Annotated in this window: 51 protein-coding genes and 1 tRNA gene (1 of these 52 running past the window's edge); 34 read left to right on the forward strand and 18 right to left on the reverse strand. The window is 63.6% G+C overall.

Going from position 1 to position 57,671, the window contains the following annotated elements:
- The first annotated feature begins 13 nt into the window (after nt 1–13).
- Together IGS61_RS26220 and IGS61_RS26225 are read left to right on the forward strand one after the other, a co-directional pair.
- Nucleotides 14–89: transfer RNA gene (locus IGS61_RS26220), tRNA-Lys, on the forward strand.
- Between the two features lie 367 nt (nt 90–456).
- A complete protein-coding gene (locus IGS61_RS26225) occupies nt 457–1,509 on the forward strand; it encodes a hypothetical protein (protein WP_230542266.1) in 1,053 nt (350 codons plus the stop codon).
- Nucleotides 1,510–1,603: 94 nt separating this feature from the next.
- Here IGS61_RS26225 and IGS61_RS26230 read toward each other — a convergent pair whose 3' ends face one another.
- Together IGS61_RS26230 and IGS61_RS26235 are read right to left on the reverse strand one after the other, a co-directional pair.
- On the reverse strand, nt 1,604–3,004 hold the full coding sequence (locus tag IGS61_RS26230) for a hypothetical protein (RefSeq protein WP_230542267.1): 1,401 nt from the start codon (nt 3,002–3,004) through the stop codon (nt 1,604–1,606).
- Nucleotides 3,005–3,200: 196 nt separating this feature from the next.
- Nucleotides 3,201–4,010 carry an AraC family transcriptional regulator gene (locus tag IGS61_RS26235; RefSeq protein WP_230542268.1) on the reverse strand — a complete coding sequence of 270 codons (810 nt, stop codon included), beginning with the start codon at nt 4,008–4,010 and terminating at the stop codon, nt 3,201–3,203.
- A gap of 66 nt (nt 4,011–4,076) precedes the next feature.
- Here IGS61_RS26235 and IGS61_RS26240 point away from each other — a divergent pair, with 66 nt between their 5' ends.
- A complete protein-coding gene (locus tag IGS61_RS26240; protein ID WP_230542269.1) occupies nt 4,077–4,334 on the forward strand; it encodes a hypothetical protein in 258 nt (85 codons plus the stop codon).
- A 66-nt stretch (nt 4,335–4,400) separates the two neighbouring features.
- Entirely contained in the window at nt 4,401–5,006 is a 606-nt protein-coding gene (locus IGS61_RS26245; protein ID WP_230542270.1) for an IMPACT family protein, read from the forward strand.
- Nucleotides 5,007–5,009: 3 nt separating this feature from the next.
- On the opposite strand, the gene IGS61_RS26250 is transcribed toward IGS61_RS26245, so the two are convergent.
- Both IGS61_RS26250 and IGS61_RS26255 read right to left on the reverse strand, forming a co-directional pair.
- The gene (locus IGS61_RS26250; RefSeq protein ID WP_230542271.1) at nt 5,010–5,399 is read right to left on the reverse strand and encodes a hypothetical protein; all 390 of its coding nucleotides are present in this window, start codon (nt 5,397–5,399) and stop codon (nt 5,010–5,012) included.
- A gap of 13 nt (nt 5,400–5,412) precedes the next feature.
- A complete protein-coding gene (locus IGS61_RS26255; protein WP_230542272.1) occupies nt 5,413–5,790 on the reverse strand; it encodes a nuclear transport factor 2 family protein in 378 nt (125 codons plus the stop codon).
- 262 nt (nt 5,791–6,052) lie between these two features.
- Here IGS61_RS26255 and IGS61_RS26260 point away from each other — a divergent pair, with 262 nt between their 5' ends.
- The 6 genes from IGS61_RS26260 to IGS61_RS26285 all read left to right on the forward strand — a co-directional run bounded on the left by IGS61_RS26260 (nt 6,053) and on the right by IGS61_RS26285 (nt 13,415).
- Nucleotides 6,053–7,453 (forward strand): L-cystine transporter, encoded by a 1,401-nt coding sequence (locus IGS61_RS26260; protein WP_230542273.1) that lies wholly within the window; start codon nt 6,053–6,055, stop codon nt 7,451–7,453.
- Nucleotides 7,454–7,533: 80 nt separating this feature from the next.
- Nucleotides 7,534–8,298 (forward strand): histidine phosphatase family protein, encoded by a 765-nt coding sequence (locus IGS61_RS26265; protein WP_230542274.1) that lies wholly within the window; start codon nt 7,534–7,536, stop codon nt 8,296–8,298.
- Nucleotides 8,299–8,315: 17 nt separating this feature from the next.
- Nucleotides 8,316–9,194, forward strand: a complete 879-nt coding sequence (locus IGS61_RS26270; protein WP_230542275.1) for an NAD(P)H-hydrate dehydratase — start codon at nt 8,316–8,318, stop codon at nt 9,192–9,194.
- Between the two features lie 145 nt (nt 9,195–9,339).
- Complete coding sequence (locus IGS61_RS26275) at nt 9,340–11,859, forward strand: TonB-dependent receptor plug domain-containing protein (protein ID WP_230542276.1); 2,520 nt, start codon at nt 9,340–9,342, stop codon at nt 11,857–11,859.
- An 18-nt stretch (nt 11,860–11,877) separates the two neighbouring features.
- Nucleotides 11,878–12,801, forward strand: a complete 924-nt coding sequence (locus IGS61_RS26280; protein ID WP_230542277.1) for an SAM hydrolase/SAM-dependent halogenase family protein — start codon at nt 11,878–11,880, stop codon at nt 12,799–12,801.
- A 260-nt stretch (nt 12,802–13,061) separates the two neighbouring features.
- Nucleotides 13,062–13,415, forward strand: coding sequence for a hypothetical protein (locus IGS61_RS26285; protein ID WP_230542278.1), 354 nt, complete (start codon nt 13,062–13,064; stop codon nt 13,413–13,415).
- 128 nt (nt 13,416–13,543) lie between these two features.
- Here the strand turns inward: IGS61_RS26285 and IGS61_RS26290 are convergent, their stop codons facing one another.
- The 6 genes from IGS61_RS26290 to IGS61_RS26315 all read right to left on the reverse strand — a co-directional run bounded on the left by IGS61_RS26290 (nt 13,544) and on the right by IGS61_RS26315 (nt 24,582).
- Nucleotides 13,544–16,603, reverse strand: a complete 3,060-nt coding sequence (locus IGS61_RS26290; protein WP_230542279.1) for an efflux RND transporter permease subunit — start codon at nt 16,601–16,603, stop codon at nt 13,544–13,546.
- A 14-nt stretch (nt 16,604–16,617) separates the two neighbouring features.
- Complete coding sequence (locus IGS61_RS26295) at nt 16,618–17,796, reverse strand: efflux RND transporter periplasmic adaptor subunit (protein WP_230542280.1); 1,179 nt, start codon at nt 17,794–17,796, stop codon at nt 16,618–16,620.
- 34 nt (nt 17,797–17,830) lie between these two features.
- A complete protein-coding gene (locus IGS61_RS26300) occupies nt 17,831–19,336 on the reverse strand; it encodes an efflux transporter outer membrane subunit (RefSeq protein ID WP_230542281.1) in 1,506 nt (501 codons plus the stop codon).
- Nucleotides 19,337–19,518: 182 nt separating this feature from the next.
- A complete protein-coding gene (locus tag IGS61_RS26305; protein ID WP_230542282.1) occupies nt 19,519–22,740 on the reverse strand; it encodes an efflux RND transporter permease subunit in 3,222 nt (1,073 codons plus the stop codon).
- Between the two features lie 3 nt (nt 22,741–22,743).
- Entirely contained in the window at nt 22,744–23,916 is a 1,173-nt protein-coding gene (locus IGS61_RS26310) for an efflux RND transporter periplasmic adaptor subunit (protein WP_230542283.1), read from the reverse strand.
- A gap of 240 nt (nt 23,917–24,156) precedes the next feature.
- A complete protein-coding gene (locus tag IGS61_RS26315; RefSeq protein WP_230542284.1) occupies nt 24,157–24,582 on the reverse strand; it encodes a divergent PAP2 family protein in 426 nt (141 codons plus the stop codon).
- A gap of 248 nt (nt 24,583–24,830) precedes the next feature.
- Between IGS61_RS26315 and IGS61_RS26320 the strand changes: the two genes are divergently transcribed.
- The 11 genes from IGS61_RS26320 (at nt 24,831) to IGS61_RS26370 (ending at nt 35,424) form a co-directional block, all read left to right on the forward strand.
- On the forward strand, nt 24,831–25,913 hold the full coding sequence (locus IGS61_RS26320; protein ID WP_230542285.1) for a DUF475 domain-containing protein: 1,083 nt from the start codon (nt 24,831–24,833) through the stop codon (nt 25,911–25,913).
- A 101-nt stretch (nt 25,914–26,014) separates the two neighbouring features.
- Nucleotides 26,015–26,590 (forward strand): TerD family protein, encoded by a 576-nt coding sequence (locus IGS61_RS26325; protein WP_046682304.1) that lies wholly within the window; start codon nt 26,015–26,017, stop codon nt 26,588–26,590.
- Nucleotides 26,591–26,777: 187 nt separating this feature from the next.
- Nucleotides 26,778–27,494 carry a TIGR00266 family protein gene (locus tag IGS61_RS26330; protein ID WP_035826041.1) on the forward strand — a complete coding sequence of 239 codons (717 nt, stop codon included), beginning with the start codon at nt 26,778–26,780 and terminating at the stop codon, nt 27,492–27,494.
- Between the two features lie 96 nt (nt 27,495–27,590).
- Nucleotides 27,591–28,628: an ATP-grasp domain-containing protein gene (locus IGS61_RS26335; RefSeq protein WP_230542286.1), complete on the forward strand. Its 1,038-nt coding sequence runs from the start codon at nt 27,591–27,593 to the stop codon at nt 28,626–28,628.
- On the forward strand, nt 28,625–29,782 hold the full coding sequence (locus IGS61_RS26340; protein ID WP_230542287.1) for a phosphoribosyltransferase domain-containing protein: 1,158 nt from the start codon (nt 28,625–28,627) through the stop codon (nt 29,780–29,782). The genes IGS61_RS26335 and IGS61_RS26340 overlap by 4 nt, the downstream gene beginning before the upstream one ends.
- A complete protein-coding gene (locus IGS61_RS26345; protein ID WP_230542288.1) occupies nt 29,760–30,512 on the forward strand; it encodes an HAD family hydrolase in 753 nt (250 codons plus the stop codon). The genes IGS61_RS26340 and IGS61_RS26345 overlap by 23 nt, the downstream gene beginning before the upstream one ends.
- Complete coding sequence (locus tag IGS61_RS26350) at nt 30,509–31,615, forward strand: cysteine protease StiP family protein (RefSeq protein WP_230542289.1); 1,107 nt, start codon at nt 30,509–30,511, stop codon at nt 31,613–31,615. Before IGS61_RS26345 ends, IGS61_RS26350 begins: the two co-directional genes overlap by 4 nt.
- Nucleotides 31,608–32,594: an HpcH/HpaI aldolase/citrate lyase family protein gene (locus IGS61_RS26355; RefSeq protein WP_230542290.1), complete on the forward strand. Its 987-nt coding sequence runs from the start codon at nt 31,608–31,610 to the stop codon at nt 32,592–32,594. The genes IGS61_RS26350 and IGS61_RS26355 overlap by 8 nt, the downstream gene beginning before the upstream one ends.
- On the forward strand, nt 32,591–33,835 hold the full coding sequence (locus tag IGS61_RS26360) for a TerD family protein (RefSeq protein ID WP_230542291.1): 1,245 nt from the start codon (nt 32,591–32,593) through the stop codon (nt 33,833–33,835). The genes IGS61_RS26355 and IGS61_RS26360 overlap by 4 nt, the downstream gene beginning before the upstream one ends.
- 33 nt (nt 33,836–33,868) lie before the next feature.
- Nucleotides 33,869–34,243: a hypothetical protein gene (locus IGS61_RS26365; protein WP_046682297.1), complete on the forward strand. Its 375-nt coding sequence runs from the start codon at nt 33,869–33,871 to the stop codon at nt 34,241–34,243.
- Nucleotides 34,244–34,470: 227 nt separating this feature from the next.
- Nucleotides 34,471–35,424, forward strand: a complete 954-nt coding sequence (locus IGS61_RS26370; protein ID WP_230542292.1) for a hypothetical protein — start codon at nt 34,471–34,473, stop codon at nt 35,422–35,424.
- Nucleotides 35,425–35,463: 39 nt separating this feature from the next.
- Here the strand turns inward: IGS61_RS26370 and IGS61_RS26375 are convergent, their stop codons facing one another.
- Complete coding sequence (locus IGS61_RS26375; protein WP_230542293.1) at nt 35,464–37,887, reverse strand: hypothetical protein; 2,424 nt, start codon at nt 37,885–37,887, stop codon at nt 35,464–35,466.
- 125 nt (nt 37,888–38,012) lie between these two features.
- The gene (locus IGS61_RS26380) at nt 38,013–39,026 is read right to left on the reverse strand and encodes a serine/threonine protein kinase (protein WP_230542294.1); all 1,014 of its coding nucleotides are present in this window, start codon (nt 39,024–39,026) and stop codon (nt 38,013–38,015) included.
- Nucleotides 39,027–39,129: 103 nt separating this feature from the next.
- On the opposite strand from IGS61_RS26380, the gene IGS61_RS26385 reads away from it, so the two are divergent.
- The 6 genes from IGS61_RS26385 to IGS61_RS26410 all read left to right on the forward strand — a co-directional run bounded on the left by IGS61_RS26385 (nt 39,130) and on the right by IGS61_RS26410 (nt 45,437).
- Nucleotides 39,130–39,828, forward strand: coding sequence for a UPF0149 family protein (locus IGS61_RS26385; RefSeq protein ID WP_077401213.1), 699 nt, complete (start codon nt 39,130–39,132; stop codon nt 39,826–39,828).
- A 77-nt stretch (nt 39,829–39,905) separates the two neighbouring features.
- Nucleotides 39,906–40,826: a LysR family transcriptional regulator gene (locus IGS61_RS26390; RefSeq protein WP_230542295.1), complete on the forward strand. Its 921-nt coding sequence runs from the start codon at nt 39,906–39,908 to the stop codon at nt 40,824–40,826.
- 102 nt (nt 40,827–40,928) lie between these two features.
- Nucleotides 40,929–42,467, forward strand: coding sequence for an MFS transporter (locus IGS61_RS26395; protein ID WP_230542296.1), 1,539 nt, complete (start codon nt 40,929–40,931; stop codon nt 42,465–42,467).
- A gap of 26 nt (nt 42,468–42,493) precedes the next feature.
- The gene (locus IGS61_RS26400; RefSeq protein WP_230542297.1) at nt 42,494–43,570 is read left to right on the forward strand and encodes an HlyD family secretion protein; all 1,077 of its coding nucleotides are present in this window, start codon (nt 42,494–42,496) and stop codon (nt 43,568–43,570) included.
- On the forward strand, nt 43,567–45,006 hold the full coding sequence (locus tag IGS61_RS26405; protein ID WP_230542298.1) for an efflux transporter outer membrane subunit: 1,440 nt from the start codon (nt 43,567–43,569) through the stop codon (nt 45,004–45,006). Before IGS61_RS26400 ends, IGS61_RS26405 begins: the two co-directional genes overlap by 4 nt.
- Nucleotides 45,003–45,437, forward strand: a complete 435-nt coding sequence (locus IGS61_RS26410; protein ID WP_230542299.1) for a hypothetical protein — start codon at nt 45,003–45,005, stop codon at nt 45,435–45,437. Before IGS61_RS26405 ends, IGS61_RS26410 begins: the two co-directional genes overlap by 4 nt.
- A gap of 21 nt (nt 45,438–45,458) precedes the next feature.
- Here IGS61_RS26410 and IGS61_RS26415 read toward each other — a convergent pair whose 3' ends face one another.
- From IGS61_RS26415 to IGS61_RS26435, 5 genes are all read right to left on the reverse strand, one after another.
- On the reverse strand, nt 45,459–46,247 hold the full coding sequence (locus tag IGS61_RS26415; protein ID WP_230542300.1) for an ATP-binding cassette domain-containing protein: 789 nt from the start codon (nt 46,245–46,247) through the stop codon (nt 45,459–45,461).
- A gap of 10 nt (nt 46,248–46,257) precedes the next feature.
- Nucleotides 46,258–47,310, reverse strand: coding sequence for a FecCD family ABC transporter permease (locus tag IGS61_RS26420; protein ID WP_230542301.1), 1,053 nt, complete (start codon nt 47,308–47,310; stop codon nt 46,258–46,260).
- Nucleotides 47,307–48,233: a heme/hemin ABC transporter substrate-binding protein gene (locus tag IGS61_RS26425; protein ID WP_230542302.1), complete on the reverse strand. Its 927-nt coding sequence runs from the start codon at nt 48,231–48,233 to the stop codon at nt 47,307–47,309. The genes IGS61_RS26420 and IGS61_RS26425 overlap by 4 nt, the downstream gene beginning before the upstream one ends.
- Nucleotides 48,221–49,318: a hemin-degrading factor gene (locus IGS61_RS26430; RefSeq protein ID WP_230542319.1), complete on the reverse strand. Its 1,098-nt coding sequence runs from the start codon at nt 49,316–49,318 to the stop codon at nt 48,221–48,223. Before IGS61_RS26430 ends, IGS61_RS26425 begins: the two co-directional genes overlap by 13 nt.
- Nucleotides 49,319–49,543: 225 nt before the next feature.
- The gene (locus tag IGS61_RS26435; RefSeq protein WP_230542303.1) at nt 49,544–50,443 is read right to left on the reverse strand and encodes a DMT family transporter; all 900 of its coding nucleotides are present in this window, start codon (nt 50,441–50,443) and stop codon (nt 49,544–49,546) included.
- 323 nt (nt 50,444–50,766) lie between these two features.
- On the opposite strand from IGS61_RS26435, the gene gcvA reads away from it, so the two are divergent.
- Together gcvA and IGS61_RS26445 are read left to right on the forward strand one after the other, a co-directional pair.
- Nucleotides 50,767–51,711: a transcriptional regulator GcvA gene (gcvA, locus tag IGS61_RS26440; RefSeq protein WP_230542304.1), complete on the forward strand. Its 945-nt coding sequence runs from the start codon at nt 50,767–50,769 to the stop codon at nt 51,709–51,711.
- Nucleotides 51,708–52,055 (forward strand): hypothetical protein, encoded by a 348-nt coding sequence (locus IGS61_RS26445; RefSeq protein WP_230542305.1) that lies wholly within the window; start codon nt 51,708–51,710, stop codon nt 52,053–52,055. The genes gcvA and IGS61_RS26445 overlap by 4 nt, the downstream gene beginning before the upstream one ends.
- Here IGS61_RS26445 and orn read toward each other — a convergent pair.
- Nucleotides 52,050–52,646 (reverse strand): oligoribonuclease, encoded by a 597-nt coding sequence (gene orn / locus IGS61_RS26450; protein ID WP_170846480.1) that lies wholly within the window; start codon nt 52,644–52,646, stop codon nt 52,050–52,052. The two genes, IGS61_RS26445 and orn, sit on opposite strands and share 6 nt — an antisense overlap.
- A 56-nt stretch (nt 52,647–52,702) precedes the next feature.
- Between orn and IGS61_RS26455 the strand changes: the two genes are divergently transcribed.
- The 5 genes from IGS61_RS26455 to IGS61_RS26475 all read left to right on the forward strand — a co-directional run.
- On the forward strand, nt 52,703–53,983 hold the full coding sequence (locus tag IGS61_RS26455; RefSeq protein WP_230542306.1) for a M48 family metallopeptidase: 1,281 nt from the start codon (nt 52,703–52,705) through the stop codon (nt 53,981–53,983).
- Nucleotides 53,980–54,360, forward strand: coding sequence for a 4a-hydroxytetrahydrobiopterin dehydratase (locus IGS61_RS26460; protein WP_230542307.1), 381 nt, complete (start codon nt 53,980–53,982; stop codon nt 54,358–54,360). The genes IGS61_RS26455 and IGS61_RS26460 overlap by 4 nt, the downstream gene beginning before the upstream one ends.
- Nucleotides 54,357–55,262, forward strand: a complete 906-nt coding sequence (rsgA, locus tag IGS61_RS26465; RefSeq protein ID WP_034785059.1) for a ribosome small subunit-dependent GTPase A — start codon at nt 54,357–54,359, stop codon at nt 55,260–55,262. The genes IGS61_RS26460 and rsgA overlap by 4 nt, the downstream gene beginning before the upstream one ends.
- A gap of 282 nt (nt 55,263–55,544) precedes the next feature.
- Nucleotides 55,545–55,961, forward strand: coding sequence for a hypothetical protein (locus tag IGS61_RS26470; protein WP_230542308.1), 417 nt, complete (start codon nt 55,545–55,547; stop codon nt 55,959–55,961).
- Nucleotides 55,962–56,164: 203 nt separating this feature from the next.
- A protein-coding gene (locus IGS61_RS26475; RefSeq protein ID WP_230542309.1) for an ATP-binding protein crosses the window boundary here: on the forward strand, nt 56,165–57,671 show its 5' portion. It continues 1,343 nt past the right edge of the window; 1,507 of the gene's 2,850 nt are visible here — the first part of the coding sequence; the start codon lies at nt 56,165–56,167; the stop codon falls past the right edge of the window.

The raw sequence follows: 57,671 nt of genomic DNA on the forward strand, positions 1-57,671 counted from the left end.
GTAAAAAGTTTTTGGGTCGTTAGCTCAGCTGGTAGAGCAGCGGACTTTTAATCCGTTGGTCGCAGGTTCGAATCCCGCACGGCCTACCAAATACTTCAGAGAAGCCAACCGTTTGCGGTTGGCTTTTTTGTTTTTGGGCGCTCTAAAATCTACTACAACAGACATCGAAACTAGGGCGCCCTGTCCAGCCACCTCTCCCATCAAGCATCTATGATTACCACTTTTCCGTGAAGAGACCGCTGGCTACTCCGTACGAAGACTGCTTCCTCAGTTATCAAACTGCAGCATGATCAGCTAAATTCTTTGCAACTATTCAGGATGGATAGTAGCATCGAGTTTTCTTTCCGAATATTCCAAATGCTAACTCAAGGTTTCTTTGCTGAGATATCTAATCTCGTAAGACTTTACGTAGTGTCGCTAAGGTCATTCAGTTCACTTCAGACTGAAATTAAGAGCATGTCAAAAGAACGACATGAAGAGCGGATATTTTTAAAATATGACAAGAAAATTAATCTACCCCATTATTGGGAAACGAAAGCATTTTTAAATCTTGAAGCGCAAAATTACCTGCGCGAAGTTATTTTCGTTCGCCTAATCTCTGCTACCGAAGTAATGTTGCAAGACTATGCGAAAATCATATACAGCGCCAATCGAGCTACCCTTTTAGGCAAAGAAATTAAGATTGACACAAATCTCCTATCCACCTTTCAAACCATCGATGAAGTTTGGTCGAAAATTGTTCGAGAAGAATGCAGAAATCTCAACGGCAGAAAATTCTCAGATATAATTGAATACTACAAAATAAAATTCAATATAAATCTTCGCCGCTTCGCTGAAATCGTTGCAATTGAAGAGATGTATGATCAGAGAAATATACTTGTCCATGCACTGGGTCATACAGATGATGCATTTAGAAAAAAATATAGCTCAAATCAATCATTTCTCGCAATTACAGACAAAAATCTGAGGCAATGCTTCACAAATCTAGAGGCATTTCACGAATTTGTACGGCGAGCCAGCTTTAAAAAAATAAACCCTACCAATGGAATAAATAGATCATTCCAACTAGTATTGAAAATCAGGATAAACGAAGAAAGTGCAAACCATCTTTTCGATCCAAATTATTTATTTAACTTCAAAAATAAAATGCACCCCCTATCTTCCGTAACAATTTCCAACCTAAGAAATAAAACCGAAGTAGATTTGATACTATCAGGACCTCGGGAAATTGTATCAGAGTACATTCAAATAATAAAACATATCGAAGATACAAGAAAGATACTATCAGTAACGCGTCGTGATGTCATGAGTCGATCACATAAAACAAAACTTTCAGACGAGAAACTGGATGAAATATTTTCCTACATTCAAACAAGGCCATGGCCAGAAGGAATCAAGCAAAAAATTTCTGATGAAATGGGAATTTCAAAAACACAAATATCTTATGCATTCAATTTAATTCTCGAACAGGAAGATGAATTCTTAAGAAGAGCAACTACAACTATTTAGATTTTAAGGGAGCGTCTTTCCGACATAAAAATTTTTCCCACTAAAATATTTTGCAGAATTTTTTACACAAAACTTAAAAATAACCACATTCCAATTAAAAAAGTAAGCGACAAATATCTCCAGCGGCATTTAGTCCGCCACGATAGTCACTACCAGATTTCGGCAAAATAAAAGTATAACGTGAGTCATTCTGATATACGAGCTTACAATGTTTCCCATCTTCGCTTATGGAAAATCCGATCTGCTCTAGGTCCCGTTTTGTTCTAGCATCCATACTTTGATATCCCCGGAGAAGCGTTTTAATTTTTTCCCGATTTCGCACCCTTTCAGCACCTATTACATTGGCAGATACTAATGCTTGCAAAATGTGCTGCCGACGGCCATCTGGTGTAACGCGACCAATTCCGCTTTCAAGAGCTTCCATTATTGAATCTAATATTTCACCTTCATATAGGTCACATTCTCCACCAGTATCTAACGTGATTCCATCGCCGCCACGATCCTGCATAGCATATCGACGAACTTCAGCCTTAAGACGAATAATCTCAGATTCTGCAGCTTGAAGTCCCGCATCTTTTGAACGTAGTTCATCCTCGTACAAATCCACATAGTTCTGGGTCTCTTTCGATCCTTCATCCTTTAGACAATTAATCAAACGACGTGATTTAAGCTCTTTTATCGCTGCAAGCGTACAACGAACCATCGGTCGTCGATTAATTAATGAAAGACGTAGTTCATCAAATATCAACTGTTCAATGGATCCAGCAGAAACAGCACCAGAAGCAAAAAAAGAACGTTTCCCGCCACCTTCTGGCCAGTACAGAGCAATAGTGCCTCCGTAAACATTCTTACGCTGCGTTAAGGCCATAAGCCCAAGCGAAAAATCTCTGTTGGGCTCAACAACTACGTGCGCCATGCCCGTCAATAACGCTGCAAGTGCATTAGGGTCAACCAAGTAAGGGCCGTGAAATGGAGCGCTTACATAGATGATCGGCATATACGAGTACGTTTCACCTCGAACGCAACTTGCCGCCAAGTCAATTTCCGAGGAGGTGAAGACAACTGGCGTATCAGCGACTTTAAATTCACCATCAACGCCACAGCCTAACTCTTCAAGAAGTACTCTTAGCAATACTGGTTTTTTCGCTACCGGAACTTTTGCTCTAGGATGCAATGGGTCGCATTCGATCCTAATACTTACCCATGCAGTTGACGGTAGTAGCGCCAGGACAATCGTAGTTATCCATTCAAAATCGGCATCTGATTTACGATAAATCACAGCCGCTGACTCGCTATCAGCTGTACTTTCGCAGATTGATTCGATAGATTCGGTTTCTTCCACCGCGTCCCATGCTTCACCGATACCAAGTCCGGCAAGAGACTTGGCATTGAAGTTCGTATATCGAGAACCAAGCAACCACTTTTTCACTGCCGCAAAAAAATCAACACTAGCTATTTCGATAGGAACAGGGACCTCTGTAGCGAAAGAGAGCATTTAATATCCTCAAGAACGTTGGGTGCTGCCAAGACACTAGCAATAATGACAACCAAGAGTATCGTCCTTTTTATTGTTGATGGGCAAGAAATATTTCACACACTAGGCCGAGGTCACACACCAGGCCGGGGTCAAGTCCGCCATTCATACACGATTTCAGCCTTGACCGCCTCCATCTGCAGCAAGTTGCACTTTATCAAACACCGATATTGCTCGATTCACTGCCATGCCCTTCCCCATACCTCCCCGGCGTCACCCCCATCACCCGCTTGAACATGGCAATAAAGGCGCTGACGTTGTCGTAGCCCAGGTCCAGCGCAATCGTCGTGACGGGCTGGCCGGCGGCCAATCGTTCCAGGGCGCGCAGGATGCGGGCGCGCTGGCGCCAGGCGGAGGGCGTAAAGCCCGTCTCGATGGTAAAACGACGCGCCAGGGTGCGCGGCGAGACGCCGGTCCAGGCGGCCAGTGCTTCCACGCCCCGCTCGTCGGCCAGGTCATCGAGCACGGCGCGTGCCACGCGCAGCAGGCGCGGGTCCGTGGGTAACGACAAACCGAACGGCTCGTGCGGCGCGGCGGCGATCTCGTCGAGGATCACGCCCGCCACCCGGGCTTGCCGCGCATCCAGTGCGTCCGGCGCGCTATCGTTCCAGGCGCTGGCGCGGCCCACCGCTTCGCGCAGCAAGCCCGAGACGCGCATCACGCACGGCGCGGCGGGCAAGCCGGCGCAGCTGGCCTCGTCCACATACACGCTCCAGCCCGCAAACGGGCCGTGCGAACGCAGCGCGTGGATGTGATGGGGCGGCATCCACACGCAATGGCTGGCCGGCACCACCCACTGGCCGCTGTCGGCAGCGACGGAAAGCAAGCCCCGCATGGCGCCGAACAGCTGGCCGCTGGCATGGCGGTGCGCCGCCGTCACCCGTTCCTGTGGCTGGACAATGCGCAAGGCGCGCAGCGGCGGCGGCGATGCGGGAAAAATTGGCGGATTTGACGTATCGAATGACATAAACAACGCAGGCAAGACAATCCGGCCATCATACAGTGAAGTCTTTCCAACCCTCAGGAGTTCGCCATGCGCGCAGAAGACGTATTAGCCGATCAACAAAACCAGGCCCAGTTCAAGGGCGTCACCGTGCGCAAGGGCACGGTGGGCGCTTTTCTCGCCAATGCCCGGCTGTGGCTGGACGACGCCAGCAGCAGCGACGACAAGGCCATCGCTGAGCGCGACATTGTCGACGCCCTGCCCGCCCTGCACGCGCTGGGACTGTTCGACATCGTGCAAGTACGCGATGCGGCGCTGCGCGAACTGGTGGCCGCGTCCGCCGCGTAAGCTGGCAGGCTCGTCCCCGGCGCGCATTTCCTCTATCATGCTGCTTTGCCCGCCTTCGCACCCGCCATGCCGTTTACCATTGCCGCCCCCGTCCACAGCGAACTGATCATCAAGAAAAGCCGTTTCATCGGTTGCGTGCAGCCGATGACGGACCGCGCCAGCGCGCAGCAGGTGGTCAATGACTTGAAGGCCCAGCATCCGGGCGCCTGCCATGTGTGCTGGGCGCTGCGGGCGGGCGGGCAGTCGGCGGCCGTCGACGATGGCGAACCGAGCGGCACGGCCGGGCGGCCCATGCTCGACGTGCTGCGCCACCAGGACCTGGAAGGCGTGCTGGCCACCGTGGTGCGCTATTTTGGCGGCATCAAGCTCGGTGCGGGCGGCCTGGTGCGCGCCTACACGGACAGCGTGGCGCAAGCGTTATTGCAGGCGGAAAAGACGGCCATCGTGCGCCAGCGCAGCCTGCGCTGCACGGTGCCGTATGCGATGGAAGGCATGCTGCGCCGCGAACTCGATGGCGCCGGCGCCACCTTGCTCAACGTTGCGCATGGCGACGCCGTGCTGTTCGACTTCAGCCTGCCTGAAACGGCGGCCACCGCCCTGCTGGCCCATCTGCATGAGGCGGGCAATGGGCGGATAGCCTGGCTGAAAGTAGAGACAGAAGAGGAAGAATAAAACTTACAAGTTGGCTGGACGCTTGATCTGCAGCAAAATAAAATGCGTCCACGCCAGCGCCGGCAGCACCATCAGCAACAACATCAGTCCGGCCGGCATGTCCGGCACGAAACGCACGAAGCAGGCGAGAAAACTGGCGATGGCCAGCCAGAAACGCCAGTTGAAGGCATACGCCTTGCGCGCCACCGTGGCCAGGGCGATGCGCCAGAATTCCAGCAAGGCCCACAGGCCGCCCGTCAGCAACAGCGCGGCCAGGGCATTGGCGCCGGGGGCGTCGGCCCAGGTGCGCACGAGGTTGTACAGCAGCACGGGATAGCCGGCCGTGACGGCCAGGGTGGCCGGGCCGGCGGCGATGACAGCTTCAAACAGCTGCCCTTTGGAACGATGATCCACTAAATCTTGCTCCTCAAGCCACGACGCCCGAATGGGCGGCGATCACTTGCAGCGCGCCGGCCGCATCCTGCGCCCAGACGCGCGTAAAACGGAAGTCGCCATGCGTTTCCACGTCGTGATAACTGCCCGTCAACTGCATGCGCACGGAGACGACGGCCACGTTGCCATTGATGCGCACATGGCGCTCGGAAGCGCGCAGATCGGTAATGGTCAGCAGACGCTGCTCGTGCGCGGCCAGATCCGCATGCTTGCTCAGCAAGTGGCCCAGGTGATTGGTAAACAATAAGTCATCGGCCAGCAACCGACTCAGTACAGCCACATCGGAGGCCATCATGGCCAGGCGCAAGCGTTCTTCCGCATCGAGTACCTGTACTTCCGTTAAAGCATTCATCTTTTTCCTTGAAATAATTGGCACGTCATTAATAAATAGGCAAAACATGCTGGCACGAAATCCATTTTTTCACAATCCGCCGGAAGACTTATGCCTGTGGAGCATATTTATATAGCGTAATATTCGCAGCGGTATTGCGCAAAACGCCACCATAGTACTGTACAGTGCTTGCCCTTCCGCCCCGGGCTGGGGCAGCTGTCAGTTGTAGTACTGTTTTATGTGCTCCGTGCAGTCTCGAATAAAACCAAGATAAGGCCCCTTCATGGCAATTAATATCATCCTGAACCTGCTCGTTGCGTTGCTCGTCTTCGCTTTCATGTTCCATCAGCAACGCAAACACGCGACGTTTACCGTGCGCGTCTTCACGGGCCTGGGCCTGGGCGTGCTGCTCGGTGCGGCCGTGCAGTGGCTGTACGGCGCCGGCTCGCCCATCATCGCCGGCACCAATGAATACATCGACATCGTCGGCAGCGGCTACGTCAAACTGCTGCAGATGATCATCATGCCGCTGATCATGGTGTCCATCATTTCCGCCATTTTAAAGCTGAAGGATGCCAGTTCCCTGGGCAAGATCAGCGCGCTGACCATCGGCACCCTGCTCATCACCACGACCATCGCCGCCGCGATCGGCATTTTGATGGCCAAACTGTTCGGCCTGACGGCCGTCGGCCTGACGTCGAGCGCTGCCGAAGTGGCGCGCGGCGTGCAGCTGCAAGGGTCGCTGGAAACGGCAAAAGCCCTGTCCCTGCCGAAACTGCTGGTCAGCTTCGTGCCGACCAACCCCTTCCTCGACATGACGGGCGCGCGCAAGACGTCGACCATCGCCGTGGTCGTGTTCTCCATCTTCATCGGCATCTCGGCCACGGGCATCGCCGCCAAGAAGCCGGAAATCTTCGCTTCCTTCGAAAGCTTCATGAAAGTGGCGCACGCCATCGTCATGCGCATGGTCACCCTGGTGCTGCGCCTGACGCCGTACGGCGTGTTCGCGCTGATGTTTGCAGTGGTGGCCTCGTCGAGCTACACGGACATCTTGAAATTGATCAACTTCGTCGTCGCCTCGTACAGCGCGCTGATATTGATGTTCCTCGTGCACCTGGCCATCATCGCCGGCGTGGGCCTGAACCCCTTGCGCTTCGTCAAGAAAGTCTTCCCCGTGCTGGCTTTCGCGTTCACGTCGCGCACCAGCGCCGGCTCGATCCCGATGAGCGTGCAGACGCAAACCCAGCGCCTGGGCACGCCGGAAGGCATCGCCAACTTCGCCGCCTCGTTCGGCTCGACCATCGGCCAGAATGGCTGCGCCGGCATCTATCCGGCCATGCTGGCCGTCATGATCGCCCCTACCGTCGGCGTCGACCCGTTCACCGTCAGCTTCCTGCTGCCCTTGCTGGCCATCATCACCATCGGCTCCGTCGGCGTGGCCGGCGTGGGCGGCGGCGCCACGTTTGCCGCGCTGATCGTGCTGTCGGCGATGGACTTGCCCGTCGCGCTGGCCGGCTTGCTGATCTCCGTCGAACCGCTGATCGACATGGGCCGCACGGCCCTGAACGTGAGCGGCTCGATCACGGCCGGCACCGTCACCAGCAGGGTCATGGGACAGACCGACCTGGCCGTCTACAACAGCGACGACGCACCCGACCTGGACGAAGCGGAACACGCCGCCTAGGAAGCCATCCACCGGCGCGCCGCGCCTTGCCGCTTTCGTCTATATTGAATCGCAGTCAATACGGAGGAAGGCGCGAGGCGATGGAACAGAAATGGCCGCAGCAAATCTGGATCGTGCGTCACGGCCAAAGTGCCGGCAACGTGGCGCGCGATGCCGCCGAAGCGGAAAAACAGTTATTGATCGCCATCGCCGAGCGCGATGTCGATGTACCCCTCTCCGAGCTGGGCGCGCGCCAGGCGCAAGCCCTCGGCGACTGGTTCGCCACCCTCCCCCCTGAACAACAACCGACCGTCGTGCTGTATTCGCCGTACGTGCGGGCGCAGCAGACGGCGCAAGCCGTGCTGGCGCGCATCGGTGCGGACAGCTTGAACTCCGTCGTGGCCGACGAGCGCCTGCGCGAAAAGGAATTCGGCATCCTCGACCGCCTGACCGTGCACGGCATCGCCAGCAAATACCCGGAATTGCACGAACAGCGCCAGCACGTGGGTAAATTCTACTTCCGCCCGCCGGGCGGCGAAAGCTGGTGCGACGTCATCCTGCGCCTGCGCAGCGTGCTCGACACCATCACCCGCGAATACCGGGGCGAACGGGTGCTGATCGTCGGCCACCAGGTCATCGTCAATTGCTTCCGCTACCTGCTGGAGCGCTGCGACGAGCACGCCATCCTGGCCATCGACAAGGCGGCCGACGTGCCCAACTGCGGCATCACCTCGTACGCCTTCAACCCCGCCCTGGGCAGGCACGGCAAGCTGCAGCTGGACCTGTGCAATTTTGTTGCGCCGCTGGAAGCGGCCGGCACACCCGTCACGGCCCAGCCCGACATGCCGGCGGCGCCGAAATCCTGATCCTTAGGAGGTCATCCATGGACGCCACCGCCATCACCCCTTCCCTGCTGCGTTCCTGGCCCCTGCCCATGCCACAGCCCGATGGCGACAAGGAAGTGCGCGGCCATCTGCTGATCGTCGCCGGCTCCGAGGAAATGCCGGGCGCCATCGTGCTGGCAGCCACGGCAGCCCTGCGCGCGGGCGCGGGCAAGCTGACCCTGGCGACGGGCGCCTCGGTGGCGGCGCAAGTGGCCATCGCCATGCCCGAGGCGCGGGTCATCGGCCTCGACGAAACGGCGCTGGGCGGCTTCCGCCACGAGGCGCGGCACCAGCTGGCGCCGCTGGCCGGCAAGGTCGATGCCGTCCTCGTCGGGCCGGGCATGTGCGACACGGCCGCCTGCTGCGAGCTGATGCGCCACCTGCTGCCCCTGTTTGCCGGCAGCCGCCTGATCCTCGACGCCTGCGCCATGCAGGTCGTGCGCCAGCCGCCGCAGTTCCATTTTGAGCAGCCCGTGCTGCTGACGCCGCACGCGGGCGAACTGGCCCAGCTGATGGGCCTGTCGAAGGACGCCGTGCTGGCCGACCCGCAGGCCTGCGCCGTGGAAGCGGCACGGCGCTGGCACGCCATCGTCGCCCTGAAAGGCGCGCTGACCGTCATCGCCATGCCCGATGGCAGCAGCTGGACGCACGCGGGCGGCAACATCGGCCTGGCCATCTCCGGTTCCGGCGACACGCTGGCCGGCATCATCACGGGCCTGGCCGCGCGCGGCGCGCCATTGGAACAGGCATGCGCCTGGGGCATCGCCCTGCATGCGCTGGCTGGCGAACAGCTGGCCCTGCGCTTCGGCATCCTCGGCTACCTGGCGCGCGAAATCCCGGCCGAGATACCCGCCCTGCTGCGGAATCTGACGCCCTGAGCTGGCGCTCTGAGCTGGCGCCCTGAGTGAAGCGGCGTAGAAACAACAGCCATAAGCATATCCATAAAGAATCGTTCGCCTGGGCAACAACCTCCCTTAAGCTCATCCAATTGTTTTCAGATGAACAAGCTTAAAGGATACCGCCGTGCACCTGCGCCACTCATACGCCCCCCATTCCCTTCCCGCCACGCCGCTGCGCGCCATCGTGCTGGCCTGCGCCATGCTGGGCGCCGCGCCCGCCTGGGCACAGGACGCGCAAGCCACCGCCAGCACAGGCACAGGCGCCACCGCTGAAACGGCCGGCGCCAGCATCGACCAGGTCACCGTCGTCGGTTCGCGCGCGCGCAACCGCACCGTCTTCGACAGCAGCGTGCCCATCGACCGCTTCGGTGCCCGTGAAGTGGACAACGCGCTGGCCTCGGGCGACGTGGGCGCGGCCCTGCAAAATCTGTCGCCGTCGATCAACTTCCCCCGCATCGAGTCGAGCGGCGCGTCGGACTCCGTGCGCGGCATCCAGTTGCGGGGCCTGGCGCCTGACCAGGTGCTGGTGCTGATCAACGGCAAGCGCCGCCACACGAGCGCCGTGCTCGACACGGAAAGCAGCTTTGCCGGCACCGTGCCGGTCGACATCAACGCCATTGCGCCGAATGCCATCGATCACATCGAAATCCTGCGCGACGGCGCGGGCGCCCAGTACGGCAGCGATGCCGTGGCCGGCGTGATCAACATCGTGCTGAAAAAGGCCCGCACGGGCGGCGCCGCCTCCGTCAGCTATGGCGCCAACCACACGCATTTCGCCCCCACCGATCAAACCCTGACGGATGGCCAGACCGTCATCGTCAACGCCGACTACGGCGTGCCGCTGGGCGAGGCGGGATTCTTCCGCTTCGGCGCGGAAACGCGGCGCCGCTCGCCCACGGAACGGGCCGGCCCCAGCGACGCGGGCTGGACGTCCTACAACTTCACGCCGGCCGACCAGGCGCTCGACGGCAAGGTGGTGTTCAAGTCCGGCGACTCGCGCCAGCGCAACAACTATTTGTTCTACAACACCCAGCTCACGCTGGCCAACGGCCTCGACCTGTACTCGTTTGCCACCCTGAACGAACGCACATCCGACGGCAGCGCCTACTTCCGCTACCCGGGCGACCCGTCAAACGTGCCGGCCCTGTATCCGCACGGCTACCGCCCCGTCACCAACGGCGACAAGCGCGACCTCAGCATCGTTGCCGGCGTGCGCGGCAGTGCGGGCGAATGGAACTGGGACGCCAGCGCGCGCCACGGCAGCGACCGCTTTGACTACGGCGTAAGCCACTCCGTCAACGCTTCGCTGGGCGCGGCCAGCCCCACGCGTTTCAATCTGGCCGGCTTCGACTTCCGCCAGGACGCCTTGAACCTCGATGCCACGCGCACCATCGACATCGGTTTACCCGCCCCTTTGAGCCTGGCCGTGGGCGCCGAATGGATGCGCGAAACGTACACCAGCTCGGCCGGCGACCCCGCTTCGTATGCGGCCGGCAGCTTCACCGACGCGCCACCGGGCGCGCAGGCGGGACCGGGCTTGCGTCCATCGGACGCCTACGATGGCAGCCGCCAGATCCGCTCCGTGTATGCGGACGTGGAAAGCGACCTCACGCCGCGCCTGCTGGTGGGCGCCGCCGCCCGCTATTCCGACTACAGCGACTTCGGCAGCGCCAGCACGGGCAAGTTGTCCACGCGCTACAAGGTGACGGACAACTTCCTCGTGCGCGGCTCGCTGTCGAACAGCTTCCGCGCGCCAGCCCTCGTGCAGACGGGCTTCCGCTTCGCCACCCTGAACTTCAACGCCGATGGCACGGCCCTGCAAACGGCAGCCCTGCTGCCGGCCAGCGACCCGCTGGCGCGCAACTTCGGCGCGCAACAGCTGAAACCGGAAAAATCGGCCAACCTGTCGCTGGGCCTGGCCTGGAAACCGGCGGCCGCCACCAGCCTGACGGTGGACGCCTACGTGATCCGCATCCGCGACCGCATCACGCGCTCGAGCGACTTGCAAAGCGATGCCGTCACGGCCTACCTGGCCGCGAATGGCCGCAGCGACATTCAATCCGTGGCCTACCTGGCCAATTTGCTCGACACGCGCACCAAAGGACTGGATCTGGTGCTGAACCACGACCTGGCGTTCACCTCAGGCAAGCTGAACCTGAATGCGGCGCTGAACCTGAACAAGACCAGCCTCGACAAGGTGCACCAAAGTTCCACCGCGCTGGCCGCCATCGATCCGAGTCTGACCCTGCTGACGGAGACGAGTTTGTTCCGCATCAAACATGCGTCACCCGCCAGCAAATTGATCTTGGGCGCTGACTGGCAAGCGGCAGACTGGGGGGTGCAGGCGCGCGCCACGCGCTTTGGCGAGCTGAAAGATTTTTCCTACGACAGCGACGCGCCCTTGATCGACGGCATCCCCGCGCAACGCTTCGGCGCCGTCTGGTCGCTGGATCTGGAAGGCCAATTGAAACTGAGCAAGCAACTGACGGTGAGCGTGGGCGGCAACAATATCCTCGACCGCTATCCGCAACGCGTGCGCGAAACGAATAACGCCACGTATGGCGGCGCCCTGCCCTACAATTTCATCAACCCCATCGGCGTCAATGGCGCCTACTTTTACGCTAAATTAAGCTACACGTTCTGACACGGACAAGGATAAATCATGATTATCAAACGAATCTCCCACCTCGCCGCCGGCGCCTGCCTGAGCGCCCTGCTGCTGTCGCCCGCCCAGGCTGCCGCGCCGCTGGTGCTGATGACGGACTTCGGCACGGCCGACGGCGCCGTGTCCGCCATGCATGGCGTCGCCTACGGCGTCGATCCCCAGCTCACCATCTCGGATCTGACGCACCAGATTCCCGACTACGACATCTGGCTGGGCGCCTACCGCCTGTACCAGACGGCCAATTACTGGCCGCAAGGCACGGTATTTGTTTCCGTCATCGATCCGGGCGTGGGCACCAACCGCAAGTCGGTGGTGCTGAAAACCAAGGGCGGCCGCTACTTCGTGGGCCCGGACAACGGCCTGTTCACGCTGATCGCCGAGCGCGACGGCGTGGCGGAACTGCGCGAAATCGATGAAAAGGTCAACCGCCTGGCAGGCTCCGCCGAGTCGTACACCTTCCATGGCCGCGACGTGTACGCGTATGTCGGTGCGCGCCTGGCGTCGGGCGCCATCACGTATGAACAGGTGGGCCCGCCCTTGCCCAGCGCATCCGTGGTCAAGATCGCGTATCAAAAACCTGTGCGCGACGGCAATACCATCCGCGGCATCGTGCCCGTGCTGGACGTAAAATATGGCAATGTCTGGACGAATATCCCGAAATCCCTGCTCGACGAATTGCAGGTGAAATTGCATGACCTGCTGCAAGTGCGCATCTTGCACAAGGGCAAACAAGTGGCCAAGGTCACGGCGCCGTTCGAACACACGTTTGGCGGCGTCGCCAAGGGCAAGCCCCTGGTCTACCTGAACAGCCTGCTCGACGTGGCCGTGGCCATCAGCCAGGGCGACTTTGCCGCCAAGCATCACATTGAGTCAGGCGTGGATTGGGAAGTGGAAGTGAGCAAGGCCCCTGCCGCCAAGTAAGTCCCCCATCCGTGGCCGGGACGTCCTGTCCTGGCCCTTTCTTTGGCGTTCACGTGGCGCGCTTGCGCCATGTCAAAGCGGATCGCCTCTTTTCTCGCCGATGGCCGCTGATTTGTAAATCCGGTGAACCTGCGCGCGCCTGCCTACTCTAATTTTTGCAAGCGATGCCAGCCTTGCTGCGACGGTCTGCCCGCACCGTGACAGGCCGCCTTGCAAGGTACGATCACCCTCGACAGCTTTCCAACGAGAAAGGAACAATCATGACGGCCCCACTCCCTAGCACCAGCAAGCTTGTCCTCGGCACCGCCATCGTGTGTGCGCTGCTGGGCGGCTGCAACAAGCGCAATGAATCCACCACCGCCCCGGCGGCCACGCCCAACACGGCACCCGCCACCACGCCCGGCACGGGCGGCAGCGGCACCTCGGGCACCAGCGGCACCACCACGCCGGACACCACCACGCCCGCCACGCCATCCGTTGCGCCTGGCACCACCACCAACCCCGACGGCACGACCACGCCGCCGGCCACCACCCCGCCTGCCAATGGCACCACGCCAGGGACCGGGACTGGAACCGGCGCCGGGACCACCACGCCACCGCCACGCAGCAGCTAAAGGCTGCGCCCGCTGCGCTGCGGCGGCCGGCCTCGCATCCCGGCAACGAGCACGGGAATCAGCAACAAAGAGCCTTCCAACGAAGGCTCTTTGTCTTGCACGGCGTAGCAATTGCCCCCGCTACAGCATCAATGGGCTGGCGCCGCCTTCACCGCGGCCCGTGCGCCCAGCGCCTGGTGATCGGCGGCCAGGAACAGATACATGGCCGGCACCACGAACAGGGTAAACAGGGTGCCGATGGACAGGCCCGTGAAAATCACCAGCCCCATCGCGTGGCGCCCGGCCGCGCCAGCACCCGAAGCGATCACCAGGGGCAGCACGCCAAACACCATGGCAGCCGTCGTCATGAGGATGGGACGCAGGCGCACGGCAGCCGCTTCTTCCACCGCTTCGCGCTTGCTCTTGCCCGTCTTTTGCAGCTGATTCGCTACTTCCACGATCAGGATGCCATGCTTGCTGATCAGCCCCATCAGGGTCACCAGGCCCACCTCCGTGTAGATGTTGATCGAAGCAAAGCCGAGGAAGATGAACATGGTGGCGCCAAACAGGGCCAGCGGCACGGAAACGAGGATCACGACGGGGTCGCGGAAACTCTCGAACTGCGCCGCCAGCGCCAGGAAGACGATCACCACGGCAAACAGCATGGTGACGACAAAACCGCCCGACTCCTGCACGAACTGGCGCGACTGGCCCGCATAGTCGGCCGTGTAGCCACTGGGTGCCAGCTGGGCCAGCGTCTCGCGCATGAAGGCCAGCACCTCGCCCTGCGAGGCGCCGGACACGCCGGAAAGCGTCACGGAATTGAGCTGCTGGAAGCGGTTGATCGACTCGGGCACGACATCGTAGCGGATATGCGCGACGGTACTGGCCGGTATCATCGCACCGTCGGGCGTCTTGATATGGAAGTCCAGCACGGCCGATGGATTCAGGCGGTCCACCTGCAGCACCTGCGGGATCACCTTGTAGGAACGCCCGGCGATGGAAAAATAATTGACGTAGTTGCCGCCCAGGGCCGCGCCCAGCGCCTGCCCCACGTCCTGCTGCGTCATGCCCAGCGCGGCGACGCTGTCGCGGTCGATCACGACGGTGGCTTGCGGTTTATCAATCTTCAAGTCCGTGTCGATGAAATAGAACTTGCCCGACGCGCGCGCCTTCTCCAGCACCTGCTGCGCGATGGCATCGAGGTTTTCAAACGGCTCCGTGGTGGCGATGACGAATTGCACGGGCAGACCCGAGGAGCCGGGCAAGGCGGGAAACTGGAAGGCGGCCACGCGGGCGCCGGCAATCCGGTTCCAGCCCGCCTGCAAGTCCTGCTGCACCTGCTGGGCGCTGCGCGCGCGCTCGTCCCACGGCGTCATCAGCATGCCGCCAAAACCCGAGTTGACCGTCGGCACGCCCGTGATCTGGAACATCTGGCTGTATTCGGGCATGGCCTTGGCCACCTGGTAGATTTGCTCCGCATACACTTGCATCTGGTCTGAGGTGGCCGTCGGGTCGCCCACCACCTGCGACAGCACGACGCCCTGGTCTTCCTCGGGCGCCAGCTCGGACTGCGACATCTTGAACATCAGCCCCAGCACCACCATCAATAGCGCGGCCATGACGATGAGCACCACCCAGGTGTCGAGCAGCGCGTGCAGCAAACGCTGGTACGTGTCGTGCACCTTGCCGAAGACGCGGTCGATGGCTTGCACGAAGCGCCCGCTGTCCTGTTCCGGACGAAAAAAACGCGAACACATCATGGGCGACAGGGTCAGGGCCACGATGCCCGACACGGCCACGGCGCCGGCCAGGGTGAAGGCGAATTCCGTAAACAGCGCGCCCGTCAGGCCGCCCTGGAAGCCGATGGGCACGTACACGGCGATGAGCACCACCGTCATGGCCAGGATGGGGCTGGCCAGCTCGCGCGCCGCCAGCAGGCTGGCCTCCAGCGGCGGCTGGCCCTGCTTCATGTGGCGGTCCACGTTTTCCACCACGATGATGGCGTCGTCGACCACCAGGCCGATGGCCAGCACGATGGCCAGCAGGGTCAGCAGATTGATGGAATAGCCGAGCGCCAGCATGGCCGTGAACGTGCCGATCAGCGACAGCGGCATGGCGATCACGGGTACGATCACGGCCCGCAGGCTGCCCAGGAACAGATAGATGACGATGGTGACGATCAGCAATGCCTCGACCAGGGTCTTGATGACCTCCTTGATGGAAGTATTGATGAAGAACGTGGAGTCGTACACGATTTCTCCCGTCAGCCCGGCCGGCAGCTGGGACTGGATATCGGGGAAGCTGGCGCGCACGCGCTTGGCCACGTCGAGGATATTGGCTTCCGGCGCCACCTTGATGCCGATGAAGACGGAGCGCACGCCGCTGAAAGCCACGTTGAAATCATAGTTTTCCGACCCCAGCACGACGGTGGCCAGGTCTTCCAGGCGCACGATGGAATCGCCGCTGCGCTTGACGACGAGTTTCCTGAATTCCTCGACCGAATGCAGGTCCGTGCCGGCCGTCAGGGGAACGGTCACCATCTGCCCCTTGCTCGATCCCAGCGCGGCCAGGTAATTGTTATTGCCCAGGGCGGTACTCACCTCGGCCGCCGTCACGCCGAAGGCGGCCATCTTGTCCGCATCGAGCCAGGCGCGCAGGGCGAACAGGCGCGCGCCCAGCAATTCCGCCGTCTGCACGCCGGTGACGGCGTCCAGCTTGGGCTTGACGACGCGGCTCAGGTAATCCGTCACATTATTCGTCGGCAAGGTCTTGCTGTAAAAGCCCAGGTACATGGCGTCCGTCGTCTGCCCCATCTGTACCGTCAGCACGGGCGTTTGCGCCTGGGCCGGCAGCTGGTTCTTCACGGAACTGACTTGGGTATTGATTTGCGTCAAAGCACGGTTCGCGTCGTAATTGAGGCGCAAGGTGGCCGTGATGGTCGACACGCCGCTGCTGCTGGACGAGGACAGGTAGTCGATGCCCTGCGCCTGAGCGATGGCCGATTCCAGCGGCTGCGTGATGAAACCGGCCACCGTCTGCGCATCGGCGCCGTAATAGGTGGTGGAGATCGTCACGACGGCGTTCTGCGTCTTCGGATACTGGTTGATGGGCAGGCTGAACAGCGAGCGCAAGCCCAGCACCACCAGCAGCAGGCTCACTACCATGGCCAGCACGGGCCGGCGGATAAAGAGATCGGTGAAGTTCATGGCGGCGCCTCGGCTCAATGTTCCTGCGGCGTGGGCTGCGGATTGTTGCGCGGCTCGACGACGTTGCTGATCACCACGGGGCTGCCGTTCTTGAGCTTGATCTGCCCGCTGGTGACGACTTGCTGCCCCTCGGTCAGGCCCGTCAGCACGGCCACCTGGTCGCCCCGCGTCTCGCCCGTCGTCACGAACACCTGCTGCACCACCAGCTCGCCCGCCTTCGGCGGCGGCGCGCCGGCCTTGGGCGCCTGGGCCGGGGCCGGGGCCGTGGCCTGGGCCGGGGCCCGCTGCACGACGAAGACGGTGGAGCCATACGGGTTATAGGTGATCGCCGTCTGCGGCAAGGTCAGGAACTGTTTCTTCCCTCCCACTTCCACGTGGACGTTGGCAAACATGCCTGGCAGCAACTGCCGCTGGGGATTGGCCACCGTGGCTTCCACCTGCACATTGCGCGTGGCGGGGTCGACCTTGGAACTGATGGCGCTGACCTTGCCCGCAAACGCCGTGTTCGCATGCGCATCGCTGGACAGATTCAGGGCTTGCCCCACTTGCAGGCCGCCCAGCTGCTTCTGCGGAATATAGAAATCGACATAGATGGGATCGATGGTTTGCAAGGTGACGATCTTGTCGCCGGGATTCACGTACTGGCCCAGATTGACGGTGGTGATGCCGAGTTTGCCCGCAAACGGCGCGCGGATGGTTTTCTTGGCCACCAGTGCCGCCTGCTGGGCCGCCAGTGCCTGCTTGCTTTTCAGGTCGGCCGCGTCGTTGTCGACCTGCGCCTGGCTGATCGCCTGCACGGCAAATTGCTGGCGGTCGCGCGCCAGCACGGACGCGGCAAGTTCCGCGGCCGCCTCCAGCGCGCGCAGCTGCGCCAGGTCGGCATCGGCATTCAGTTGCAGCAACAGTTGCCCCGCCGCCACTTCCTGGCCGGACTTGAAATGGATGGACCTGACGAGGCCGGCGATTTCGCTCGTCACGTCGACGCCGCGCACGGCCACCAGGGTGCCCACGGAGGACAGATGCGGCTGCCAGTCGACCTTGCGGACGATGGTCGCCGACACCGTCTGCGGCGTGGGCTTGGGCGAACTGGCCATGAGCTGGCGGATGTGCAGGAAAAATCCCAGCGCCAGCAGGGCAATCAACAGCACCACCGCCCCCAGCATGATGAGCATGCGCTTATTGCGTTTCGTCATGGATGCGCTCCCCGTTTATTCCGGCGTCCAAAAGTCAATCCGTGCCTGCCGCCACCGGCAAGGTGGTCGTGGCGGGAACGTTGTCCAGCGCGGGACGGTTCCACCAGCCGCCGCCCAGCGCCTGGAACAGCGCTGCGCTATCGGCATAGCGGGCCGCCTGCGCCTGTACCAGGCCCACCCTGGCCTGCTGGTAAGTGCGCTGGGCGTCCAGCAAGGACAGGTAACTGATGGCGCCCAGCTTGAATTGCTGCGTACTCAGCGCCAGCGATTCGCTGGCCATGGCCTCCACCTCGGCTTGCTGCTGCAAGGCGGCGGCATCGGCCTCGAGCGCGCGCAGGCTATCCGCCACATTCTGGAAAGCGCCCAGCACGGTGGCGCGGTAATCGGCCGCCGCCCCCTCGTAGGCCGCAACGGCGGCACGCCGCCCCGCCCGCAGCGCACCGCCATTGAAGATGGGCTGGGCCAGCCCAGCCGCCACGCCCCACACGGAAGAACCGCCATGCAGCAGCGCGGGAAAACTGGTGGCCAGCGCACCCACATTGCCCGTCAAGGTGAACTGGGGATACATGGCTGCCGTGGCGACGCCGATCTGCGCGCTGGCCTGCTGCAGCAGTGCTTCGCTTGCGCGGATGTCGGGGCGCTGGCGCACCAGGGCCGACGGCAGGGAAACGGGCAAGTCCCGCGGCAAGTGCAGCGATGCCAGGTCGAATTCAGGCATGCCGGGCTCGCTGGGCAAGCGGCCCGCATACACGGACAGCTGGTGGCGCGTCAGGGCCAGGGCTTTTTCCAGCGGCGGCACGCTGGCCCGCGTCTGCGCCACCGTGTTGCGCTGGATCAGCACCGTGGCGCGGCTGATGGCGCCGAAACGCAATTGCTGTTCGATCAGGTCCAGCTGTTTCTGTTGCGCATCGAGTATCTCGCCGGTGGTCTGCAGCTGGGCGCGCAACGATGCTTCGCGGATGGCTGCCGTCACGAGATTGGCCGTCAGGGCCAGGTACGTGGCTTCCAGCTGATACTGCCGATAGTCAACCAGGGCTTGCAAGCCCTCCAGCTGACGCTTGTTGCCGCCAAACACATCCAGCGCGTACGACACATTCACCGAGGCATTGTACAAATTGAGGACGCCACCCACGCCCTCCAGGCTGCTGTTTTTCTCGCGGCTGGCACCCAGCTGGGCGCCTACCTCGGGATACAGCAGTCTGCCAGACAGGGCGCGGTAGTTTTCATCGGCCTGGCGCAGGGCCGCCTGGGCCGACGCCAGGCCGGGATTGCGCGCGAGGGCGCCGCGCACGAGCTGGTCCAGCGCCGGCGACTGGAACAGCGACCACCATTGCGCGGGAATATCCTGGCCCGGCACGAAGCGCTGCGCCTGGCCGGCGGGACCGGGCGCCGCCGCCGTTTGCACCGGCAACGGTGCCGGCGTGTAGCGGTCGCCACCGCCGGGGGCGGCGGGACGCCGGAAGTCCGGCCCGACGGCGCAAGCGGCCAGCAGGCATACCGTAAGAATGCCGAGTATGGGCTGCCGGAGGCTGGAGAACATGGTGCTGGTCCGATACGTTGCCGTGCCACATTGCCGTTGGAAAATATCGCAAAAGTATCGCGATACCAGGCTGGCGAACCCGCCCGCCCGTTCTACGATTGTAGAGCACCAGACGTAAAAAGAGCCTTCCGAAGAAGGCTCTTTGACCTGGCACAAGGATTGCGCAGCCGAGGCTGCCTGACTTACTTTTGCAGGCTGACCGACGCCGCCTTCGGCGCGCGGCGGCCCATCACGAACAGCACGGCCTTCTTCAGCATGCGGTAGACGAAGCGCACCATCAGCAGGGTCAGCACGCATTCGAGCAAGGTCAATATCATGGCCACGGCCACGGGCATGCGCGCGGCGCGGCGGTGGAACTTGGCCACGGCGCCATCGCGGGCGATTTCGATGCTGTCATAGAAGGTCGGCACGACCAGCAGGGTCAGAATCGTCGAGGTGATGGTGCCGCCGATGATGGCGATCGCCAGTGGACGGTAGAACTCGCCACCCTCGCCCAGGCCCAGCGCCACGGGGAACATGCCGGCGATCAGCGCGAACGTCGTCATCAGGATGGGACGCAGACGCATGCGGCCCGCATACATCAATGCATCCTCGCGGCCATGGCCCTCTTCTTCTCGCTTGCGCGCCGCGTCGAGCAGCAGGATGGCGTTCTTGGCGACCAGGCCCATCAGCATGATGATGCCGATAAAACTCATCAGGTTGAGGGTGTTGTTGGTAATCACCAGCGCCACCACCACGCCGATCAGACTGAGCGGCAAGGACATCATCACGGCCACGGGCGCCGTAAAGGAACCGAACTGCATGACGAGGATCAAATACATCAGGCCGATACCCATCACCAGCGCGATCAGCATTTCCGTGAACAGCTCTTGCTGGTCCTGGCCGGCGCCGCCCAGCGCCAGGCCGTAGCCGGGCGGGAAGTCGATGGAGTTGGCCAGTTTCATGGCATCGCTCGTCACTTCGCCATTCGAACGGCCCTGCGCATTGGCCGACACGGTGATCGTGCGCTTGCCATTCTTGTGCTCGATGCCGGACGGGCCCTTGCCCATGGTAATGGTGGCGATCTGGTCCAGCGGCACCATTTGCGACGTGCCCGTCACGCTGATCGGCAGGCGCTCGATGTTCTCGGACGCCACGCGGTCGTCGGGATGCAGGCGCACGGCCACGTCGCGCGTTTCGCCCGTCGGATCGACCCAGTCGCCCACTTCCACGCCGGCAAACGCCACGCGCAGCGATTGCGCCGCGTCATTGACGGAAATACCCATCGAGTTGGCCAGGCCGCGGTTGAGCTCGATCTGCAGCTCGTTCTTCGGGTCCTGCTCCGACAAGCCCACGTCGACGGCGCCGGGAATGGCGCGCAGCTTGTCCATGTAGGCATTCGTGATTTCCATCAGCTTGCGCGAATCCGGGCCCGTGAATTCCACCTGGATGGGCTTTTGCGAACCGTTGCTCAAGTCATCCTGCACCACGTATTCGGCGCCCACCAGGCGCGACATCTTCTCGCGCAGCTCGACGGCAATTTCCTTGGCCGAACGCTTGCGGGTGTTGCGCTTGCCGATGTCGACATACACGCGTCCGCCACCCGCATTGATGGAGCTGTTGGTATCCTTGGTTTCAGGCAAGGTACGCGCCAGCACGGCCGCCGCTTCCAGTTTCAAGCGCGAATACTCGATGCTGCTCGACGATGGCGTGCGCACATTGATCATCAGATTGCCGGAATCGGATGCCGGCAAGAAACTCGTGCCGCCATGCGTGGAGTGCAGGACGATGGCGCCCACCAGGCTGCCGAAGGCGATCACGGCCATCCAGCGGCGGTGATGCAGGGCCCAGGCGATCACGCGGCCATAGCGGTCGGCCTGGTGGTCGAACCAGTGGTTGAATTTCTCCAGCACGCGGCCGATGCCCTTTTTCGGCGCCGAGTGTTCCTCGACCGGATCGCCCCAGTAGGCCGACAGCATGGGGTCGAGCGTAAACGAGATGCCCAGGCTGACGAGCACCGAGCACGTCACCGTCAAGGCAAACGGACGGAACCATTCGCCCGAGATGCCGGGCATGAAGGCGACGGGAATGAAGACGGCGATGATGGAGAAGGTCGTAGCAGCCACGGCCATACCGATCTCGGCCGTGCCTTCCAGCGCGGCCGTGCGGCGGTCCTTGCCCATCTGCATGTGGCGCACGATGTTTTCGCGCACGACGATGGCGTCATCGATCAGCACGCCGATGGCCAGCGACAGACCCAGCAGGGTCATGAAGTTCAGAGTAAAGCCGCACAGCCACACGGCGATGAAGGCGGCAATCACGGACGTGGGCAGGCTCAGCGCCGTGATCAGGGTCGAACGCCAGGAGTTCAGGAAGGCGTAGACGACGAAAATCGTCAGCACGGCGCCCAGCACCAGCGATTCGATCACGTTGTTCAGGCTATGCTGGGCGTTTTCGCCGCCGTCGCGCGTCACTTGCAGGATCGTGCCTTTCGGCAAGGTCTTGTTGATTTCCGCCACCATGTCGCGAATCTTGTTGGCCACGCTGACGGTGGAGGCGTCGCGCACGCGGGTAATCGATATGCCCACGTTGGGCTTGCCGCTGCGCATGCTCAGGCTGTTGACTTCGGCAAAACCGTCCTCGATGGTGGCCACTTGCGCCAGGCGCACGATTTCCTCGCCACGGCGCTTGATCACCACTTTCTCGAAGTCGCTTGGCGACTCGATGCGGCCCACGAGGCGGATGCTTTTCTCGTCCAGGGTGCCGCGCACCTTGCCCACGGGCGCGTTCGTGTTCTGGTTGCGCAAGGCGGTGACGACGTCGCTGACGGAAACATTGTATTCACGCAACTTTTCCGCCCGCAACAGCACGGACAGTTCGCGCTTCAGCGAACCGCCCACGTTGACCAGCGCCACGCCGTCGACGGTGCGGAAGCGGTCCGACAGCACGTCTTCGGCCAGGCGCGAAATTTCCGCATGGCTTTGCGAGTTCGACGACAGCGCCAGCTGCATGATCGGTTCGGCGGCCGGGTCGATGCGCTGCAGGATGGGTTCGCGCATTTCCGTCGGCAACTTGTAGCGCACGGCGGCAATCGCATTGCGGATATTGTCGGACGCTTCGATCAAATTGGTATTGAAGGAAAACTTCAGGAAGATGCTGGCCGAACCTTCATTCGAGTCGCTGTTGACCTCGGTCACGCCGGAAATGCTTTGCAGTGACTTTTCCAGGCGGTTCACCACTTCGCGCTCGACCGTGTCAGGTGATGCGCCAGGGTAAGGAATGCTGACGACGATGAACGGCACTTCGACGTCCGGATTCTGGTTGACGCGCAATTTCTTGAGCGCCAGCAAACCGACGCACATCATGGCCAGGATCAGGACGATGGTGGCGGTGGGCCGCTTGATACTGAAATCGGAAAGGAACATGGCTTAGTTTCCTTTACCGGCAACGGCGGTGCTGCTGCTGGCCACGGCGGCGGCTGGCACGGCCTTGGCGGCCGTCAACTCCACTTTCTGCCCATCCTTGAAGGTCGAGCCCGGCGTGCGCAGCACGGTGTCGCCGCTGGCCAGGCCGCTTTGCACTTCCCACTGGCCCGTGCGCACGTCGCGCGCGCCGATGCGCAGCGTGGCTTTATGCAAGGCCTTGTCCTTGACTTTCCACGTGTACGTGACGTCGCCCGCCTTCACCAGGGCCGAGTCGGGGATCATCAGCGCGCTGACGGTTTCCGTCTCGATGCGGCCTTCCGCATACAGGCCGGCCACGCGCGGCTGTTCCTTGTCGTTGAAATCGACCAGCACGGCCACCTGGCGCGTGACGGTGTTGGCGGCAGGATCGACGCGGCGCACCTTGCCCGCGAAATCCTGTCCCGGATAACCATTGATGCGGAACAACACCGGCTGGCCCACCTTGACGACGCCGATCTTGTCGGCCGATACCAGGCCTTCCAGGCGCATGCTGGTCGGATCGATGACCTTGATCAATTCCTTGCCGATTTGCGCCGTATCGCCATTCGATACCTTGCGCTCGCTCACGATGCCGTCGAACGGCGCGCGCACGAGCGTGCGCTGCAGCTGCTGGCGCGCCTGGGCGGCGCGGCTCTTCGCGGCGGACAAGTCGCTTTGCGCATTGTTGCGGCGGATTTCCGCGTCTTCCAGCGCCTGCGTCGACGTCATGCCCGAGGCGCGCAGGGTTTTCATGCGCTGGAACATGCGTTCGGACTGTTCCAGCACCTGGCTGGCGGCGCGGCTGGCTTCTTCGGCCGAATTGAGGCTGTCGCGGATGGACGTTTCGTCCAGACGCACCAGCACGTCGCCCCGCTTGACGATTTCGCCGTTTTCCTTCAGGACCTGGATCACCACGGCCGATACTTCGGCGCGCAAATCCGCGTTGCGCTCGGGCTGGACGGAACCGGTGATCACGGGACCGGACGCCAGCGCATTGCTCTGGATAGTCAGCAAGTCTTCCGGGGACACCAGCAGATTGACGGCAGCGCCCGCCTGCTCCTTGGCATTCTTGCCACCCTTGCCGGGATCTTTGGACTCTTTGCCGCAGGCGGCCAGGGCAGAAGCGATTGCCAGAACAAACAGGGTTTTGCGCAACATGGGTAATTCTCCGGATAGATAGCGCCACGACCGTCCCGATGGCCCGGATAGGGCCGGCAAGCGATGGCAGGCATTTATTTTTATTAAAACCACAAGCGCCAAAGTATCCATGAGCGCGTCTGGGCATGTCAATCGGCGGTTTCCTGTAATGCTTTAATCAATGGATGAAACGTAGTTTTTACGCCCTGAAACGCAAAACCCCGCCTTGAAGCGGGGTTTTGTGTTTCAGGAAAAAAATGCTTAGCGGGCAAACACGGAATTGATCAGGAAACCGATCGCCACGCCCGTGCACAGGCCGCCGGCGATTTCCACCAGGGTATGCCCCATGCGCTCGCGCAAGGTCTTGTGTGCGGCGCTGACCGCCTCCCCCGCCAGGCGGTTGATGGCCGCCGCCTGCTTGCCCACGTGCTGGCGCAGGCTGTTGGCATCGATGATGACGATGAAGGCCAGGGTCACGGCCACGCCGAAGGCCGGATGGCCTATGCCTTCGCGCAAGGCGATCAGGGTTGCCATACTGGAAACGACGGCGCTATGGTTGCTGGGAAAGCCGCCATTGCCGACCAGGCCGAACGCCCATTGCCGCGTGCGGACACTGTTGATCAGAAATTTGATCGGTCCGACCAGGATCCAGGTGATCAGGGGCGTGACGAGGTAAGCGATATCCACGGGGTATTCCTTCTTATATATATGTAGAGAGTATGCAAGAGACTGCGGCAGCCGGATGGGCGCGCCGCAATTATCGCAGATCATCCGCGCCAGCAGAACTGTCGGTCGTCGGCCTATAAAACGCCGCCCCCGGCGGCAACTAATATAAAATCATGGCATATACAACAATTGACGTATATCAACACTGAGTGCGGCGCGCACAGCGGCGCGGATAATCAAACGTCTTTCATACTTGCAACGGGGTACTCATGCGGCATTTCAGAATTTCCTTTTTAGTCACTTTTATCCTGATGGCAGTGTCGGGCTGGTGGGGCTACAGCCATGGCGGCATGTCCGGCCTGATCAATGCCCTGTGGATCACGGGCGTGCTGGGCGTCATGGAAGTATCGCTGTCGTTCGACAATGCCGTGGTGAATGCCTCGGTCTTGCGCCACTGGAATGAATTCTGGCAAAAACTGTTCTTGACGGTCGGTATCCTCGTGGCCGTCTTCGGCATGCGGCTGCTGTTCCCGCTGGTCATCGTTTCCGTCGCCACAGGCCTGGGCCTGGTCGACGTGTGGACCATGGCCACCACCACGCCCGATGTGTATGCCAAGCACCTGACGGACAACCATGCGCAAGTGGCGGCCTTCGGCGGCGCCTTCCTGCTGCTGGTGTTCCTGAACTTCCTGTTCGACGACGAGAAAGAATTGCACTGGCTGGGCTGGGCCGAGGAAAAAGTCAACGCGCTGGGCACGGAAAGCCTGGCCGTACTGATCACCATGGGCGCCGTGGCCGCCTGCGTGGCGATGGGCCCCGCGGAAGCCAAGTACAGCGTGCTCGCCTCGGGCATCGTCGGCATCGCCGTCTACATCGGCGTGAACTGGATCAGCGGCTTGCTGGAAGAAGGCGAACCGGACTTGCAGGATGACGAGGAAGAAGGCGCCGCACCGGCCAAAAACGGCAATGGCGACCTGGTAAAAACGGTGGCGCGCGGCAGTATCGGCGGCTTCCTGTACCTGGAAGTGCTGGATGCCTCGTTCAGCTTTGACGGCGTGATCGGCGCGTTCGCCATCACCAACGACGTCGTCATCATCATGCTGGGCCTGGCCATCGGCGCCATGTTCGTGCGCTCGATGACGGTGTACCTGGTGCACAAGGGCACGCTGGACGAATTCGTCTACCTCGAGCACGGCGCCCACTATGCGATCGGCATCCTCGCCCTGATCATGCTGGCGTCCGTCAAGTACCATATTCCGGAGTGGTTCACGGGCCTGTCGGGCGTGGCCTTCATCCTGGTCTCGCTGTGGTCGTCCTTGCGTTATCGCAAACGGCACGCGGCACAAGCTTGAAATCGGGGGTTCCGCCCCCAATTGAGAGAGTAATGGCACGAGCGTCTCATGCGCTCATCCCATGAATGCATGATCGAGTTTAATTTTTTAAGGAGCACCACATGGCAATCAGTTTGCAAAAAGGCGGCAACGTCAACCTGAGCAAGGAAGCACCGAACCTGAAGAAGATCATCGTCGGCCTCGGCTGGGATCCTCGTTCGACGGACGGCGCCACCTTCGACCTTGACGGTAGCGCTTTCCTCCTGAAAAGCGACGGCAAAGTCCGTGGCGACTCTGACTTCATCTTCTATAACAACCTGAAGTCGACCGACGGCTCCGTCGTGCACACGGGCGACAACACGACGGGCGAAGGCGAAGGCGACGATGAGCGCATCGAAATCGACCTGACCCGCGTGCCGGCTGACATCGACCGCATCAGCATCACCGTCACCATCCACGACGCCGACGCCCGCCGCCAGAACTTCGGCATGGTCTCGAAAGCCTTCATCCGCTGCCTGAACGCGGAAGGCGAAAAAGAAATCGCCCGCTACGACCTGTCCGAAGACAGCTCGACGGAAACGGCGATGATCTTTGGCGAAATCTACCGCTACAACGGCGAATGGAAGTTCAAGGCCATCGGCCAGGGCTTCAACGGCGGCCTGGGCCCCCTCGCCCGTTCTTTCGGCGTCAACGCCTAATTCACGCTCGTTAAACCTACTGCGCCGCTCACTTTCGGGCCTGCGTTGCTCGCTGTACCTCCGTACAGCTGCGCGACTTAACCCGAAATCGAGCTTGCTCGCTACGGTTTTCCGAGGTGAATTATCTTAATGTCATATCATTAATGCCGCCTGCACAGTTCAGGCGGCTTTTTTTTGGAGATTTATCATGCCAGTATTTAGTGTCACGGGCGACGTCGATCCCTTCCTCCACGTCAGCATGAAGCAGGGCGAAACCATCTATTGCGAATCCGATGCGATGGTGATGATGGAAACGGCGCTCGATTTGAAGGGCAAGATGACGGGCGGCCTGGGCAGCGCCATCATGCGCCGCTTCGCCAACGGCGAATCGTTCTTCCAGCAGCATATCGAAGCGGTGCGCGGCAGCGGCGACTGCCTGCTCTCGCCCACCCTGCCGGGCGCCATCGAAGTGGTCGACGTGGGCGCGCGCCAGTACCTGCTCAACGACGGCGCCTTTGTCGCCGCCACCTCGGGCACGGAAATGAAAGTGCGCACGCAAAGCATCGGCAACGCGCTGTTCGCGCAGTCGGGCGGCTTCTTCGTCATGGAGACGGCCGGCACGGGGCAAGTGGTGGTGTCGGGCTTCGGCTCCATGTTCCAGCTCGACGTCGAACCGGGCAAGGACGTCGTGATCGACAATTCCCACGTGGTGTGCTGGGACAACAGCCTGAAATACGAGATTTCCGTGACCACGGGCGGCGGTGCCAGCGGCGGCGGCATCGGCGGCTTCCTCGGCAATATCGTCAACAGCGTGACCAGCGGCGAAGGCATCGTGCTGCGCTTTTCCGGCTCGGGCAAGGTGTTCATCTGCTCGCGCAACCGCGATGCCTTCCTCAAATGGACGGCCAGCGGCAAGGCCGGCTGATTCCCTCTCTATAAGGCCAGGTTAAGTTTTTCTGGCTACACTGCCCGCGCGCGCACCTGCGCGCGGCTTCCCCTTTCTTTACCCGGTCCCCCGTACATGCAAAGAGTCTGGTTCAACAAAACATTTTCCTCGGTCGGCACGGCCATGCGCCTGATCCGCGAAGCCGATATTGCCGCGACCAATGGCGCGCCGCGCTATCACATCGTGTGCAGCAATACGAATGCGCATGCGGCCGCCTTTTTGTCGGCCCACGAATATGTGGTCGAACCGTCGGGACTGACGGGCCACAATTATGTCGAGTGGTGCCTGGAATTTTGCCGCGAGCGCGATATCACGATTTTCTGGCCCGGCAAGGAAGCGGGCCTGATCGGCAGCGCCAGCGCGCGCTTCGCCGCCATCGGCACGCGCGTGCTCAGCGTGGCCAGCGAAGAGACACTGACCTTGATGCACGACAAGGCGCGCTTCTGCGAAGGCCTCGACCTGCCCATGGCGCGCCCGGCCGACTACCGCGCCGTGACCACCATCGCGGAATACGACGCCGCCTACGCCGAACTGCGCCCGCTGCATCGCAAGCTGTGCATCAAACCGTCCGAATCCGTGTATGCGCTGGGCTTTGCCATTCTCGATGAAGAGCGCACCAGCGCCCAGCTGTTGCTGGCCGGCGCCGCGTATCAGATCAATGCGCAAGAGCTGCGCAACGGCCTGGCGCAGATGGGTACATTTAAAACCCTGCTGCTGATGGAATACCTTGACGGCCACGAATACAGCGCCGACTGCGTCGCCGACCAGGGCAAGCTCGTTTGCGCCGTGCCGCGCAAAAAGCTGCATGGAGGCGGCAGCGGCCAGCTGATCGAACTGCGCGACGACCTGCTGGCCGCCTGCGACAAGCTGGCGCGCGACTACCGTCTGAACGGCGTCTTCAACATCCAGTTCCGCGAAGGCGCGAACGGCCTGGCTTTGTTGGAAATCAACCCGCGCATGTCGGGCGGCATCGGCATGGCGTGCGCGGCCGGCCCCAACCTGCCCTACCTGGCGCTGGCCGGCTTCGACCAGGGCTTTGACAAGCTCGCCGTGCCCGCCATCCGCGAAGGCATGCGCGTAGGCGAAGCCGCCTGCGCCGTGGAGCTGCCATGAACCTCGTCAAGCAGCAGATGCCCACGGGCGAGCTGACCCTGAAGGTGGACGAGGCGCGCTTTCCGCTGGACTGGCTGATCGGCTTTGCCGCGCGCGCCAACGCCAAACGGGGCTTTTTGTTCCTGTCCAAGGTGCTGGGCAAGCACTGGCCCGTCACGCCGCGCGCCATGCAAGCCATCCACGACGACCTGGCCGCGCAAATCCCCCCCAGCCTGCCCGGTCCCGTCGTCTTCATCGCCATGGCGGAAACAGCCGTCGGCCTGGGCCAGGGCGTGTTCGAGGCGTGGCTGCGCGCCAACCCGAATGGAAAAGCGCTGTTTTTGCACAGCTCGCGCTACCGCGTGGGCACGGTGCCCTTCTTCGAATTCGAGGAATCGCACAGCCACGCGCCGCGCCAGTTCTTACACTTGTCGGACACGGCCAGCGCCCTGTTTTCCACGGCGCGCAGCCTGGTGCTGATCGACGATGAAGCGTCAACCGGCAACACCTTCGCCAACCTGGTGCAAGTGTGCCGCGCGCGCTATCCGCAGCTGGAAAAGCTGCACCTGGGCGTGATCACCAATTTCATGGGCCAGGCCGCCAACGCGGGCTTGAGTGAGCGTTTCGGCCTGCCCACCACCATCGGCGCGGCGCTGTCCGGCCAGTACGCCTTCCAGGCAGGCGCTGCGCCTGCTCCGGTAGCGGCCAGCGCGCAGCGCTTCGAGGCGAATGCAGAACGGGGCGCCAGCTCCGCCTTCGGGCGCATCGGCGTGGGACGCGCGCTGGCGCCGCCGCAAGGCCTGGCGGTGCAGCTGGCGCAGGAGATCGGCGCCGGCGACTCCGTGCTGGTGCTGGGCACGGGCGAATTCATGCACCCGTCGTTTTTGCTGGCGCGCGAGCTCGAAGCGCTGGGCAAGAACGTGGTGGTGCAATCGACCACGCGCTCGCCCATTTTGTCGTGGGGCTCCGTCGGCCATATCGTCCACTGCGACGACAATTACGGCGAAGGCATCGCCAATTACCTGTACAACGTGGCGCCTGGCCAGTACCAGCACGTGTTCATCTGCCATGAAACCCCGGCCAGCCCGGCCCTCATGCAACTCGCCGGCCAGTTGAATGGCCGCCTGTTCCACTTTCAGTCAGAGACCCAAATTGAAGAAATTCCTGTTTGTTGATCTGGACGACACACTGTTCCAGACCCCGAAAAAATGCCCCGGCGAGACCGACCTGCAGCCGGCCGCCTATCTGAAAAATGGCGACGCCTGCTCGTTTACGACGGCACGCCAGCGCGCCTTCTTTGATTTCGCGCAAAGCGGCATGACCCTGATCCCCGCCACGGCGAGGAATGGCGACGCCTTCCGCCGTGTCGACCTGCCGTTTACCAGCTACAGCGTGCTCGATTACGGCGGCATCGTGCTGCAGCCAGGCGGCGCGCTCGACGCGGGCTGGCTGGCCCTGATGCAGAACGACATGCAGACGGCGCTGCCCGGCCTGCGGGACGCCATGCGCATCATCGACGATTTTCAAATCAAGACGGGCATGCCTTCGCGCGCGCGCCTGATCGAGGACTACAACACGCCGTTCTACATCGTCGTCAAGGACCATGAAGCACGCGGCGAGCGCCTGGCCGACATCGAAGAGCAAGTGCTGCAGCAGTGGATCGCCACGGAAGGCAGCGACTACTTCATCCACCGCAACGGCAACAACCTGGCCGTGCTGCCAAAAACCTTGAACAAGGCGCGCGCCGTGGCTTACCTGCGCGCGGAACTGGAAGCCGAACATGGCCCCATCGTCAGCTTCGGCATGGGCGACAGCCGCTCGGACGCGCGCTTCATGGCCGCCTGCGACTACGCCATCATCCCCAACGGCACCCAGCTGGCGGCACTCACGGTGGCGGCGCTATGACGCAAGACACGCAGCATTTCAGCGGCAGCTACCGCCAGGAAGACGTGGAGTTTCTGCTCACGCCGATGGCGCTCGAACCGATTCTCGACCTGGCCGAAAAGGAGCGTTTGATCCAGTCGGGCCAGCGCCACTACAGTGAAATGCTGTCGCCGGAGTCCCTGCCCTCGCCCGCCTACCTGGCCCTGTTCCAGAGCGCATTTTCCGCCAACCGCCTGCAGATGGCGCGCGACTGTCTGCGCCTGGCCGCCCTGATCGCGGCGCGCCGCGCGGGGCCCATCACCCTGGTGTCGCTGGCGCGCGCCGGCACGCCCGTGGGCGTCATCCTGGGCCACTTGCTGCGCCAGGTATTCCAGCGCGCATGCAGCCACTATTCCGTCTCCATCATCCGCGACCGCGGCATCGATGCGAACGCTTTGAAGCACATCCTGGCGCAGGGCCATGCAGCTGAATCCCTCGTCTTCGTCGACGGCTGGACGGGCAAGGGCGTGATTTCGCGCGAACTGCGCCAGACGGTCCACGATTTCAACGCGGCCAATGGCACGGCGATAGACGGCGGCCTGTTCGTGCTGTCCGACCTGGCCGGCACGGCCGCCTGCGCCGCCTCGGCCAGCGACTACCTGATCCCGTCGAGCATCCTGAACGCCACCGTCTCGGGCCTGGTGAGCCGCTCCGTACTCAATGAAGCCATCGGCCCCGGCGACTTCCACGGCTGCGTGTACTACGCGCAGTTCGAGCAGCACGACCAGTCGCGCGCTTTCGCCGACGGCCTGGTGGCCGACGCCATGGCGATTGCCGCCAGCAGCGGCATCCCGCTGGCCGAAGCGAGCGACGCGCCAGCCATGGCGGCCCGCTCGCAAGCCTACATGGCGGCGGCGCAGCAGCAATACGGCATCAGCGACATCAATCTGATCAAGCCAGGCATCGGCGAAGCGACGCGCGTGCTGCTGCGCCGCGTGCCCGAGCGCCTGATCGTGCGCGACACGAATGCGCCGGACGTGGCACATTTGCTGCTTCTGGCGCAGGAAAAAGCCATACCCATTACAGTAGAACCGGCACTGCCTTACCAGGCGGTCGCCCTTATCAGGAGCGCAGTCGATGGATAACAACTCCCTACACCCACAAAGTGAGCATAAAGCGGCGCTGGGCGCCTCCATGTATGTGCCGACCACGCACAAGGACTTGCTGGCGATCGCCAATGGCGACAAATTCAGCCATTTGCGTTCGGTCATCCTTTGCACCGAAGACGCCATCGCGGAACGCGACCTCAGTTACGCGCTGTTCAACCTGTCGCTGGCGCTGCAAAACATGGCCGACGAATCGGATACCTTGCGCTTCGTGCGCGTGCGTAACCTCGAGGTGCTGGCGCGCGTGCTGGCCATGCCCGGCGCCGACAAGTTGAGCGGCTTCGTGCTGCCGAAATCGACGCGCCACAATTTCGCCGCGTATTTCGACCTCGTGCGCCACACGCATCATTTACTGATGCCGACCTTGGAAACGGCGGAAGTGTTCGACGACGAGGAAATGAAGCAGTTCCGCATCATTTTGTCGGCGCCGGAAGTGCGGCGCCGCATCCTGGCCCTGCGCATCGGCGGCAACGATTTATTGGCCCTGCTGGGCCTGCGCCGCCCCACCAGCGGCACCATCTACCAGACGCCGCTGGGGCAGGTCATCGGCCGCCTGGTGACGATCTTCAAGCCGCACGGATTCCAGCTGACGGCGCCCGTCTTCGAGCACCTGTCGCAGGGCAGCTGGCTCGACGCCGAAGTGGCGCAGGACATGGCGCACGGCATGATCGCCAAGACGGCCATCCACCCTGACCAGGTGCCGCAGATCGAGCGCCACTACCAGGTGGCGCAGTCGGACATCGAACTGGCGCTGCGCATCATCGACCCGGACAGCCCGGCCGTGTTCCGCATGCAGGAATCGATGTGCGAAGTGGCCACGCACAGCAGCTGGGCCCTGCGCATCATCGAGCAGGCGCGCCTGTTCGGCATCCGCCACGCGGCCGACAACGCCGCCCCGCACCTGCCGACTATCTCATTGACTCAACTCTCAAGCGACGAAGGGATTGCACGACCATGACCAATTTCACACGCGGACAAAAAGGCAAACTGGCGGACCTGGGCTTGAACGGCCCGTTTGCCGTCACCCTCGATATCGTTTCCGGCTCGATGGAAGTGGACGTCAGCTGCTTCGGCGTCGATGCGGCCGGCAAGCTGTCGGACGACCGCTACATGGTGTTCTACAACCAGAAAAGCGCGCCGGACAATGCCGTCACGGTGGACTTGAACGGCCCCCGCTCCACCTTCCAGGTCGACCTTTCCCGCCTGCCCGCCTCGATCGACAAGCTGGTGTTTACGGCGGCGACGGAACAGGGCAGCATGCGCGCGCTGGGCAACTCCAGCATGGCGCTGGGCCAGGCCGCCACGTTTGCCTTCACGGGCACGGACTTCCAGGACGAAAAAGCCGTCATCATCGGCGAACTGTATCGCCGCGACGGCAGCTGGCGCTTCGGCGCCGTGGGCCAGGGTTTCGCGGGCGGCCTGGCGGCGCTGCTGAAGCACTTCGGCGGCAGCGAGGCAGCGCAATCTTCTCCGTCGCCGGCTCCCGTGCCTGCGCCGGCGCCAGCGGCCCCGCCAGCGGCGAATAAAATCTCGCTGTCGAAGATCCGCCTGGAAAAACGCGGCGACAAGATCTCGCTCGACAAGCGCGACAGCGGCGGCTATGGCCGCATCCGCGTCAACCTGAACTGGAACCAGAATGCGTCGCAAGGCCAGGCGCCCGCCTCGAAACTGGACACGGGCTTCCTCGGCAAACTGTTCAACAAGCCGGCCGGCCGTTCGGGCGGCATCGACCTCGACATCGGCTGCCTGTTCGAAATGAGCAATGGCGCCAAGAGCGCCGTGCAGGCGCTGGGCAACAGCTGGGGCGCCTACGACCGCCCGCCGTACATCCACCTGGAAGGCGACGACCGCACGGGCAGCGTCAGCAGCGGCGAAAACATCTTCATCAACGGCACCCATTTCGACCAGATCAAGCGCGTGCTCGTCTACGCCTTCATCTACGAGGGCGTGCCGAACTGGGCCGCCACGGATGGCGTCGTGACGATCGAGATCCCGGGCCAGCCGACGGTGGAAGTGCGCCTCGACAGCGACAGCCAGCACGCCATGTGCGCCATCGCCATGCTGGAAAACCACGGCGGCAACCTGCAGGTGACAAAATTGGTGGAATACTTCGGTGGCCAAGGTAAAATCACGGCGCACCAGGCCATGGATGAAAGATATAACTTTGGCCTGAACTGGAAAGCCGGCCGGAAAGACTAACTCTTTCTCCAACTAAACAATTCACCCCTTAACATGACCCCTACGACCAAAAAAGTCACCTTCGCCTTCGCCATCTTCCTCGTGGCCGGCTTCCTGCTGCTGGCAGCCTACACGTGGATGGCCCTGAGCTTCTCGTACTCGGAAGGCGAACGGGCGGGCTACCTGCAAAAGTTCTCCAAGCGGGGCTGGATTTGCAAGACGTGGGAGGGTGAATTGCTGCTGACGGCGCTGCCCGGTACCATCCCGGAAAAATTCCAGTTCAGCGTGCGCGACGAGGAAGTGGCGAAGCAGTTGACGGCCGCGGCCGGCAAGCGCATCCTCGTCACCTACAGCCAGCACAAGGGCGTGCCCACGCAATGCTTCGGCGAGACGGAATATTTTGCCGATAAAGTCGTCCTGAGTCAGTAATACCGTCATTCCAGCAGTACCGCGCCGGCCAGCCATACTCGTGCCGGCGCCCCTCCCCGCTCTCCAGCCGCATGGCGCGCCTCACACATTCCCGCTTTCTTATACACTATCGCAATTAGTTCTGACTGGAACTGTTCATTCGTGTAGTAAAAACACACAATGCTTGCGCTAGCGCAGTACGTCCAGCCAGCCCGCCGTTAGCGAGCATCACCACGACCGGAAATACTATGCGCATACGCCCCGCCGCCCTGGCCTTGCTGGCCGCCTCGCTCCCCCTGTCCGCCCAGGCACAGGATATCTCCGGCATGGCCGGCGCCCTGAAAGTCAGTTCGACCAATGAGCGCACCTTTGTCGCCGCCGTCAGCTACACGCAGCCGGTGGGCGACTACAACGCCATGAGCCTGTCCTACATCAATGAGGGCCATCCGCAAGACCATCACCGCGACGGCATGGCGGGCCAGTTCTGGCTGCGCACGAAAAAGGTGGAGCAGGGGCTGATGCTGGGCGCCGGCGCGGGCCGCTATTTTTTCTTCGATACGGTCAGGACCGACGACGGCCTGCACAATTTCGACAATGACCATGGCTGGGGTTCCATCGTCAGCCTGCAGGCGCGCTGGCAGTTCGACAACCGCTGGTATGCGCAGGCACAGCTCAACCGCATCAAGCCCGACGGCAAGGACAACACCACGCACCTGCTGATCGGCGCGGGCTACCGCTATGACGGCGTGCCGGGCGCCAAGCTGCACTTGCAGAACTGGGCGCACGACGACACCTTGACCGTCTCGACGGGCCACACCATCGTCAACAGCTTGCGCTCGGAGTCCTCGCGCCCGTTCACCCTGGAATACCGGCGCGCGGCGGGAAAATACGTGGACTGGACCGTCACCGCCCTCGACGAAGGCGACACGGACCTGGCGCACCGGCGCGGCGTGGCCGCCCAGCTATGGCTGATCCGTTCGCTCAATGAAAAGGTGGAATTCGGCATGGGCGGCGGCCCCTACCTGGCATGGGACGGCCGCGACACCCAGGGCCACAGCACGCGCCTGACGGGCTTGCTGTCAGCCGTGGCCCGCTACCACGTCGACCGCCGCTGGGTGGCGCACGTGGCGTGGAACCGGGTCATCACCGATTATCACCGCGATGCGGATGTGATTTTGGTGGGGGTGGGACGGAAGTTTTGATGGCGGAACAAGTCCCGGTGGGACTGGTTCCGAATTCTGTTAACGTGAACGCCAGACGGCTCCCGCGTCATTCGGCTGCGTCAGGCGCTCGATCACTTCGCGCGTCAGACTGGCCGAACTCACCTGTTCGGCTTTCGCGCGGGCGGCGCTCAAGGAGCTGGAAAAGACGGTTTGCGGCTGCTCCAGGCTGGCGCGCAGGGCCGCCAGTTCGCGCTCCTGCTGCTGCGCGCGCTCCGTGTCCCGTTCCAGCAACTGCTGCTTGGCCTCGGCCATCGCGCGCGTCGTGTCGGCCGCCTTGCGCTGCAGGGCAGCATGGGCTTGCGCGCTGGCCAGCAAGGCTTGCTGCGCGTCGAGTTTCTCGCTGGCGGCCTGCTGCGCAGCCAGTTCCAGCTGTTCGCGCTGGCGCATGGCGTCGAGCGCCTGCTGTTCCATGCCGGCGCGCGCTTCGGCTGCCGCCGTCGCCTGCTTTTCCGCTTCCAGGCGGCCGGCGATGGCGTTCGACGCGCGTTCCTCGGCGGCCGTCGTCTGGCGCTGCTGCACCAGTTTTTGCGCGATCAGGGCCAGCGACTCGCGCTCGGCCGCGACGAAATCGCGCTCGGATGCCAGCAGCGCTTCGGCAGCTTGCGCCTTGTCTTCTTCCACGCGGGCGCGCTCGCTATGTACTTGTCCCAGCTCCACGGCCAGGCGCGCCTGCGCCTGCACGGCTTGCGCGGCAGCGGCCTTTTTTTCGCCTTCGACCAGCGCCTGGTCCATCAGGATGCGGATGGCGTCGGCTTCCTTTTGCGCCGCTTCCCGCAAAGCCTGTTCGGCGGCGTGCTGGCCGCGCAGCAGTTCCGCTTGCGCACCTTCGGCGGCGATGCGCTCCTGCGCCGCGTTGCACGCCAGCGCTTCCGCTTCCAGTTTTTCTTTCAGGGCGGCGATGGCGGCCTGCTCGGCGGCCAGGCGCTCCTGCTCCGCCTGCTGCAGCTGCTCCGCCTGCCGTGCTTTTTCCTGCGCCAGTTGCGCTGCCTGCGCCTGCGCGGCCAAAGTCGCCTTGCCGGCATCGACTTCGGCCTGCTCGGCTTCGTTCTGGCTGGCGGCCAGTTCCGACGCCTGGCGCGCCAGTCCGGCGCGTTCCTGCGCCAGGCTGGCGGCGCGCTGCTGTTCTTCCAGTTCGCGGGCTGCCGCCACGGCGGCTGCCTGCTCGGCCGCTTCGCGGGCCTTGGTCTGTTCCAGTGCGGCCGTTTCCGCTTCCAGCTTGGCGTGGCCGGCGATTTCCGCGTCCTGTTCGGCGGTCACGCGGGCCAGCGCCACGGCGCGCAGCTGGCGGTCCACCTCGATGCGCGCCTCGGTGGCGGCCAGGATGCGCACGTCGGCATCGCGGCGCGCCTGCGCGCTGGCCACGGCGACCATTTCCAGGCGCTCGCGGTGGATGGCCGCGTCGCGCAATTCCTTTTCCGTCTGCAGGCGCAAACGCAGCGATTGCGCCGCATGGCGTTCCGATTCCGCCTGCGCCAGGGCGATGGCTTCGCGTTCCTGCTCCAGGTGCGCCAGCGCGCGCGCTTCTTCCAGGGCGCGCACTTCGGCGGCGGCGCGGTTGAAGGCCGATTCCAGCGCGATCTGGTCGGCGCGCTCGCGCTGCACCGTCAAGTCCAGCGCTTCGCTTTCCGCTTCGGCCAGCATCTGCGCCGTCTGGCGCGCGCCGTGGGCGTGGCGCTCGCGTTCGCGGGCCAGCACGGCGACACGGGCATCGGCCGAGGCGATGCCCACCATTTCTTCCTTGGCCGCCTGCACGGCGGCGACGCGCTCGACGGCCTGCAGGCGCGCCTGCTCCGTCTGCACCTGCAATTCCTCGGCGGCGCGGGCGGCCTGCTCGGCCAGTTCCGACTGCACCGCCACCTGCTCGCTGGCGCGCAAGCGGCTTTCCTGCTCGGCGCGGGCGCGCTGTTCGGCGGCCAGGCGGATTTCATTATCGGATTCCACGCGGGCGCGCAGTTCGGCCGTTTCCTGCTTGACGGCTTCCAGGCGGGCCACGCTGGCTTGCGCGGCGGCGCGCATGGTGTCCAGGCGTTCACGGTTGGCGGCAATCGCCTCTTCGGCGGCCTGCGCATTCTGCTGCGCGGCGGCGGCGGCGGCCGCGTCGATGGCGGCGCGGTCCTCGGCCAGCGAGCGCACGCGCGCCTCGGCCAGCGCGCGGCTCTCGGCGGCGCAGGTGGCCTTCGCTTCCGCTTCCACGCGGGCAATCGCCTCGTGGATGGCTTTCAATTCCATTTTCTGGCGTTCGGCGGCGGGCGCCTTGATGTCGGCTTCGGCTGACGGCTCGGCTTGCGGTTCGGGCGTGATGGCGACAGCCGGCGCTTCCGCCTTGCGCTCCAGGTCCTTGAAATCATGCAGCGAGACCATGCTGTCCTGGTCGAACTCGTCGTCGGCGGAATACGCGACGGTGAGGGAGGCGGCCTGGCGCTGATTTTGCTGTGCTTGCATGATTTCTCGCTTATTCGGGTGAATTCCGTTGCTTATGGGAATTTATTACCACCATTATCGAACAGGCATGCACAAATCAGCGCGGCAAGAAGAAGGACGTTTACCGCCCTTTTCCCACGTTTAGGTCAAATGGGCCAGAGCGGCGCTTCGTCCATCAAGGCCACCTGTTCGCGCAATTCCAGGATGCGGTCCTGCCAGTAGCGCTGCGTGTTAAACCACGGGAAGGCGACGGGGAAGGCGGGATCGTCCCAGCGGCGCGCCAGCCAGGCCGAATAATGGATCAGGCGCAGGGTGCGCAGCGCTTCGACCAGGTACAGCTGGCGCGGGTCGAAATCGCAGAAATCTTCATAGCCGGCCAGGATGTCGCTCATCTGGCGCACCTGGTCGCCGCGCTCGCCCGACAGCATCATCCACAGGTCCTGGATGGCCGGACCCATGCGGCTGTCGTCGAAATCGACGAAATGGGGGCCGGCGTCCGTCCACAGCACGTTGCCGCCATGGCAATCGCCGTGCGTGCGCAGCACGGCCACATCGCCCGCGCGGTCGTAGCAGCGCTTGACGCCGTCGAGCGCCTGCTGCGCCACGCTGGAATAGGCGGCCAGCAGTTCGGGCGGCAAAAAATTACCTTCCAGCAAGAATTCGCGCGGTTCGACGCCAAACGTCTGGTGATCGAGGGCCGGGCGTTCCTTGTAGGCGGACAGCGCGCCGACGGCGTGGATGCGGCCGATGAAGCGCCCTATCCATTCCAGGGTCGCCGGATCGTCCAGCTCGGGCGCGCGGCCGCCGTGGCGGGGAAAGACGGCAAAGCGGAAGCCCTGGTACTGGTGCAAGGTGCTGCCGTTGATGGCCAGCGCCGGCACCACCTGGATTTCGCGCTCGACCAGCTCGGACACGAACGCGTGTTCTTCCAGGATGGCGGCGTCGCTCCAGCGTTCGGGACGGTAAAACTTGGCCACCAGGGGCGCGCTATCCTCGATGCCCACCTGGTAGACGCGGTTTTCATAGCTGTTCAGCGCCAGCAGGCGGCCGTCGCCGCGCAAGCCCACGCTGTCGAGGGCGTCGAGCACGCAATCGGGGCTCAGTGCGGAAAAGGGATGGACGGGCCGGTCGTCCTCGTGCGGCTGGTTTTCATTGTGCATAAGCGACATTGTAAGGCGCGCGCGGGCCGCCGGTGCAAACACTTCGGTGATGAAGCGCCGCAAGGCGTATACTGGCGGCTTACATTCAATCAAAGAGCAAGCCATGCAACTCGAACAGCCATTATCAGAAAAAGAATTCGACGAATTAGACCAATTCCTGTTGTCGGACCGGTGCTCCGAAGACGCCATGACCATGGATATGCTGCACGGCTATCTGACGGCCGTCGCCATCGGCCCGGAACCGATCATGCCGGCCGAGTGGTTGCCGCGCGTGTGGGGCGAAGATGCCGAAGATGCGCCGAAATTCAAGAACAGCAAGGAAGAAGAGCGCATCGTCAACCTGATCATGCGCTTCATGAACGAAGTGCTGGTGACGTTTGAAGTGGCGCCGAAGGAATTCGAAGCCCTGTTCGTCGAACACGACTACGAAGGCCAGACCCTGATCGACGCCGAAGCCTGGTGCTGGGGCTTCTGGGACGGCATGGAACTGCGTCCGGGTTCGTGGAACGAAATCTGGGATTCCGAAGTGGCCGAGCTGATGCAGCCGATCTACCTGCTGGGCGCCGACGAAATCAAGGAAGAAGAGCTGAAACTGGTGGAAGACCCGGTCAAGGCGCACAAGCTGGCGCAGGAACTGGAAGCGAACCTGCCGGCCATCCACCGTTTCTGGGTGCCGCGCCGCAAGGCTCCCGTGCAAACCATGAAGCGCGAAGAGCCGAAAGTGGGCCGCAACGACGACTGCCCTTGCGGCAGCGGCAAGAAGTTCAAGAAATGCTGCGGCGCCGAGCCGGCAGCCGAGTAATACCGCAATAGCATCCCCGCTGCGCCGGCGTCCTGCCGGCGCAGCGCTGGCGCTGGCCCCCGGGCTATAATCGCCGCATGAAACTCCCCGACCTGAACCTGCTCGTCGCCCTCGACATCCTGCTCGAGGAAGGCAGCGCCGTGGCCGCGGCGCGGCGCATGAACCTGAGCGCGCCGGCCATGAGCCGCACCCTGGCGCGCATCCGCGACGCCATCGGCGACCCCGTCTTCGTGCGCTCCGGGCGCGGCCTGGCGCCCACCCCGCGCGCGCTGGAATTGCGCGAGCAGGTGCGCGGCGTGGTGGAGCAGGCGCACGCCATCTTCACTTCCGGCCGCGAAGTGGACTTGCGCACGCTGGAACGCACCTTCAGCCTGTGCGCCAACGACGTGTTTGTCGGCGCGTATGGCGGCAAGCTGCGCGACCTGCTGGCCAGCCATGCGCCGCACACGGTGCTGCGCTTCGTGCCCGAAGGCGATGGCGCCACGGAAAACGACGCCCTGCACGCGGGCCGCATCGACCTGTACATCAGCGCGCGGCGCGCCTTTGCGCCCGACATCAAGCTGCAGCAGCTGTTTAGCAGCGGCTTTGTCGGCATTGCCCGCAGCGACCACCCGATCTTCGACGGCCCCGTCAACCTGGACAGCTTTACCGAATACGAACATATCAGCGTCTCGCGGCGCGGCCTGGCGCGCGGCCCGTTCGACACGGCCCTGGCCGAGCGGGGCTACATGCGCCGGGTTTCGCTGATCAGCCCCAACTTCCAGTCCGCCATCTTCGCCGTGGCCGATTCGCGCCTGCTGCTGCCGCTGATGCCCACGCCCCTGCTGCCCATCGTCGAGCGCCTGGGATTGAAACTGCGCACCTTCCAGCTGCCGATTCCCGTCGACAGCGTCGACGTGATGCAGGCCTGGCACCCGCGCCTCGACCACGACCATGCGCACCGCTGGCTGCGGCGGATGATCAAGGAGCTATGCGGCAGCGCACTCCCTGGCACCTGAATAATTGCGCCAGACGCAATTCAGACTTCATTAATTATCAATTTTCACAAGATTAACGGCTACCTATACTGCGTGGACTGATTCTCATCCACGGAGTTCCCTGTGTCCGCTGTACTGCTACCCGGCGCCGTCCCGACGGCGCCGCCTCCCCCTACACCGCCCATTTTCGGTCTGCGCCTGGCCACGGGCCTGGCCGGCGTGCTGCTGGCCGTGCTGGTGTCCGGCCTGAATGAAAACATCACCAAGGTCGCGCTGGCCGACATCCGCGGCGCCATGGGCATCGCGCGCGACGACGCCAGCTGGCTCGTCGCCCTGTATGCAGCCGCGTCGGTGTCGGCCATGGCATTTGCGCCGTGGTGCTCCGTCACCTTTTCGCTGCGCCGCCTGACGGCCGCCGCCATCATCGTCTGCATGGCCGCCGGCGTGCTGTGTCCGTTCGCGCCGAACCTGTCCGTGCTGATCGTCCTGCGCGTGGTGCAGGGCGCGGCCGGCGGCGCCCTGCCGCCCATGCTGATGACGGTGGCGCTGCGCTTCCTGCCGCCGAACATCAAGCTGTATGGCCTGGGCGGCTATGCGCTGAGCGCCACCTTCGGCCCCAGCCTGGGCACGCCGCTGGCCGCCTTCTGGACCGAGTACCTGGGCTGGCGATGGGCCTTCTGGCAAGTCGTCCCGGGCAGCATCGTCGCGCTGCTGATGGTGTCCTGGGGCTTGCCGCAAGACCCGCTGCGCCTCGAACGTTTCCGTCAATTCGACTGGCGCGGCCTGCTGCTGGGCCTGCCCGCCATCAGCATGCTGGTGGTGGGCTTGCTGCAGGGCGAGCGCCTGGCGTGGTTCGCCTCGCCGCTGATCTGCGTGCTGCTGGGCGGCGGCGCCGTGCTGCTGGTGCTGTTTTTCATCAACGAGTGGTCGCACCCGCTGCCGTTCTTCAAGCTGCAGCTGCTGTCGCGGCGCAACCTCAGCCATGCCCTGCTGACCCTAGGCGGCGTGCTGTTCGTGCTGCTGGCCGTGATCCTGATTCCCTCGTCCTACCTGGCGCAGGTGCACGCCTACCGCCCGCTGCAAACGGCGCCCGTGATGCTGATGGTGGCGCTGCCGCAATTGATCGCCCTGCCGCTGGTGGCCGCCCTGTGCAATATCCGCGCCGTCGACTGCCGCTGGGTGCTGGCCATCGGCCTGGCCTTGCTGGCCCTGTCCTGCGTGCTCGGTGCGCGCATGTCGCCGTACTGGATACGCACGCATTTCTACCTGCTGCAGGCGGTGCAGATCTTCGCGCAACCGATGGCCGTGATCCCCTTGCTGCTGCTGGCCACCACGGGCCTGGCGCCGCAGGATGGCCCTTTCGCCTCGGCCTGGTTCAACACCATCAAGGGCATGTCGGCCGTCGTCGCCACGGGCGTGCTCGATGCGCTGATCACGCGCCGCAACCATTTTCATTCGACGGTGCTCAGCGAACGCCTGGGCAACCTGCCGGCCGCCGTGGACATGGCGGGTTTGGGTCCTGGTTTGAGCGCGCGCATGCATGCGCAAGTCGTCACCCTGACCTCGTCCGACCTGTACCTCATTGTCGCCGCCATCGCGCTGGCCATGATTTTGATCATTCCCATCCTGCCGACGCGCGTCTTTCCGCCGCGCGCTGCCTGACTTTTATTTCAAGAAAGAGCATCCCCATGCAAACAACCATACTGCGCTCACGCGCATTTCTTCTCGGCCTGGCCCTGCTGGCCTGCGCCCTCGCCTTTTGCGCCTGGCAACTGCTGTTTTCGCCCAGCGAAGAACAAGGCACCGACGACGCCTTCGTCAGCGCCGACTACACCGTGCTCTCCCCCAAGGTGGGCGGCATCGTGCGCGAAGTGCTGGTGGAAGACAACCAGACTGTCAAGGCGGGTCAGCTGCTGGCGCACATCGACGACCGCGACTACCAGGCCGCCGCCGCCTCGGCCCGCGCCGAGGTAGCCGGCGCCGAAGCGCAGCTGGCGAATGCCCGCGCCACCTTGCAGCGCCAGCAATCGGTGATCGAGCAAGCCACGACCCTGGTCGAGGCCAACCAGGCGGAAGACAAGCTGGCGCAGCAGGAACTGGCCCGCTCAACGCACCTGGCTGGCCAGGGTGCGGGCAGCGTGCAAAACGCGCAGCAGGCGCAATCGCGCTTCGACGTGAGCCGCGCGCGCCTGGCGCAAAACCGCGCCGCCCTCGTCGCCACCCGCAAGCAGACGGACATTTTGCAGGCGCAGCAAGGCGCGGCCGAAGCGGCCCTGCTGCGCGCCCGCGCCAGCCTGCAGCGCGCCGAACTTGATTTGTCGCATACGCAGCTGCGCGCCCCCATCGACGGCATCGTGGGACGCCGCGCCGTGCGCGTCGGCGCCCTGGTGGCGCCCGGCGCCAGCCTGATGGCCGTGGTGCCCCTGAACCGCAGCTTCGTCGTCGCCAACCTGCAGGAAACGCAGCTGACGCACGTGCGCCAGGGGCAGCGCGCCAGCATCGCCGTCGACGCCTATCCGGGCGTGCTCCTGCGCGGCACGGTGCACAGCATCGCGCCCGCCACGGGCGTGACGTTTGCCGCCATCGCGCCGGAAAACGCCACCGGCAACTTCACCAAGGTGGTGCAGCGCATCCCTGTCAGGATCGCGCTCGATCCGGGCCAGGATGACGGCAGCCGCCTGCGCGTGGGCATGTCGGCCGAAGTGCGCATTAGTACAGCTGCGGCCATGCGCCGTCCAGAAGTGCAACAGGTGAGCGCGCGATGAAAGCACTGATCATTTTCACGGCCCTGGGCCTGGCCGGCTGCGCCAGCGTGGGCAGCGACTTCCAGCGCCCGCACCACGAGCTGGGACAGCAATGGCGCCAGGCGCAGGATGCCCGTTTCGCCGCCCGGCAGGACGCCGCCCTCGAACAGCGCTGGTGGGATAGCTTCGGCGATACCACCCTGTCTTCCCTGCTGCAGCGCGCCGCCGGCGCCAACCTCGACGTGCTGGCGGCCGGCAGCCGGCTGGAGCAAAGCCGCGCCGCACGGGGCGTGGCGGGCGCCGCGCAAGGTCCCTCGCTGGGCGCAAATGGCAGCGTCAGCCGCGCGCGCAACAGCGAACAGGGCTTGAGCGACCCGTCGCGCAACAACGGCCAGTCCGCCTACAGCCTGTGGCAAGGCAACCTTGATGCGGCCTGGGAGCTGGACCTGTGGGGCCGCGTGCGGCGCGAAGTGGAAGCGGCTGACGCGCATGTCGGCGTGGCGCTGGAAACGCAGCGCGGCGTGCTGCTGGCCGTGCTGGCCGAGACGGCGCGCGACTACATCGAGTTGCGCGGCGCGCAGCAGACGCTGTCCATCACGCGGCAGCTGCTTGATATCGCCCGCCATACCCTGGATCTGACCCGCATCCGCCTGCGCGAAGGCGTGGCGACACAGCTCGACGAAGCCGAAGCGGCGGCCCACGTGGCCACCATCGAAGCGCGCCTGCCGCCGCTGCAGCAGCGCGAAGCGCGCCTGGGCAATGCCCTCGCCCTCTTGCTGGCGCTGCCGCCGCAAGGCTTGCGGGCGGAACTGGCGGCGGGCAAGGACATTCCCGCCGTGGCCATGCAGGTGCAACTGGGCGTGCCCAGCGGCCTGGCCGGGCGGCGTCCCGACATCCGCCGCGCCGAAGCGCAGCTGCACGCGGCCACGGCCGCCATCGGCGTGGCGCAAGGCGATTTTTATCCGCGCATCACGCTGTCGGGCAGCATCGGCCTGCAGGCGATGCAGCTGTCCGACATCGGCTGGGACGCCAAACGCTTTGCCTTCGGCCCCGGCTTCAGCATGCCCCTGTTCGACGGCGGCCGCCTGCGCGGCAAGCTGCAATTGCGCGAGGCACAGCAGCAGGAAGCGGCCATCGCCTACCGCCAGACGGTGCTGGCCGCCTGGCACGAGGTGGAAGATGCCTTATCTGGCTACCAGGCCAACGAACGGCGCCAGGCCAGCCTCGATGAAGCCGTCAAACAGGGACGCCGCGCGCTGGGCAGCGCGGAACTGCAGTACCGCCAGGGCGGCACGGACTTGCTCAACGTGCTGCATGTGCAAAACACCTTATTGAACAACGAAGCGGCGCTGGTCGACAGCCGCGCCACCGCCTCGCTGTCGCTGGTCCAGGTCTACAAGGCGCTGGGCGGCGGCTGGCAAGCATTTTCAACCACCTCGCAAGGAAGCACGCCATGAAACCGAATCCCGCACATTTTTCCATCCACGACGTCAGCGACTTTCCCATCGTGCGCTTTCGCCCTGAAACGGCCGTCGCCGGCTATGCCCCGCTGTGGGAAAACGACATGGACGCCCTGCTGCGCCACGGCGAACCGTTCGTCATGCTGTTCGAAGCAGAGCGCAGCGACGAAGCGCATATCGACCGCAAGCGGCGCGGCCTGTGGCTCAAGCATAACAAGGTGGCGCTGGCCGCCATTTGCCGGGGCCTGGTGTCGGTCGAGGCGGACGCGCAGCAGCGCGCGCGTCTGCAGGCGCTGGCGGCCGGCGCCATGAAAGCCTTCGGCATCGTGCAGGAAGTGACGGCCACGCGCGAACAGGCCGATGCCCTGATGGTCTGGCTGCTGGGCAGCGGCCAGATGGCGCGGCCGCGCGCGGCGGACGTGTGGTGAGCGAGTAAATAAATGTGCCGGTCAGGCGGCCCTGCGCACGGCGCTTCTGGCGGGGATGACGCACACGTCGCCGTCGCTGCTGGTCGCCGTCGTCAGGGCGATGCCGTACAGCGCGGCCAGGGCTGGCACGGCGCCGGCATCGCTGGCGATATCGGCCATCAGCTGGCCCGCACGCACCAGCAGCAGCCGCTCGAAGCCCAGCAAGGCGTGGTTGATGTCGTGCAGGATGGCGATGACGGCGTGGCCGCGCGCGGCGCAAAACTGCTGCAGGCTTTCCAGCAGGTCGAATTGCAGGCCGGGATCGAGCGCCGCCAGCGGTTCGTCGACGAGTATCAAGCCATCCTGCACATCCCACATCTGCGCGAAGATGCGCGCCAGCTGCACCCTGGCCTGCTCGCCGCCGGACAGGGTGTCCAGGCGCCGCCCCAGCAAATGCGCGGCGTGCGCCAGGGCGGCCGCCTGCTGCACGATCCGCTCCAGCTGCGGGTCGGCCAGGCGCGCCACCCGTCCCAGGCCGATCACCAGCTCGCACTGCAGTCCGAAGGCCACGTTCGAGCCTTGCGGCAGGACGGCGCGGCGCAGGGCCAGTTCGGCCAGCGGCCACTGCGCCAGCGGCCGTCCCGCGAGCGCCACCTGGCCCGCCTGCGGCCGCAGTTCGCGCGCCATCAGTTTCAACAGGGTCGACTTGCCCGCGCCGCTGGGGCCGAGGATGGCGACGCGCTCGCCGGGTGCCACCCGCACATTGAAGGGGCCGAAATACTGCTGGCCCAGTTGCGTGGTGGCGAACGTGAGTTCCAATAAAGGCGTCATGCCCATCCTTTCAGGCCGTGCCGTGGCGGAAGCGCCGCAACAGCATCAGGAAAAATGGCCCGCCCAGCAAGGCCGTAAAAATGCCGACGGGGACTTCCGCGGGAATGGCCACCGTGCGCGCCAGGGTATCGGCCAACAGCAGCAGCAAGCCGCCCATCAGCATCGCCAGCGGCAGTACCTTGCGCTGGTCGGCGCCCAGCCAGGTGCGCACCAGGTGCGGCGCGATCAGGCCAATAAAACCGATGCCGCCGCACCAGGCCACGGCAAACCCCGTCAGCACGGCCACCAGCACGATGACCTGCGTGCGCAAGCGGCTCACGTCGACACCCACGTGCAGCGCCTGCGCCTCGCCCAGCGCCAGCGCGTTCAGGGAACGCATCAGGAAACGCGTGGCCCACAGCGCGCCGGCCAGCACCAGCAGCAAGGCCGCCACCTGGCGCCAGCTGCCGGCCGACAGCGAACCGAGGGTCCAGAAAGTCAGGGTGCGCAACTGGTCGTCGCTGGCCAGGTAGATGCACAGGCCCATGACGGCCACCGTGATGGCGTTCAGCGCCACGCCCGTCAGCAGCAGGCCGACGATGGAACCGGGCGTGGCCCAGCGGGCGACCCGGTCGAGCAACACGCAGATGAGCATGGCGCCGGCAAACGCGGCGGCCGGCAGCAGCCACACGCGCAGCTCGGGCGCCACGTGCAGGCTGGCGGCGAAAACGATGGTGGCCGCGCCCGCGCAGGCGGCGCCGCTGCTCACGCCCAGCAGGCCAGGATCGGCCAGCGGATTGCGGAACAGCCCTTGCGTCAAGCCGCCGGCCAGCGCCAGCGCGGCGCCGATCAGGATGGCAAACAGCGCGCGCGGCAGGCGGATATGCCACAGCACGTAGGCGCCGCCGGACAGCGCCTCCTCGCCAGACTGAAGCGGCGCCAGCCAGTCGGCCAAGGCGACAGGAACGGCGCCGGCCTGCACGGCGACAAGCAAGCCGCCAGCCAGGGCGGCGGCCAGCAGCCCGCCAGCGCCCCAGCGAGGCCAGCGCCAGGGCGCGGCGGAGACCAGGGAGGCCACGTTCATGCGGCCATGGCTTTGGCGAAAGCGGCGTCGAGTTCCGCCAGCGCCTGCGGCATGCGCGGGCCAAAGCCCAGCAGCAGCATGGCTTCCTGCGAGACGATGCGGTGCTTGCGCCCGGCCGGCGTCTGCGCCAGCCCAGGCAGCTTCAGGATGCCGTCCACGCCGCCCGAGGCTTGCAAGCCCTGGTCGGTGACGAGCACGATGTCGGGCCGCGCGGCGATCACGGCTTCGGGCGTGAGCGGCTTGTAGCCGGCAAATCCACCCTGCCCGCCCATCACGTTGACGGCGCCCGCATACGCGAGCATGGCGTCGGCGCCCGTCTCGCGCCCGCCCACCATCACCTGGTTCGGCGCATGGGCGAGGATGAACAGCACGCGCACGGGCGCATGCTGGCGCTGCTGCACCGTGGCCAGGGCGCCGCTCCACTGCTGCTGCAAGGTGTGCGCCAGGCGCGCGGCGGGCTCGGCGCGGCCCGTGATGCGGCCCACCTGCTTTACCCGTTCCAGCAAGCCTTCGAATCGGTTGTTCGCGCTGAGCACCGCTACCGGCACGCCCGCGTCGCGCACCTGGCGCAGCACCGCTTGCGGCCCCGCTTCCTCGGTGGCGATCAGCTGCGTGGGCGCCAGCGACAGCACGCCTTCGGCCGACAGGGTGCGCGCATAGCCGACCTGCGGCAGCTGCCGCGCCACGGCCGGATACAGCGATGTGGTGTCGACGCCCACCAGTTCGCCCTGCGCTTCGAGCGCATAGACGATTTCCGTCAGGGCGCCGCCCACGCTGACGATGCGCCGCGCCTTGGCCAGTGGCTTGCCCGCGTCGGTCACTGCCGCCAGCACCTGCATCGGTGCGGCCAGGGCCAATGCTCCCGCCCCCATCTTTTTCAGCGCGATGCGGCGCGCCACGCTGGCGGCGATCATGCGGCGCATAATTCGCCCTCCTGCGCCACTCTGTCGACGATATGGCGCCATTCGCACAATTCATGCACGCCCGGCTTGCGTTCGCCGAAGAACATGACGATGGTGTCGCCCTTCGCGTCGAACAGTTCCACCGACGTCACCAGGCCGTCGACCGTGGGCTTTTTCACCACCCAGGCGCTGGCGATATGGTCTTCGCGCAAATGCAGGTTGAAGCGCTGGTCGAGGACATTGATCCATGGCCCCATCACGGCGATCTTGTGCACGGGCCCCGAATGGATCTGGATCATGCCGGCATTGCCGACGAAGGCCATGATGGACACCCTTTCGAGGGCGGCATCGTTGAGCAGGTCGAGCACGCAGGATTTGTCGATCTGCTGCACGAAGCGCGCTTCGGCCAGGCGCAGGCCCTGCAGGCGCGAGACCGCATATTTTTTCAGCAAAGTGAAGAATTCGTGCGTGTCGCGCAAGTCGGCCCAGGCGGCGCGAAAACCGGCCACGTCGATCTGCGCATCGGGCAATTCGGCCGGCGCCGGCGGCGGCGCCGTCACGGCGATGCCGGCCGTCTGGTCGGCATCGGCAAAGCGCGCCACCAGCGCGTCGTAGGCGGCAATATCGCTTTGCGGCTTGAGGAAAATCTTGTGCACGGCGTGGCCGGCCGCATCGAAAAACTGCAGGCTGCGCTGCACTTCCTTTTCACCCCCTTTTTCGTTCACCTCGCGCACGGCAAAGCCATGCGCCCACTGGCGGTAAAACACGCGCAGGTCGATGTCGCCACCGAGCACCAGGCCCACATGGTTGTTGTGGCTGGCTTTTCGGTAGACACCCGTCTTTTCATGCACGCACGAAGCGTTGCGCGTCAGGGCCATGACTTCGCCCAGCGGTTCCAGCGCGGCAATGATGGCGGGCCAGTCGGCCTGCAGGCGTTCGGCGCCCAGCAAGGCGCCATTGGCCAGCGACAGGCCAGCGTGCGCGGCGATCAGCTCGCCTTCGGCCATGCCCAGTTCCTCGGCGATGTCGCGGTGGCGGGCCTTCTTTTCGCGGCGCAGGCGGGCAAATTCGCTGGCGACCAGCTCGGTATTGCAAATAGGGGGCATGCTCGTCACGGTGTCTCCTTTCAAGGCTAACACTGGCTGGCATGGGCTGGCTGGTGGTGGGGGAATCTTGAAGTTAATTATAAATGAGAATCATTCGCAATCAAGACTTATTTGCGTGTGCCTGAGCGCGGGCAAAAAAAAGCGCCGCGACAGAAAACCCGTCGCGGCGCCAAAGGAGACCGATCGATACAACTGATCAGTGTTGAGAAAATGTCAGCGTTGAATTCAGGCGCTGGCCTGTACCGTCGGCATGGCCGCCGCCTTGGGCGCGGGGCGCTGCGCCAGCAAGACCACGGCGGCCAGCACCATGGCTCCGCCCAGCAATTGCGTGCCGCTGACGGATTCCTTCAGCAGGGTCACGCCGAAGGCCATCGTGATGACGGGTTCAAAGGTGGAAATGATGGAAGCCTTGGCCGCGCCGATCTGCGCCACGCCGGCAAAGAAGGCGGCGATCGCGATGGCCGTCGAGAACAGGGCGATGGCGCTGACGGCCAGCCAGCCCGTCGCCGTGCCCGGCAAGGAAACGCCTTGCCACAGCGCAATTGCACTGTTCGACAGCCCGGCCGTGCCCAAAATCACCACGCAAGCGGCCAATGGATGAATATTCTCGCGGCTTTTCGACAGACTGTTGCCAAACAGGATGTACACGGCGTACACGCCGGCCGCCATCAAGGCCAGGGCGATGCCGATGGGCTGGCCCTGCAGCTTGCCGCCCAGGGTGATCGCCATGCCGGCAATGGCCAGCGCCATCAGCACCAGCATGCGCCGGTCCAGCTTTTCCCAGCCCAGGGCCAGTGCCAGGATCGTCACCAGCACGGGATACACGTACAGCAACATGCCGCACAGGCCGCTGCTGGCATACATGAGGGCATTGAAATAGCCTTGCGACTGGGCCGTGTACATCAAGCCCATCAGCATGTAGCCGGCCAGCAGGCGGCCGCGCGGCAAGCGCCAGCCACCGAGCCACACGAGCGGCAGCAACAGCATGGCAGCAATGACGAAACGCAAGGCCAGCATGGTCGACGGGTTGACCCCGGACGCATAGGCCGCCTTGGCAAACACGGCGGAACTGCCGAAACCGGCGGCCGACAGCAACACCAGCGCAACGGCGCGGCGATCAGACATGACTACACCTCTATGAGTACGCCAGGGTAAACCTGCTGCGCGTCGCGCTTTGCGGCCGGCGATGCTCACCGCCTCGGCGGCCCCGTACAAGTACGGTTGCGCTTCTCAGCCACAAATCACTGCCGCTCGCGACGGTTTTCCCAGGCGTTGTAACGTTGTAAATATAAATGCCCAGCCAGGCCGGGAGATGTGCATGCGTGAATCCTATTGCGGGTCATTTCACGCATAAGCGGCATCATATTCGCTTGCGCAAAATGAAACAAACCAATATTCTTCACGGATAGGCCGAATTTTACTGAGGCTCAATTCCCTGGAAGACTGTCATGTCACGTCCCTTGCCACCGCTCGCCGCCCTGCACGCCTTCGAGGCGGCCGCCCGCCATGAAGGCTTCCAGCGCGCGGGCGAAGAGTTGCACGTCTCGGCCGGCGCCATCGGCCACCACGTGAAACAGCTGGAAGCGTGGCTCGGTATCGTGCTGTTCCAGCGCATGCCGCGCGGCGTGGTGCTCACCAGCGCCGGCCAGCGCTATGCGGCCTCGCTGGGGCCGATCCTCAACCAGCTGGCCGACGTTTCCGAGCAGGCGCGGCGCCAGGGCGACGACAAGGTCGTCACGGTGACGGCCACCAGCTCGCTCGTCTCGCGCTGGCTGATGCCGCGTCTGGGCCGGCTGCGCGACCGCTACCCGCAGATCGAACTGCGCGTGCTGGCGTCGATGCACCCGGTCGACCTGGCGCGCGATGGCGTGGACGTGGCCATCCGCCTGGGACCGGGCCGCTATCCGGGCCTGAAGGTGGATTTATTGATGGAAGAATGGTTTTCCGCCGTCTGCAGCCCCGGTTTCCGCGCCAACGCGGCCAGCCTGCGCCAGCCGGCCGACCTGCTGCGCTATCCGCTGCTGCACGACGAGCCGGAAGTGCACCTGCCCGGCGAAATCGACTGGACGCGCTGGCTGCACAGCTGCGGCGTGCATTACAGCGGCAATAGCGGCAACAGCGGCGCGCGCTTTTCGCACACGTATTTATGCCTGGACGCAGCCGCCAGCGGCCAGGGCGTGGCCATTGCCGCCAGCCCCCTGATCGGCGACGACCTGCGCTCGGGCCGCCTGGTGCGCGTCTTCGGGCACGCCGTGCGCGGCCCCCACTGCTATTATTTGCTGCGCTCGCCCCAGGCGGAAACGCGGCCCCTCGTGCATGCATTCTGCGAATGGCTGATCGCCGAGGCGCGCGCCGACCAGGAAACCGTCTGGCCCACCGTGGAGACAGCATGACGACACACGAACTGGCGCGCAGCGCCGCATTTATTGTCCAGCACGAATACGAACAGGCCGGCGTGATGGCGGCAGATGGGCGGCACGCCAGCCTGGGCGAATTCTATGGCGATCCGGCCGTGGCCTTGATCGATATCAATGAGCAATGGTGTGCCGTGGCGGGCGAGGGATTGGTGCTGTGCCGGCTGGAACAGCCGTTCGGCCAGTGCACGGCATATTTCCGCGAACCTGGCGAGACAGTGTGGATCACGGGCTTGCGGCAAACGGGACCGTTTGCACTGGAGTGGCAGGGCGAGGATGGCGTTTGGGCCGCCCTCGCCTTTGGAACATACGAAAAGTTATAACTTGATGAAATGCTCGCGGTAGTACTTCAATTCTTCGATCGACTCGAGAATATCGGCCAGGGCCGTGTGCTTCTGGTGCTTCTTGAAACCGGTGGCGATTTCCGGCTTCCAGCGCTTGCACAGCTCTTTCAATGTCGATACGTCAACATTGCGGTAGTGGAAGAATGCTTCCAGCTTCGGCATGCCGCGCACCATGAAGCGGCGGTCCTGGCCGATGGTGTTGCCGCACATGGGCGACTTGCCTGCCGGCACGTATTTCTTCAGGAACGCGATCAGTTCCGCTTCCGCCTGCGCTTCCGTCACGGTCGACGCCTTCACCTTGTCGATCAGGCCCGAACGGCCGTGCGTGCCCTTGTTCCAGGCGTCCATCTTGTTCAGGGTTTCATCCGACTGGTGAATCACGAACACGGGGCCTTCGGCCAGCAGGTTCAAGTGCATGTCCGTCACCACCACCGCCACCTCGATGATGCGGTCGGTATCGGGCTCCAGGCCCGTCATTTCCATGTCGACCCAGACCAGGTTCATCTCGTTGGGACGTGCCGGGACGGCAGGTGCGGGGGTGGATGCGGTTAAGTCGGTCGCTTGTGACATAATTCTCTCTTGGCCTAATCAAACTAAATAATCAGCCATTTTCTCACAGGCACAGAATGTATTCACTCGCGTTTTCGATTTTGTTTGTATCCGTCCTCGTTTTGACCCTGGCCGTGCGCTTCTGGCTCGCTTCGCGGCAGATCCGCCACGTGCTGGCGCACCGCGCGGCTGTCCCGCCAGAATTCGCGGAAAAAATCCCGCTGGCCGCGCACCAGAAGGCGGCCGACTATACGGTGGCGAAGACCAAGTTCGGCCTGCTGACCCTGCTGGTCAACTATGCCGTGCTGATCGGTTTTACCCTGCTGGGCGGCCTGCAATGGCTGGCGCTGCACCTGAATGAATGGATGGGAGCGGATTCTCCCATGCTGTACCAGATCGGCCTGATCGCCGCCTTTGCCGTCATTTCCGGCCTGATCGACCTGCCCTTCGACTATTACCGCCAGTTTGTGCTGGAACAACGTTTTGGCTTCAACACCATGGCGCGCAAGCTGTTCTTCATGGACATGCTCAAGGGCGTAGGCCTGGGCGCGGCCATCGGCTTGCCGCTGATCTGGGTCGTGCTGACCCTGATGGCGAAAAGTGGCGGCCTGTGGTGGCTGTACGCGTGGTTCGTCTGGAGCGGCTTCCAGCTGCTGATGATGGTGCTGTTTCCCACAGTCATCGCTCCCCTGTTCAACAAATTCACGCCGCTGGCCGACGAATCCTTGAAAAGCCGCATCGAAGGCTTGATGCAGCGCGTCGGTTTCGCCTCGAAAGGCTTGTTCGTCATGGATGGCTCGAAGCGCAGCGCCCACGGCAATGCATATTTCTCGGGTTTTGGCGCCAACAAGCGCATCGTCTTCTTCGACACCCTGCTGTCGCGCCTGGCGCCGCAGGAAATCGAGGCCGTGCTCGCGCATGAACTGGGCCACTTCAAGCTCAAGCACATCGTCAAGCGCATCGCCATGATGTTTATCATTTCGCTGGGCTTTCTGGCGCTGCTGGGCTTCCTGAAGACGCAGCCCTGGTTTTACGCGGGCCTGGGGGTCGATCCCGTGACGCTGGCACTCACCGGCCAGCCGACGGACGCGCTGGCCCTGCTGCTGTTCATGCTGGCCTTGCCCGTCTTCACTTTCCTGCTGGGACCGTTGACCTCGCTCAGCTCGCGCAAGCACGAATTCGAGGCCGACGCCTTTGCCGCCACGCACACGCAGGCGGACGACCTGGTCTCGGCCCTCGTCAAAATGTATGAAGACAATGCGTCGACCCTGACGCCCGACCCGCTGCACTCGGCCTTCTACGACTCGCATCCGCCGGCCAGCGTGCGCATCCGCCACCTGAAAGGGGCTACGACATGAATACGCCATCGACGAATACGCCATCGACCTCGCAAGACCTGGCCCAACTGTCCTGCGCGCCGCGCCAGCACGCGCTGGGCGACACCGGCGTCGCCACCCTGCTCGCCCTGCTGCCCCGGTGGACGGTGCAAAATGGCAAGCTGTGCCGCGACTACGGCTTCAAGAATTACTACCAGACCCTGGCGTTCGTGAACGCCCTGGCCTATATGACCCATACGCAAGACCACCATCCGGAGCTCATCATTACTTACAAAACCTGCGCCGTGCGCTACGACACGCACTCGGTCAACCAGGGCGCCGGCGGCCTGTCCGAAAACGACTTCATCTGCGCCGCCAAGGCCGACCTCATCTACCAGAGCAGCCAGGTGGCCCCATGAGCGAAGGCAAGTTGACGGGTGTCATCATCGCCGCCCACGGCCGTCACTACCTGGCCGATGTGGACGGCGCCAAGCTGCAATGCGTGACGCGTGGCAAGAAAACCAATGTGGCCGTGGGCGACATCGTGCACCTGACGCGCACCTCGAACGACCAGGCCGTCATCGACCGCATCGAGGAACGCAAGACCCTGCTGTACCGCTCGGACCAGTACAAATCGAAATTGCTGGCGGCCAACCTGACGCAGCTGTTCATCGTCGTGGCGACGGAACCGGGCTTTGCGGACGACCTGATCTCGCGCTCGCTGGTGGCGGCCGACGCGGCCGGCATCGAGGCGCGCATCATCCTGAACAAAACGGACGTGACGGCTTCGCTGGAACGGGCCCGCGAACGCCTGCTGCCGTATTCCTCGATGGGCTATCCCGTCGATGAAGTGTCGGCACGGGCCGAACCGGAGCACGCGGTCGCCACCCTGGCGCCGCTGCTGGCGGGCCAGTCGTCGATCCTGATCGGCCAGTCGGGCATGGGCAAGTCATCCTTGATCAACCTGCTGGTGCCGGACGCCGATATCGCCGTGCGCGAAATCTCGGCCGCGCTCGACACGGGCAAGCACACGACGACCTTTACGCGCCTGTACAAGCTCGACGAACTGGGCGCCAACAGTTCCATCATCGATTCGCCCGGCTTCCAGGAGTTCGGCCTGTACCATTTGAGCGAAGGCATGCTGGAGCGGGCCTTCCGCGAATTCCAGCCCTATCTGGGCGGTTGCAAGTTCTATAACTGCCGCCACCTGATCGAGCCGCAATGCGCGATCCTGCAAGCCTTGTCTGAAGGCAAGATCGCCAAGATGCGCCATACCCTGTACGGCCAATTGCTGCACGAATCGGCGCAAACGCTGTATTGAACGCGCGTGGCGCCCGCCATCAGGGCGGGCGCCAGACCGACAAAAACATTACCACATCGAATTTAGCAGAATTAAATTCTGCCGTACAGCCCGCTTTCCCCCATTCATTCCAAAACTGCCCATCGGCCTATTTCGCATTTCAGCGCCGGATTCCTGCGTTTCGTCGCTTCACGCTGGCATGGCGCCAGCCCACTTGCTACCTTGGCACTGTCCCCGCCAGCGAACCTGCTGGAGACAACATCGGTCTAACTCCAACCAGCATCTCGATAACAAGGTGAAATCATGAAAGCATCGTTCTCGCGTACCCTCGCCCTCGGTAGCGCCGCCCTCGTCCTCGGCCTGTCTTGCCTCAGCGCCAGCGCGCTGGAAATCGGCGAACAGGACAAGGTTCAAATTTCCGGCAAGGTTTATAAACTTGCCCCGCAGGAATTCAGCCAGTACGGCAATAGCTACCAGCTCGACACGGGCGACACCCTGCTGCTGCGCCAGCAAGTCAACCGCTATTTCACGCACATCAAGGGGCAGCCCGAAATAGAACTGTTCGGCCGCGCGCCGGGCGTCTTTGAAACGGCCAGCGGCACGCGCATGGAATTTCGCGCCGATGGCGACGTCATCGCCATTACCGGACTGAACCAGATTCCGGGCGCCATGGCCAAGGCTGGCGAAACGGCCAGCACCGTGCACTTCGCCGGCCGCTAAACAAGCAGCACGGCGCAAGCGTCACGGCGACCGGCCGGCAAGCCATTGCCCCGCCGGCTTTGCGCAGCCTGAAAGGGCGCGCGCAAAAAAATACTGTCGAGTCGGCCAAACAACTGTATCCGAATGCAGCTTACAATGCGATCCAATAAGGTGTCACTGGCCGCAGGCCAACACCATCGCCTTGCGGGAGATTTCGGATGGAAATGTTCGCACTCGAACATGACATTACACAGTGGGAAGACACACTGCGGCCATTGCGCGGCCTGGAGCGCCTGCCCTTGCTGATGCTGCTGGCATGGCACTTGCGCCAGCGCAACTGCCCGCAAGCGCTGCACCATGCAGCCGAAGCGGCGGCCTTGCTGCCCCAGGCCCAACTGCCTGCGCACGCCCTGGCCATCGCGCAGGCGCGCCTGCAGCTGGTGCAAGCGGAAGTTGCATGGCTGCAAGGTGCGCTCGATGCGGCCGAAAACCTGGCCATGGCGGCGCATGCCGTCCTGTGCGCGCAAGGCGATGGCGCCGGTTGCGCCGACGCCCACTGGCTGCTGTCCTCGATTGCCGTCGACCGGGGCGACCATGCCCGCTGCGATGCAGAGCTGCTGGCCGCTGCCGGGCAAGCGCGCAGCGCCGGCGATGCGATGCGCGCCAGCCTGGCCGATGCGGCCACGGCGCGCTGGGCCGTCTTGCGCGATGCGCCGGCCGCGCAAGCGCGCTGGGGCGGCCACTTCCAGCTTGACGGCGCCAGCGGCAAGCTGCCCGCGCCGCTGGCTGCCTGGGTGCACGACTTCCGCGGCTTGCTGGCGCACACCTCGCGCGACCTGGGCACGGCCGCCGGCCACTACATGCAAAGCTATGAGGCGGCGCTGGAAAGCGGCCAGCTGCGCGGCGCCATCACGGCCGCCATCAATATCGGCGACTGTTTCTCCAGCCTCAACGACAACGAATCGGCTCTCGAATGGATGCAGTGCGCGCTGGATCTGGCGCGCCCCACCGGCTGGCCGCGCAGCATCGGCGCCTGCCAGACGCATACGGCCGAGACCATGCGCAAGCTGGGGCGCCTGACCGCCGCCGAAGACTTGCTGCGCGAGGCGCTGCTAATCCTGGCCCCCGTGGCGGGTGCGCGCACCTATGCCAACGCCCTGTTCCACCTGGGCGAACTGAGCCTGGACAAGGGCGATTACGACACGGCGCTCGATGCCTTCAGCCGGCTGGCGCAGCGCGCCGAAGCACTGGGCCAGGCCGATTTCCGCAGCATGGCGCAGCGCGGCAGCGCCCACGCGCTGTCCTACCTGGACCGTCCGGACGAGGCGCTGCAGGCGGCCGAACGGGCTTGCCAGCTTGCCACGGCGCAAGGCGACGCCATGCACCAGGTGGCGGCGCTGCGCGTGCTGTCCATGCTGCATGCGCGCCACGACCTGCCGCCGCCGGCAGGCATGCTGGAACGCAATCCGGCCCTGCATTTCCTGCACCAGGCGCTGCAGGTAGCCGCTTCCATCGACGGCTATGTGCCGCCCGGCGAACTGCTCGATGCGCTGGCGCGCGAATACGCGCATGCGGGCGACTATGCGCGCGCCTACGATATCGCCCTCGATGCGGGCGTGGCGCGCGAAAAAAGCCACACCCAGCAGGCCAGCAACCGGGCTACCGCCATGCAGGTCTACCACCAGACGGAACATGCGCGCTCGGAAGGCTATCACCACCGCGAACTGGCCG

Source organism: Janthinobacterium sp. FW305-129, assembly GCF_020858115.1.
Lineage (GTDB): Bacteria > Pseudomonadota > Gammaproteobacteria > Burkholderiales > Burkholderiaceae_D > Janthinobacterium.

Coding starts and splice junctions, on each gene's coding strand:
- IGS61_RS26255 (WP_230542272.1), bottom strand. CDS start 5,790: ATGAATGCTTTAACGGAAGTACAGGTACTCGATGCGGAAGAACGCTTG.
- rsgA (WP_034785059.1), top strand. CDS start 54,357: ATGAGCGAAGGCAAGTTGACGGGTGTCATCATCGCCGCCCACGGCCGT.
- IGS61_RS26230 (WP_230542267.1), bottom strand. CDS start 3,004: ATGCTCTCTTTCGCTACAGAGGTCCCTGTTCCTATCGAAATAGCTAGT.
- IGS61_RS26295 (WP_230542280.1), bottom strand. CDS start 17,796: ATGACGAAACGCAATAAGCGCATGCTCATCATGCTGGGGGCGGTGGTG.
- IGS61_RS26385 (WP_077401213.1), top strand. CDS start 39,130: ATGCAACTCGAACAGCCATTATCAGAAAAAGAATTCGACGAATTAGAC.
- IGS61_RS26365 (WP_046682297.1), top strand. CDS start 33,869: ATGACCCCTACGACCAAAAAAGTCACCTTCGCCTTCGCCATCTTCCTC.
- IGS61_RS26235 (WP_230542268.1), bottom strand. CDS start 4,010: ATGTCATTCGATACGTCAAATCCGCCAATTTTTCCCGCATCGCCGCCG.
- IGS61_RS26420 (WP_230542301.1), bottom strand. CDS start 47,310: ATGAACGTGGCCTCCCTGGTCTCCGCCGCGCCCTGGCGCTGGCCTCGC.
- orn (WP_170846480.1), bottom strand. CDS start 52,646: ATGTCACAAGCGACCGACTTAACCGCATCCACCCCCGCACCTGCCGTC.
- gcvA (WP_230542304.1), top strand. CDS start 50,767: ATGTCACGTCCCTTGCCACCGCTCGCCGCCCTGCACGCCTTCGAGGCG.
- IGS61_RS26360 (WP_230542291.1), top strand. CDS start 32,591: ATGACCAATTTCACACGCGGACAAAAAGGCAAACTGGCGGACCTGGGC.
- IGS61_RS26280 (WP_230542277.1), top strand. CDS start 11,878: ATGATTATCAAACGAATCTCCCACCTCGCCGCCGGCGCCTGCCTGAGC.
- IGS61_RS26310 (WP_230542283.1), bottom strand. CDS start 23,916: ATGTTGCGCAAAACCCTGTTTGTTCTGGCAATCGCTTCTGCCCTGGCC.
- IGS61_RS26330 (WP_035826041.1), top strand. CDS start 26,778: ATGCCAGTATTTAGTGTCACGGGCGACGTCGATCCCTTCCTCCACGTC.
- IGS61_RS26335 (WP_230542286.1), top strand. CDS start 27,591: ATGCAAAGAGTCTGGTTCAACAAAACATTTTCCTCGGTCGGCACGGCC.
- IGS61_RS26430 (WP_230542319.1), bottom strand. CDS start 49,318: ATGCCCCCTATTTGCAATACCGAGCTGGTCGCCAGCGAATTTGCCCGC.
- IGS61_RS26265 (WP_230542274.1), top strand. CDS start 7,534: ATGGAACAGAAATGGCCGCAGCAAATCTGGATCGTGCGTCACGGCCAA.
- IGS61_RS26290 (WP_230542279.1), bottom strand. CDS start 16,603: ATGAACTTCACCGATCTCTTTATCCGCCGGCCCGTGCTGGCCATGGTA.
- IGS61_RS26470 (WP_230542308.1), top strand. CDS start 55,545: ATGAAAGCATCGTTCTCGCGTACCCTCGCCCTCGGTAGCGCCGCCCTC.
- IGS61_RS26355 (WP_230542290.1), top strand. CDS start 31,608: ATGGATAACAACTCCCTACACCCACAAAGTGAGCATAAAGCGGCGCTG.
- IGS61_RS26390 (WP_230542295.1), top strand. CDS start 39,906: ATGAAACTCCCCGACCTGAACCTGCTCGTCGCCCTCGACATCCTGCTC.
- IGS61_RS26375 (WP_230542293.1), bottom strand. CDS start 37,887: ATGCAAGCACAGCAAAATCAGCGCCAGGCCGCCTCCCTCACCGTCGCG.
- IGS61_RS26445 (WP_230542305.1), top strand. CDS start 51,708: ATGACGACACACGAACTGGCGCGCAGCGCCGCATTTATTGTCCAGCAC.
- IGS61_RS26325 (WP_046682304.1), top strand. CDS start 26,015: ATGGCAATCAGTTTGCAAAAAGGCGGCAACGTCAACCTGAGCAAGGAA.
- IGS61_RS26435 (WP_230542303.1), bottom strand. CDS start 50,443: ATGTCTGATCGCCGCGCCGTTGCGCTGGTGTTGCTGTCGGCCGCCGGT.
- IGS61_RS26405 (WP_230542298.1), top strand. CDS start 43,567: ATGAAAGCACTGATCATTTTCACGGCCCTGGGCCTGGCCGGCTGCGCC.
- IGS61_RS26300 (WP_230542281.1), bottom strand. CDS start 19,336: ATGTTCTCCAGCCTCCGGCAGCCCATACTCGGCATTCTTACGGTATGC.
- IGS61_RS26305 (WP_230542282.1), bottom strand. CDS start 22,740: ATGTTCCTTTCCGATTTCAGTATCAAGCGGCCCACCGCCACCATCGTC.
- IGS61_RS26460 (WP_230542307.1), top strand. CDS start 53,980: ATGAATACGCCATCGACGAATACGCCATCGACCTCGCAAGACCTGGCC.
- IGS61_RS26270 (WP_230542275.1), top strand. CDS start 8,316: ATGGACGCCACCGCCATCACCCCTTCCCTGCTGCGTTCCTGGCCCCTG.
- IGS61_RS26225 (WP_230542266.1), top strand. CDS start 457: ATGTCAAAAGAACGACATGAAGAGCGGATATTTTTAAAATATGACAAG.
- IGS61_RS26240 (WP_230542269.1), top strand. CDS start 4,077: ATGCGCGCAGAAGACGTATTAGCCGATCAACAAAACCAGGCCCAGTTC.
- IGS61_RS26415 (WP_230542300.1), bottom strand. CDS start 46,247: ATGACGCCTTTATTGGAACTCACGTTCGCCACCACGCAACTGGGCCAG.
- IGS61_RS26455 (WP_230542306.1), top strand. CDS start 52,703: ATGTATTCACTCGCGTTTTCGATTTTGTTTGTATCCGTCCTCGTTTTG.
- IGS61_RS26410 (WP_230542299.1), top strand. CDS start 45,003: ATGAAACCGAATCCCGCACATTTTTCCATCCACGACGTCAGCGACTTT.
- IGS61_RS26245 (WP_230542270.1), top strand. CDS start 4,401: ATGCCGTTTACCATTGCCGCCCCCGTCCACAGCGAACTGATCATCAAG.
- IGS61_RS26400 (WP_230542297.1), top strand. CDS start 42,494: ATGCAAACAACCATACTGCGCTCACGCGCATTTCTTCTCGGCCTGGCC.
- IGS61_RS26260 (WP_230542273.1), top strand. CDS start 6,053: ATGGCAATTAATATCATCCTGAACCTGCTCGTTGCGTTGCTCGTCTTC.
- IGS61_RS26380 (WP_230542294.1), bottom strand. CDS start 39,026: ATGCACAATGAAAACCAGCCGCACGAGGACGACCGGCCCGTCCATCCC.
- IGS61_RS26425 (WP_230542302.1), bottom strand. CDS start 48,233: ATGCGCCGCATGATCGCCGCCAGCGTGGCGCGCCGCATCGCGCTGAAA.
- IGS61_RS26370 (WP_230542292.1), top strand. CDS start 34,471: ATGCGCATACGCCCCGCCGCCCTGGCCTTGCTGGCCGCCTCGCTCCCC.
- IGS61_RS26350 (WP_230542289.1), top strand. CDS start 30,509: ATGACGCAAGACACGCAGCATTTCAGCGGCAGCTACCGCCAGGAAGAC.
- IGS61_RS26320 (WP_230542285.1), top strand. CDS start 24,831: ATGCGGCATTTCAGAATTTCCTTTTTAGTCACTTTTATCCTGATGGCA.
- IGS61_RS26285 (WP_230542278.1), top strand. CDS start 13,062: ATGACGGCCCCACTCCCTAGCACCAGCAAGCTTGTCCTCGGCACCGCC.
- IGS61_RS26340 (WP_230542287.1), top strand. CDS start 28,625: ATGAACCTCGTCAAGCAGCAGATGCCCACGGGCGAGCTGACCCTGAAG.